Source organism: Martelella limonii (assembly GCF_013344475.1).
Classification (GTDB): Bacteria; Pseudomonadota; Alphaproteobacteria; order Rhizobiales; family Rhizobiaceae; genus Martelella; species Martelella limonii.
Genome location: NZ_JABUOU010000005.1, coordinates 86,737 through 144,407 on the forward strand (window position 1 = coordinate 86,737; position 57,671 = coordinate 144,407).

At 61.9% G+C, this 57,671-nt stretch carries 48 protein-coding genes and 1 pseudogene (1 of these 49 running past the window's edge); 22 read left to right on the forward strand and 27 right to left on the reverse strand.

All coding sequences use genetic code 11. The annotated features are described in order from the left end of the window. Positions 1–181 precede the first annotated feature (181 nt). From HPQ62_RS12375 to HPQ62_RS12390, 4 genes are all read left to right on the forward strand, one after another. Positions 182–1,855 carry an MBG domain-containing protein gene (locus HPQ62_RS12375; protein WP_425312628.1) on the forward strand — a complete coding sequence of 558 codons (1,674 nt, stop codon included), beginning with the start codon at positions 182–184 and terminating at the stop codon, positions 1,853–1,855. A 64-nt stretch (positions 1,856–1,919) separates the two neighbouring features. Then, entirely contained in the window at positions 1,920–3,653 is a 1,734-nt protein-coding gene (locus HPQ62_RS12380; protein ID WP_174802872.1) for a ShlB/FhaC/HecB family hemolysin secretion/activation protein, read from the forward strand. A gap of 333 nt (positions 3,654–3,986) precedes the next feature. Continuing rightward, positions 3,987–5,024, forward strand: coding sequence for a helix-turn-helix domain-containing protein (locus tag HPQ62_RS12385; RefSeq protein ID WP_174802873.1), 1,038 nt, complete (start codon positions 3,987–3,989; stop codon positions 5,022–5,024). 1,085 nt (positions 5,025–6,109) lie between these two features. Continuing rightward, on the forward strand, positions 6,110–7,714 hold the full coding sequence (locus HPQ62_RS12390; protein WP_174802874.1) for a putative bifunctional diguanylate cyclase/phosphodiesterase: 1,605 nt from the start codon (positions 6,110–6,112) through the stop codon (positions 7,712–7,714). Between the two features lie 451 nt (positions 7,715–8,165). Here HPQ62_RS12390 and HPQ62_RS12395 read toward each other — a convergent pair whose 3' ends face one another. Both HPQ62_RS12395 and HPQ62_RS12400 read right to left on the reverse strand, forming a co-directional pair. Further along, the gene (locus HPQ62_RS12395; RefSeq protein WP_174802875.1) at positions 8,166–8,624 is read right to left on the reverse strand and encodes a hypothetical protein; all 459 of its coding nucleotides are present in this window, start codon (positions 8,622–8,624) and stop codon (positions 8,166–8,168) included. Between the two features lie 71 nt (positions 8,625–8,695). After that, positions 8,696–9,337: a TetR/AcrR family transcriptional regulator gene (locus HPQ62_RS12400; RefSeq protein WP_244629669.1), complete on the reverse strand. Its 642-nt coding sequence runs from the start codon at positions 9,335–9,337 to the stop codon at positions 8,696–8,698. 89 nt (positions 9,338–9,426) lie between these two features. Here HPQ62_RS12400 and HPQ62_RS12405 point away from each other — a divergent pair, with 89 nt between their 5' ends. After that, positions 9,427–10,797: a DHA2 family efflux MFS transporter permease subunit gene (locus tag HPQ62_RS12405; protein ID WP_174802876.1), complete on the forward strand. Its 1,371-nt coding sequence runs from the start codon at positions 9,427–9,429 to the stop codon at positions 10,795–10,797. Between the two features lie 45 nt (positions 10,798–10,842). After that, positions 10,843–11,265 (forward strand): DUF2267 domain-containing protein, encoded by a 423-nt coding sequence (locus HPQ62_RS12410; RefSeq protein WP_174802877.1) that lies wholly within the window; start codon positions 10,843–10,845, stop codon positions 11,263–11,265. Between the two features lie 370 nt (positions 11,266–11,635). Here the strand turns inward: HPQ62_RS12410 and HPQ62_RS12415 are convergent, their stop codons facing one another. Together HPQ62_RS12415 and HPQ62_RS12420 are read right to left on the reverse strand one after the other, a co-directional pair. After that, positions 11,636–13,318, reverse strand: coding sequence for a toxin-antitoxin system YwqK family antitoxin (locus tag HPQ62_RS12415; RefSeq protein WP_174802878.1), 1,683 nt, complete (start codon positions 13,316–13,318; stop codon positions 11,636–11,638). Further along, a complete protein-coding gene (locus tag HPQ62_RS12420) occupies positions 13,315–15,462 on the reverse strand; it encodes a hypothetical protein (protein WP_174802879.1) in 2,148 nt (715 codons plus the stop codon). Before HPQ62_RS12420 ends, HPQ62_RS12415 begins: the two co-directional genes overlap by 4 nt. A 318-nt stretch (positions 15,463–15,780) precedes the next feature. Between HPQ62_RS12420 and HPQ62_RS12425 the strand changes: the two genes are divergently transcribed. Then, positions 15,781–17,610, forward strand: coding sequence for a DUF2207 domain-containing protein (locus HPQ62_RS12425; protein ID WP_174802880.1), 1,830 nt, complete (start codon positions 15,781–15,783; stop codon positions 17,608–17,610). Between the two features lie 149 nt (positions 17,611–17,759). On the opposite strand, the gene HPQ62_RS12430 is transcribed toward HPQ62_RS12425, so the two are convergent. From HPQ62_RS12430 to HPQ62_RS12525, 20 genes are all read right to left on the reverse strand, one after another. Further along, positions 17,760–18,356, reverse strand: a complete 597-nt coding sequence (locus HPQ62_RS12430) for a mobile mystery protein B (RefSeq protein ID WP_174802881.1) — start codon at positions 18,354–18,356, stop codon at positions 17,760–17,762. Then, positions 18,353–18,814: a mobile mystery protein A gene (locus HPQ62_RS12435; RefSeq protein WP_174802882.1), complete on the reverse strand. Its 462-nt coding sequence runs from the start codon at positions 18,812–18,814 to the stop codon at positions 18,353–18,355. Before HPQ62_RS12435 ends, HPQ62_RS12430 begins: the two co-directional genes overlap by 4 nt. Positions 18,815–19,363: 549 nt before the next feature. Further along, positions 19,364–19,798 (reverse strand): PTS sugar transporter subunit IIA, encoded by a 435-nt coding sequence (locus tag HPQ62_RS12440; RefSeq protein WP_244629670.1) that lies wholly within the window; start codon positions 19,796–19,798, stop codon positions 19,364–19,366. Positions 19,799–19,877: 79 nt separating this feature from the next. Then, on the reverse strand, positions 19,878–20,570 hold the full coding sequence (locus HPQ62_RS12445) for a response regulator transcription factor (RefSeq protein ID WP_174802884.1): 693 nt from the start codon (positions 20,568–20,570) through the stop codon (positions 19,878–19,880). Further along, positions 20,567–23,284, reverse strand: a complete 2,718-nt coding sequence (locus HPQ62_RS12450; protein ID WP_174802885.1) for a sensor histidine kinase — start codon at positions 23,282–23,284, stop codon at positions 20,567–20,569. The genes HPQ62_RS12445 and HPQ62_RS12450 overlap by 4 nt, the downstream gene beginning before the upstream one ends. 187 nt (positions 23,285–23,471) lie before the next feature. Then, positions 23,472–24,026 (reverse strand): potassium-transporting ATPase subunit C, encoded by a 555-nt coding sequence (locus tag HPQ62_RS12455; RefSeq protein ID WP_174802886.1) that lies wholly within the window; start codon positions 24,024–24,026, stop codon positions 23,472–23,474. Between the two features lie 16 nt (positions 24,027–24,042). Beyond that, positions 24,043–25,716 carry a potassium-transporting ATPase subunit KdpA gene (gene kdpA / locus HPQ62_RS12460; protein WP_174802887.1) on the reverse strand — a complete coding sequence of 558 codons (1,674 nt, stop codon included), beginning with the start codon at positions 25,714–25,716 and terminating at the stop codon, positions 24,043–24,045. A 126-nt stretch (positions 25,717–25,842) separates the two neighbouring features. Further along, positions 25,843–27,915: a potassium-transporting ATPase subunit KdpB gene (gene kdpB / locus HPQ62_RS12465; RefSeq protein WP_174802888.1), complete on the reverse strand. Its 2,073-nt coding sequence runs from the start codon at positions 27,913–27,915 to the stop codon at positions 25,843–25,845. Between the two features lie 40 nt (positions 27,916–27,955). After that, the gene (locus HPQ62_RS12470) at positions 27,956–28,144 is read right to left on the reverse strand and encodes a hypothetical protein (protein WP_174802889.1); all 189 of its coding nucleotides are present in this window, start codon (positions 28,142–28,144) and stop codon (positions 27,956–27,958) included. A 20-nt stretch (positions 28,145–28,164) separates the two neighbouring features. After that, the gene (gene kdpF / locus HPQ62_RS12475; protein WP_174802890.1) at positions 28,165–28,254 is read right to left on the reverse strand and encodes a K(+)-transporting ATPase subunit F; all 90 of its coding nucleotides are present in this window, start codon (positions 28,252–28,254) and stop codon (positions 28,165–28,167) included. 536 nt (positions 28,255–28,790) lie between these two features. Continuing rightward, complete coding sequence (locus tag HPQ62_RS12480; protein ID WP_174802891.1) at positions 28,791–29,087, reverse strand: type II toxin-antitoxin system RelE/ParE family toxin; 297 nt, start codon at positions 29,085–29,087, stop codon at positions 28,791–28,793. Beyond that, positions 29,084–29,350: a type II toxin-antitoxin system ParD family antitoxin gene (locus HPQ62_RS12485; RefSeq protein ID WP_174802892.1), complete on the reverse strand. Its 267-nt coding sequence runs from the start codon at positions 29,348–29,350 to the stop codon at positions 29,084–29,086. The genes HPQ62_RS12480 and HPQ62_RS12485 overlap by 4 nt, the downstream gene beginning before the upstream one ends. Before the next feature lie 543 nt (positions 29,351–29,893). Continuing rightward, on the reverse strand, positions 29,894–30,406 hold the full coding sequence (locus tag HPQ62_RS12490; RefSeq protein ID WP_206678067.1) for a gluconokinase: 513 nt from the start codon (positions 30,404–30,406) through the stop codon (positions 29,894–29,896). Then, a complete protein-coding gene (locus tag HPQ62_RS12495) occupies positions 30,394–31,665 on the reverse strand; it encodes a TRAP transporter large permease (RefSeq protein WP_174802893.1) in 1,272 nt (423 codons plus the stop codon). The genes HPQ62_RS12490 and HPQ62_RS12495 overlap by 13 nt, the downstream gene beginning before the upstream one ends. Further along, positions 31,662–32,177, reverse strand: coding sequence for a TRAP transporter small permease (locus tag HPQ62_RS12500; RefSeq protein ID WP_174802894.1), 516 nt, complete (start codon positions 32,175–32,177; stop codon positions 31,662–31,664). Before HPQ62_RS12500 ends, HPQ62_RS12495 begins: the two co-directional genes overlap by 4 nt. A gap of 61 nt (positions 32,178–32,238) precedes the next feature. Beyond that, complete coding sequence (locus tag HPQ62_RS12505) at positions 32,239–33,267, reverse strand: DctP family TRAP transporter solute-binding subunit (RefSeq protein ID WP_174802895.1); 1,029 nt, start codon at positions 33,265–33,267, stop codon at positions 32,239–32,241. 35 nt (positions 33,268–33,302) lie between these two features. Next, positions 33,303–34,208 carry an NAD(P)-dependent oxidoreductase gene (locus tag HPQ62_RS12510; RefSeq protein ID WP_174802896.1) on the reverse strand — a complete coding sequence of 302 codons (906 nt, stop codon included), beginning with the start codon at positions 34,206–34,208 and terminating at the stop codon, positions 33,303–33,305. Between the two features lie 10 nt (positions 34,209–34,218). Beyond that, the gene (locus HPQ62_RS12515) at positions 34,219–34,512 is read right to left on the reverse strand and encodes a putative quinol monooxygenase (protein ID WP_174802897.1); all 294 of its coding nucleotides are present in this window, start codon (positions 34,510–34,512) and stop codon (positions 34,219–34,221) included. Continuing rightward, positions 34,509–35,867, reverse strand: coding sequence for an NAD(P)H-dependent oxidoreductase (locus HPQ62_RS12520; RefSeq protein WP_174802898.1), 1,359 nt, complete (start codon positions 35,865–35,867; stop codon positions 34,509–34,511). The genes HPQ62_RS12515 and HPQ62_RS12520 overlap by 4 nt, the downstream gene beginning before the upstream one ends. A gap of 213 nt (positions 35,868–36,080) precedes the next feature. Next, positions 36,081–36,983, reverse strand: coding sequence for a LysR substrate-binding domain-containing protein (locus HPQ62_RS12525; RefSeq protein ID WP_174802899.1), 903 nt, complete (start codon positions 36,981–36,983; stop codon positions 36,081–36,083). A 668-nt stretch (positions 36,984–37,651) separates the two neighbouring features. Between HPQ62_RS12525 and HPQ62_RS12530 the strand changes: the two genes are divergently transcribed. Continuing rightward, entirely contained in the window at positions 37,652–38,773 is a 1,122-nt protein-coding gene (locus HPQ62_RS12530) for a Gfo/Idh/MocA family protein (RefSeq protein WP_174802900.1), read from the forward strand. 45 nt (positions 38,774–38,818) lie between these two features. Here the strand turns inward: HPQ62_RS12530 and HPQ62_RS12535 are convergent, their stop codons facing one another. Then, positions 38,819–39,763: a LysR family transcriptional regulator gene (locus HPQ62_RS12535; protein ID WP_174802901.1), complete on the reverse strand. Its 945-nt coding sequence runs from the start codon at positions 39,761–39,763 to the stop codon at positions 38,819–38,821. A gap of 98 nt (positions 39,764–39,861) precedes the next feature. On the opposite strand from HPQ62_RS12535, the gene dctP reads away from it, so the two are divergent. The 5 genes from dctP to HPQ62_RS12560 are packed head-to-tail and all read left to right on the forward strand — an operon-like array spanning position 39,862 to position 44,023. After that, complete coding sequence (gene dctP / locus HPQ62_RS12540; protein ID WP_174802902.1) at positions 39,862–40,869, forward strand: TRAP transporter substrate-binding protein DctP; 1,008 nt, start codon at positions 39,862–39,864, stop codon at positions 40,867–40,869. A gap of 31 nt (positions 40,870–40,900) precedes the next feature. Then, positions 40,901–41,374 carry a TRAP transporter small permease gene (locus HPQ62_RS12545; RefSeq protein WP_174802903.1) on the forward strand — a complete coding sequence of 158 codons (474 nt, stop codon included), beginning with the start codon at positions 40,901–40,903 and terminating at the stop codon, positions 41,372–41,374. A gap of 3 nt (positions 41,375–41,377) precedes the next feature. Then, a complete protein-coding gene (locus HPQ62_RS12550) occupies positions 41,378–42,661 on the forward strand; it encodes a TRAP transporter large permease (protein WP_174802904.1) in 1,284 nt (427 codons plus the stop codon). Between the two features lie 9 nt (positions 42,662–42,670). After that, positions 42,671–43,018 (forward strand): hypothetical protein, encoded by a 348-nt coding sequence (locus HPQ62_RS12555; RefSeq protein ID WP_174802905.1) that lies wholly within the window; start codon positions 42,671–42,673, stop codon positions 43,016–43,018. Continuing rightward, positions 43,019–44,023, forward strand: a complete 1,005-nt coding sequence (locus tag HPQ62_RS12560; RefSeq protein WP_174802906.1) for an alpha/beta hydrolase — start codon at positions 43,019–43,021, stop codon at positions 44,021–44,023. It abuts the gene before it with no gap. Positions 44,024–44,329: 306 nt separating this feature from the next. Here HPQ62_RS12560 and HPQ62_RS12565 read toward each other — a convergent pair whose 3' ends face one another. Further along, positions 44,330–44,944, reverse strand: coding sequence for a TetR/AcrR family transcriptional regulator (locus HPQ62_RS12565; RefSeq protein ID WP_174802907.1), 615 nt, complete (start codon positions 44,942–44,944; stop codon positions 44,330–44,332). A gap of 92 nt (positions 44,945–45,036) precedes the next feature. Between HPQ62_RS12565 and HPQ62_RS12570 the strand changes: the two genes are divergently transcribed. Genes HPQ62_RS12570 through HPQ62_RS12580 form a run of 3 tightly spaced genes read left to right on the forward strand, consistent with a single transcriptional unit; the run spans position 45,037 to position 50,263 of the window. After that, positions 45,037–46,110, forward strand: a complete 1,074-nt coding sequence (locus HPQ62_RS12570) for an efflux RND transporter periplasmic adaptor subunit (protein ID WP_174802908.1) — start codon at positions 45,037–45,039, stop codon at positions 46,108–46,110. Beyond that, positions 46,107–47,189 carry an efflux RND transporter periplasmic adaptor subunit gene (locus HPQ62_RS12575; RefSeq protein WP_174802909.1) on the forward strand — a complete coding sequence of 361 codons (1,083 nt, stop codon included), beginning with the start codon at positions 46,107–46,109 and terminating at the stop codon, positions 47,187–47,189. The genes HPQ62_RS12570 and HPQ62_RS12575 overlap by 4 nt, the downstream gene beginning before the upstream one ends. Continuing rightward, positions 47,186–50,263 carry an efflux RND transporter permease subunit gene (locus HPQ62_RS12580; protein ID WP_174802910.1) on the forward strand — a complete coding sequence of 1,026 codons (3,078 nt, stop codon included), beginning with the start codon at positions 47,186–47,188 and terminating at the stop codon, positions 50,261–50,263. The genes HPQ62_RS12575 and HPQ62_RS12580 overlap by 4 nt, the downstream gene beginning before the upstream one ends. A gap of 289 nt (positions 50,264–50,552) precedes the next feature. Here HPQ62_RS12580 and HPQ62_RS12585 read toward each other — a convergent pair whose 3' ends face one another. Beyond that, positions 50,553–51,569 carry a LacI family DNA-binding transcriptional regulator gene (locus HPQ62_RS12585; protein WP_174802911.1) on the reverse strand — a complete coding sequence of 339 codons (1,017 nt, stop codon included), beginning with the start codon at positions 51,567–51,569 and terminating at the stop codon, positions 50,553–50,555. Positions 51,570–51,701: 132 nt separating this feature from the next. Between HPQ62_RS12585 and HPQ62_RS12590 the strand changes: the two genes are divergently transcribed. From HPQ62_RS12590 to HPQ62_RS12615, 6 genes and pseudogenes are all read left to right on the forward strand, one after another. Beyond that, on the forward strand, positions 51,702–54,026 hold the full coding sequence (locus HPQ62_RS12590) for an alpha-L-rhamnosidase (RefSeq protein ID WP_244629671.1): 2,325 nt from the start codon (positions 51,702–51,704) through the stop codon (positions 54,024–54,026). A gap of 57 nt (positions 54,027–54,083) precedes the next feature. Continuing rightward, positions 54,084–54,728 carry an extracellular solute-binding protein gene (locus tag HPQ62_RS12595; protein ID WP_174802912.1) on the forward strand — a complete coding sequence of 215 codons (645 nt, stop codon included), beginning with the start codon at positions 54,084–54,086 and terminating at the stop codon, positions 54,726–54,728. A gap of 45 nt (positions 54,729–54,773) precedes the next feature. Then, positions 54,774–55,079: pseudogene (locus tag HPQ62_RS12600) on the forward strand (carbohydrate ABC transporter permease); the annotation flags it as partial. A gap of 2 nt (positions 55,080–55,081) precedes the next feature. After that, on the forward strand, positions 55,082–55,915 hold the full coding sequence (locus tag HPQ62_RS12605) for a carbohydrate ABC transporter permease (protein ID WP_342343711.1): 834 nt from the start codon (positions 55,082–55,084) through the stop codon (positions 55,913–55,915). Positions 55,916–55,918: 3 nt separating this feature from the next. Beyond that, positions 55,919–56,905 carry an ABC transporter ATP-binding protein gene (locus tag HPQ62_RS12610; RefSeq protein ID WP_174802913.1) on the forward strand — a complete coding sequence of 329 codons (987 nt, stop codon included), beginning with the start codon at positions 55,919–55,921 and terminating at the stop codon, positions 56,903–56,905. A gap of 302 nt (positions 56,906–57,207) precedes the next feature. After that, on the forward strand, positions 57,208–57,671 hold the 5' portion of the coding sequence (locus HPQ62_RS12615; RefSeq protein ID WP_174802914.1) for a DUF1403 family protein. 484 nt of this gene lie beyond the right edge of the window; 464 of the gene's 948 nt are visible here — the first part of the coding sequence; its start codon is at positions 57,208–57,210; the stop codon falls past the right edge of the window.

Here is a 57,671-nt window from a genome sequence, read left to right on the forward strand (position 1 = left end):
GNNNGGGGTGAACGTCACCACGGATGCCGACAAGACCTCGGATGCCGGGACCACCTACATCACGACCGCAGCCGGCGGCACGCTTTCGGGCGATGCGACGGGCAATTATACGCTGAGCTATGAGAAAGGCGCGTTCGAGGTCAAGAAGGCCGCGCTGACGGTCACGGCTGATAACGGCTCGATGATCTACGGCGACGACGTTCCCGGCGATATCGGCTACACGGTGACCGGGTGGAAGAACGATCAGACGGGCGCGCTTCTGACGGGCGTCAGCGTCGGCACGAATGCCACCAAGACCTCGAATGCCGGGACCAGCTACATCACGACCGCATCCGGCGGCACGCTTTCGGGCGCTGCGATGGGCAATTATACGCTGAGCTATGAGAAAGGCGCGTTCGAGGTTAAGAAGGCCACGCTGACGGTCACGGCCGATAATGGCTCGATGATCTACGGCGATGCCGTGCCGACGATCGGCTACTCTGTCAGCGGCTGGAGAAACGGACAGGACGATGCGCTTCTGACCGGGGTGAACGTTGCCACGAATGCGAGCTCGATCTCCAATGTCGGCAGCACATATTCCACGTTTGCCGCTGGCGGGGAACTGTCCGGCGCGGCCCTCGGCAATTACATGCTCGACTATGTCGATGGCAGTTTCGCTGTGACGCCGCGGGCCTTGACGGTGACGGCATCGGACGCGTCCAAGGCCTATGGCGATACGGCCAGCCTGACCGGCTTCACCACCACCGGGCTCGTCAATGGCGACAGCGTCTCCGCCGTTTCCGAAAAGAGCCTTGGCGCGGATGCAGAGGCTGATGCCGGCAGTTACGACATCGTCGCCGGTGGCGCGACGGGCACGGGTCTTTCGAACTACGTGATCAGCTATGACAAGGGTACGCTGACGGTCAACAAGGCACTGCTGACGGTCACGGCCAATAACGGCTCGATGATCTACGGTGATGCCCTGCCGACGATCGGCTACGCGGTGTCGGGCTGGAAGAACGGCCAGAACGGGTCGCTGCTTTCCGGTGTTGTTGTGAAGACGGATGCGACCTCGTCTTCCGATGTCGGGACCGGCTATAGCACCGCCGCTTCGGGTGGCGCGCTTTCCGGTGCTGCCTTGGGCAATTACGACATCAGCTATGTGGCCGGGTCGATGAGGGTCCAGCGCCGTGCGATCACGGTTGCGGCCAATGCCGCCGCCAAGACCTATGGCGATCTCGGGCCTTTGAGCTACACGGTTGGCGGCATGGGGCTTGCCAATGGCGATAGCCTTTCGGGCGAACTTGAAAGCGCCGGTGTATCCGGGCTCGCGGATGTCGGCTCCTATGCGATCACGCAAGGCTCGGTGACCGATGCCGCCAATGGCAATTACGCGATCAGCTATGAGGGCAACACGCTTGCCGTCACCCCGCGCGCGGTGACCGTGACCGCCAATGATGCCGAGAAGCAGGTCGGCACCATGGCGGGCGCGTTCACCTGGTTTGTCAGCGCCGGTAAACTCGTCAATGGCGACGAGCTGTCGGGCACGCTCGCCAGCGCCGGCGCACCGGCCGATGCGCCGGTTGGCGTCTATGCGATTACGGCAGGCAGCCTGACGGATGCGCAGAACCCCAATTATGCCATCACCTTCGTGCCGGGCGAACTTGAGGTTCTCTCGATCCCGGCCCCGGCGGTCGCGGGCAGCCTGCCCCTTCCCGGGGCGCAGTTCGGTCCGGACGCCTTTACAGGGCCGGTGGGGCCAATGGTTTTCTTTGGTTTGCGGAACCCGGGCAGCCCGTTGATCGTGGCCGATGAATCGCTGGTTTCCTTCACTCTGTGCGGGACTGGGGCGCAGACGCTGATTGTGTGCCGGTAACGGGACCCGGGCATTGCATTGGAATGATCCGCTGATGCGGGCGAGATTGCTGGAGTGGGACTAAATGCGAATTTCAATGAACGCCGTGACGCTGGCAGGCGTCTTTCTTATCGGCGCGCTCCAGACGAGCACCGTGTTTGCCCAGACCGCCGGCCAGGTAGTCGAGCCCTCCTATGCCCCGCCCGTGATCCGTCAGCCAAGCGGCGGACTTGTCCTGCCGCAATCGACGGGGCAGGAAGCGCCGGAAGGGGCGGATCAGCTGTTCGTCACGCCCTCGGGTCTTGATATCGAAGGCGGGCTGCCGGCGCTTGCCGGCGAGACAGCGCGCATAGAGGCAGAGTTCGCCGACAAGCGCGTCAGCGCCGCCGACCTGTTCAGGGCGGCAAACGAGCTCGAGCTTGCCTATATCCGCGCCGGCTATCCGCTGGTGCGCGTGTCGCTGCCGCCGCAGACGATCGAGGATGGGCAGAAACTGAAACTGGTGGTTAGTTCCGGCTATGTCGAGGGCGTCGACACCGCGGCTCTGCCCGAGCCCGTAAGGCGCCGGGTGGACGCAGTGATGGCGCCGCTGATCGATGCCGAAAACCCGAGCGAGAAGGAAATCGAGCGCCGTCTGCTTCTGGCCGGAGACACGCCCGGCTATGACATGACGTCGACCCTGAAGCGCGGGGATACGCCAGGCGGCACGCTGCTGGAGCTTTCCGGCCGCTACGATCCGGTGACCGGCTTTATCGGCGTTGCCAATGATCTGACCGAGGAACTCGGCGACTACTCCATCAGCGCCGGCGTCAATTTCGACAATCTCCTGGGCCTCGGCGAGGTCGGCTATCTGCAGGTCGGCGGATGGCCGGGCTTTTCGGAGGGGAATTTCTTCTCCGACGACCCGCGCAACCGACAGATCGTGGCGGGCTTTACGCTGCCAATGGGCACCAACGGCGTCTGGCTCAATGTCGAGGGCGTCGACAGCCGCACGCGTTCCGATACCGGGCTTGGTTATGACCTGCCCGACCATTACCAGCGGCTTTCGACCAATATCGGCTATGACTGGCTGAGAAGCCGCGCCGCCAATGCGTCGACCACCATCAGCTTCGATATTGTCGATGAGGAGCAGACATTCAGGTCGCCTGTGCTTACCACGCCGTTCACGCTGGACCGGCTGCGGGTGATCCGGCTGACCCAGTCCGGCGATTATTTCTTCACCTCCGGCGCAAGGGTTGCGGGCTCGGCGACGCTGTCGCTCGGTCTCGACGGGCTTGGGGCCTATCAGCCGACGGCGGCACTGCCGATGTCGCGCGATGGCGCGGAGCCGGATTTCCAGAGGCTGAAGGCCGAGGGTAGCTATCTTCAGCCACTCGGCGATCTCTTCAATCTGTCGCTGACGGCCAAGGCGCAGACCTCGTTCGGCAAGCCGCTGGCCTCGTCGGAACAGATGGGCCTTGGCGGGCTCAACTGGGTCTCGGCCTATATGGTGAGTGAGATCGAGGCGGATACCGGCGCGGCCATGCGCGCCGAATTTGCCTATCCGAACACGTTCCGGCCGTTTGAAAGCCATACCGGCTTTGCAATTTCGGCAAACCCCTACGTGTTTGCCGCAGGTGGCATCGCCAGGCTCGAACAGCCGACCGTGCTGGAAGACGAGATCACCCGCGCGGGCGCCTTCGGCGTCGGCGTGCGCTTCGCCGCCTCCGAGATCGACAGCCCCTATGACGGCAGCCTCACGCTCGAATACGCCCATGGCGCCAGCAATGCAGATGGCGATGCCAACCGCTTCAACCTCAGCTTCGTAACAAGGTTCTGATCCGGCCGGGTTTTGTTGCAGTGGTCGAGCCTGCATGCGTGTTCGTGGCTACGCCGAACGTTGAAAATCCGCAGACCGCGGACACAGCTCAGAGTGTCAAGCGGTTGTTTCGAAAGGTACGTCAAAGCAACTTTCTTCAAGGACATATCGCTGTCTGGGAGCGCGAACAGCGACATATTGCGCTTCCCGGTGATCCAAGCGAGCGGGAGACGAAACCAAGAGGCCAGTGATGGGCAGGCCCGCCGCCGAGGCGACTTGCGCTTCAGCGGATCTTTCGTCAAGCTAGGAGAAGAAAAGAGGTGTCGGCAGTACTGCTTCCATAGGGAGACTTTTTTGCCAGAAGAGACCAGAACCGGGCCAATCGGTGAGGATTTGATCCCGCGCGATTCGTTCTCTAGCACCGATTACGGACAGTGGCGAGAAGCCATTAGTCAGCTTTACGTACCCACTCGTGACGACGCTGCCAGGCGTCCGTTTCGGGTCGAGATGAACAGCTTCATGCTGGGGATCGGGACATTAGGTCGCTGTATAAGCGTTGAACAGCCCTTCTCGCGCAGCCGTGCCCAGATTGGCCGAGACGGCATTGACAACTACATGGTTCAGATATTCCGAAAAGGGCGGTGCCATGCCCGCGCGCTGGGCGGCGATATCACGCTTGATGCCGGCGACATCTGCATTTTCGATAACACCGAACCCCTCGACACCGTCAATGAGGACTTTGACCTCATGGCGCTCGCCATTCCGCGCAGCAGGCTCGCTCCGTTGCTGCATGATCCGGACGGACAGCACTATCGTCGCGTCCGCGGCGACATTCCGCTCGCCCGCCTTTTCCGTTCTCATGTTATGGATGTCTATCGCATGGCGCCTACCATGAAGGCGGAGGACGGCCCGCAGGTTTTTTCGGCGCTCGTCCATTTCCTCGCTGCTGTCATCAACGGCGGCAGGGACCTCACCGGTGACCAGAAGACCTTGCTGCGAAAGAGTTTGATGCAGGAGGTGCGCCAGCATATCGACAACAACCTCGATAGCGACAAACTCACGGTGGAGGACATCTCTGCACGGTTCGGGATGTCGCGCTCCCGGCTCTATGCCCACTTCGAACCGCATGGTGGCGTCGCCGCTTTCGTGCGTCAGCGACGTCTGGCGGCGGCTTATCAGAAGCTTACCGATCCGCTGGCGCCGCAACCCAAGATCAACATCGTCGCCACGTCGGTGGGGTTCCAATCCGAGAGCGCCTTCATAAAGGCTTTTCGCCGGCAATACGGAATGACGCCGGGCGAAGCCAGTCGCCAGCCGCTTGTGGGCGCCGCGCTCTCCTCAAACGCCGCCGCATCCAAATATATCTGGTCTGACTGGTATACGCGCCTCTGATACGGACCGGCGCAGTGCCGGAGAATGTCATTTCAGGACGTTCGACACATAATTAAGGACGTTCGAGCGATACAAGGTGTTTTTCTTCCGTTAGTCAGAATGTGGATCCGATGGGCAGCGATTGCGAATGCTCATGGAGAGCCCACGGGACCGGAGATATCAAATGCCAGCTACCGCAAAGAGGAGAGGGCGCGCTTTCTCGAGGTGCTCGCGGTTTGGCTGGCGTCCGACCGGTGCTGTGCCTCGGCCGTGTCCTTTTCTTTGAATTGGCAGGAAAAATTCGCGGCTACTGCCAAACCTTGACGGCCCTATCACAAAAATGACTTTTGACGACAGATTTCAGCCTTCCAGATCCGGCCGCTCCAACAGGAGGGCTTTGCGCCTCTTCGTCTGTTCTTGCGGTCATAGCTTGCGTTTCGGGACGTCGGCCTGTGGTCGGTGCGGTCGTGATACGCCTGTTTACAATCGGCGCTGGCCCCTTTGGCTGCTTTGTTTCCTCATCTTTGTTTTCGCTTTACTTTTATTACCTCTCCTGTTCAAAAATTCATTGCAATAGAAGTTTAGATGTAAATCGGCGTCGAACCCCTATGTCGATTTTCACACATAATGCAAACCGGTTAACCGTTCAGCGGCTACAGTGAGCAGGTCTTCGGTTCGTATCCCATCAAGCTCTTGGAAGATTCTGATCCAGTTAAAGTCAGTCGTTCGGCTACTAAGCGCAGCCACTTGCACACCGCTATCGCTGGCTTCTGAGTAAGCACTTTTGAGCATCCGAAAGCTTTGATGGCTTAGTCTCTTCCAGTCCCTCTTCCAGCCGGAAGATACTTCGGAAAACTCCAACATCAAAAGGTCCATTCTTCAAGGGGCAGCGCACTGTTCGATGTAGGTCTAGACGCCTTGTTTTAGGTTGCGCATTGTCAATCTCCGTGTTGTAACAATGTATAAAACGGCGATATGTAGTTCGTTGGTTAAATGGAGAGACATAAATCGCGCACAAAGCCGAGAACTCATCGAAAAGAGTAACTGACTGGGCGAGTCGAACCAAACGTCAGCATTGGTTGAAGCTTGCTCTACAGGCTGGTCGTATGGTGGCTTGGGAACAGAATCTCAAAACAGGTTACGTCACGCGATCGGAGAAGTCCGAAAACCTCATCGGCGTAGCATCGGGACCTCTGGCCGAAGTGTTGATGAGAATACACCCGGATGACCGGCATATTCGCGAGAATCTTGGGCGGTCCGAAATGCCCGAAGAGGTCGAGTTTCGGTGTATAACGCCGCAAGGGGAGGAAATCTGGCTGGCAACTCGGGTGCGGAAGGTCTCCAGCTCCCGTCTCGTCGGTATCAGTTTCGACATTACAGACCACAAGAACGACAAAGCCAGGATACACGAGCTTGCTCACAGCGACGCGTTGACCGGGCTGTCCAATCGCCTCTCGTTCGGCGAACATCTCGACAACATGATCGGAAAGGCCGCGCAGGAAAAGGAAAGCGTGAGTGTCTGCATAATTGATTTCGATTTTTTCAAGGAAATCAATGACTCGTTCGGCCATGACGCCGGAGACGCTTTCTTGCAGGAAATCGCGGAACGATTGAAAAAGCTGGCGGGCAGAAAAATCACGCCGGCACGACTGAGCGGTGATGAGTTTGCCGTAGCGGCATACGGATATGATCGGGTCAGCGGTCTGGAACTTGCAAAAAAAATCGTGCGCATCACAAGTAGGCAGATCAACCATGACGGACATGCCCTTGGGGTCAAGGCCAGCGTGGGACTGGCTACGTACCCGGAACATGCGCAGGATCGCAAAGAACTGATGACAGCCGCCGATATAGCTCTCTTTGACGCCAAGAGGCACGGACGCAACCAGGTCAGGCTTTACACCCGCGCAATGGGCCAGGTCATTAAAGACCGTTTCCGCGTCCTCGAAGAAATGGAATCCGCTCTGCGATACGGAGCGGTGATGCCGTTTTATCAACCGAAGATCGACCTCAACACAGGACAGGTTATCGGCTTCGAGGTTCTCGCGCGTTGGCACCACCCTACGCGAGGCATACTTGCTCCGGCGGCTTTCTGGGCATGCTTTGAAGATCAACGGCTCAGTCTTCGATTGACCAGCTACCTGTTCAAAAGAGTTCTGCGTGACGTCCGATTTCTTGGCAGCCAAGGCTTCGACATTGGCATCATCGCTTTCAATCTCTCGAATGTCGCCTTCGGTCATCCCAGAATTGCAGAGGGGATCGTCAATGCGCTTCGTTACCACGGAGTTCCAGCAGACCGGATCGAGATCGAGGTGACCGAGGATGTGCTGCTGGGTCGCGATGAAGCTGCCTCCGGCAGCAAGATCCGGACCTTGCGCAATGCCGGCATACGTGTCGCACTTGACGATTTCGGGACCGGGCATGCATCGCTAGCCCATCTGGGAAAGTTTCAGATCGACAACATCAAGATCGACAAGAGTTTCGTTGGCGAATTCCAGCGAAAGCGAGGCAGTAAGGCAATCATCGAGGCTATATTGACCATCGCACACGGATTTGACCTTGATGTCACGGTTGAGGGCGTGGAAACGGAAGAACAGGCCGCCACTCTGAAACAGATGGGCTGTCGGTTCGCTCAGGGCTATTTCTTCGGGCGGCCGATGCCCTGCGAGAGAGTGGCTGACTTCTTGAGCAAGTCTCCACGATTTCCTTTGTGAAAACCGGAGACCGCCAATGATCAGACGCCTCCCAACTAATAGGCGGCGGAGGCGCGGGAAAAAATATGCGAATTTATCATTGCAGATACTGCAGTCGCGACCTGCGTTTTGGTCGCAAGGTTTGCTCAAATTGTTATCAGCCTACCCCTTTGAGAAACCGCTTCGGCAGCTGGAGTCTAGCCCTTTTCACTGGCCTTATGGTGCTGATCCTGGTCGCCCTGACATTGCTTGTTTAGTATGCAACATTTGCCATGGACCCGGATGGCAACAATATCGAAGCGGCGGCTGTGGTTGAGTTCGGGCCGTGAGGTAATCGATCCGGGGAAAGCAATGACTGTCCGTCTTGACCCATTCTTGCGTCGGTGACTTCTCCGGGACGATTTTTGCTGGATGCCAGACCAAGCATTTTGGCTCAAAACTTGCTCCGTCCTTGGCCTTTGCCCCGCGGTGCCTATGCGATCCCTGCCGCTGCAATCGTGGCGGCCAGCATTGCGCCGCAGGCAATGATGTCCAGCGGCAGGCGCGCCAGGCTTCGGCGCGTCCATCGCCTTGCAGCGGTTTCCGTGTCCGGACCGGTGGCCACCTTTTCGAAAGCGAGCGCCTTCGGAATGAAATCGAAGGCCGACCAGAGCCGCATGACGGCGTGGCTTGCCATCGCGACCAGAAGCCAGAACCGCACTTCGGCAATGGACCATGCGAGCGCAAGCGCGAGGATGAGCAGGACTTCGAAAGTCGCGTGTGCCGGTATCCAGAAGCGCTTGCGCGATATGCCGCCATGATCGGGCTGTATCAGGTCCGGTCGTCGAGGCCAGGCGGGATCAATCACACCGACCTCGTAGAGGCCGCCGCCAAGGCCGATGAAGGCGAGCGCTGTGGCAAGAGCGGTTGCAGGAAGGATGAGGTCTGTCATCAAGGGCTGCTCCTTGGTTCGTCTTCTCAATCGGTGGATGGGAGCGTTTTCTGCCAGGCCGGAGACGGTATTTACTCTGAACGCTGCCGATCGCGATCCGGCTTTCCGCTTGCCTCTGCGGTCAAACGGTCAAGGTGATGCCCGAAGCTCGCAAACGCGCGCTCTGCCGTCTGCTGGCCGACGAGAACCGCGGTTCCGAGGCCATGTATCAGGGATAACAGGATGGTTGCTTGGATCTCGCTATCGAGGGTGGCATGAAACGCGCCGTCGGATTTTCCCTTCTCCAGCAGTGATGCGATCCGCTCCTGCTGCCGGTCGGGGCCATCCACGAAGGTTCGGTCCGAAATCTCCGGGTCGGTCATCGCGAGCATCGCATAGGAGGTCCAGAGCAGGTGAAACTGACGGCTTTGGTGATCGGTGGGAAGTGCAACGGCGAAATAGGCCTCAAGCGTGGCGCGCGCACCGGGCGACGGCCCAAGACTTTGAAGACGGGCACTCAGGCGTTCATTGCTGATGGTCTCGAGAGCGTCGAGGCCCGATTGCATCAGCCTGGCCTTGGTCTCGAAATAATACTGCACCGATCGCAGCGAGATGCCGGCTTCGGCGGCAACGCCGCGCAGGGAGACGGCATGTAACCCCTCACGCGCGGCGAGGCGCATGAAGGCTTCCAGGATCATGGAGCGACGTTCGTCGTGGTCGACGGTTCGTGGCATGGGCGGTCGGCCTCGCTTATGGGCATTTTTTATGGTACGGATGTATCATAAAGATTCGCCATTGTCATCTTTCGCACGCGTTGAACGCCATGTCGCTTTCACCTCCCCAAATTCCAGGCCGGCTTTGGGCGGTCGCCGCCATCACCGGCTCCGGCGCTTTCATGGCGATGCTCGATTCGACCATCGCCAACCTTGCGCTGGAAGCTATCCGTTCCGACCTCGCCGCGCCCTTGTCGTCCGTTCAGTGGGTGGCGACCGGTTACCTGATAGCACTCGCGGTTTCGCTGCCGCTCACCGGCTGGCTCGGCCGACGCTTTGGCGACGGTCGCCTCTGGAAAGCCAGCATCCTTGCCTTCGTGCTCGCCTCGATCGTTTGCGCGCTCGCGCAAACCGTGACGCAGCTGATCGGGGCGCGCTGCCTGCAGGGGCTTGCAGCCGGGCTGATGGTGCCCGCCGGTCAGGCGGTTCTGGCTTCCATCGCCGAACGGCGTCAGCTGGGGCGGCTCATGGGGATCGTGGGGTTTGCCATCGCCCTTGGGCCGGCCCTGGGACCAGCCTTTGGCGGCGTGCTGATCGATACGGGCTCCTGGCGGTGGCTGTTTCTGATCAATGGGCCGGTGGGCGCCGCGGCCCTGATCGGCGCCGCGCGTCTGGTACCGCCCGGCAACAGATCGGAGGAGGCTCGGATCGACGCGCGCGGACTGATGCTCATCGGTTTCGGCCTCCCGTTGCTGCTTTACGGCGCCGCGGAGATCGGATCGAGCACTATCGGCATGCTCTCCTTGGCAATCCTGTTCCTCGGGGCTGTTTTGACGTCCGCCTTTGTCGTCCACGCCATCCGAACGCCCGATCCCCTGATCGATGTCGCCCTTCTTGCGCGGTCGGGTTTTTCCGCGCCAGTCGTGACGGCCGGATTGACCGGCGCGGCCATGTATGGCGGATTGCTGCTTCTGCCGATCTACCTGCAGAGGAGCCTTGGACAGACGTCAACGGAAGCCGGCCTCATGCTCATGGCCATGGGTCTTGGCTCCGCCTGCATTCTGCCGGCAGCGGGAGCGTTGACGGATCGCTACGGACCAAGATGGGTATCGCTGACCGGATGCGGGTTGCTGGTCATAGCGACACTTCCTTTCCTAACCTCCGCCGCTATCGCACTTCCCGCCATCATCCTTGTTCTCGTCACACGCGGAGCCGGCCTGGCTCTGGCCCAGATGCCTGCGATCACGGCTGCCTATAATCAGGTTGACGAGACCAGAACCGCTGACGCCGCGACGCTGATCAACATCGCCCAGCGTCTGGGTGGCGCGTTGGGCGCGATTGCCATGGTCGCCGTCATCGAGCAGTTCGGCGTCTTTGCATCGGCGACAGCTTATCGGATCGCGTTCGGAACGCTGGTCGTCATGTCTTTCGGCGCTTTGCTGGCTGCGACACGCATAAGGGAGCGCGGCCAGGACAAGTGAGCTCTGAGATTAGGACATTTGCTGGCCCGACAACGAAGGACAATCATGGGACATCCATATGACGTGGAAAATGCGACGCGGCTGCATGTCGAGTGGTGCCGGGATTTGATCGATCGCACCGGTCTCACCACAACCAACCAGACCGAACCGCTCATGCGCGCGGTGATGTTCGAATTGCGGCGGAGCATCGCTCCCGGCGCTGTTATCGCGATGGCGAACGCGCTTCCAGCTCTGGAGCGTGGAATTCTCCTAGCCGATTGGGCGTTGGATTATGAACCCGATCCGCCTCCGAGCGCCGAGGTCTTTCACCAGCGCGTCTATCAGAGGGTGAAAGGTCACCATTCGCCGCCAGAATCATTGACCGCCGATGTTTTCTGGCTTTGGGCTCAAAAACTGCCTGAGAAAAAGGCGGAAGCCGTCCGCAACAGCCTGCCGCCGGCGCTGGTGAGCCTGTGGCCCGATCCATAGCGCCGCCACCTGGCCATCGGGTTACGGCGGCGGTTTCGTCACTTCATCATGCAACGCCCGTGGGTACCAGAGTTTCCAAGCGGATAGCAATCACGCCGCGGGTTGCTGGTTCAAATCCCTTCAAGACCTCGATATTCAACCGTGGCCCGCCCGCCCACTCCTCGATTGGCATCTGCATCCCGTCGTCTGATGGCCCACTCAAGGTCCTGGAAAACCGGCGAGCAGCAAGCAGAGTCTCGTATCAAGTGTGGATCGGTATAGGCGTTCGATGCCGATTGTCGTGATCAGTCTCTGGACCATTTCAGCCTGTGGGGCTCCTGCGCCATGTCGAATGAGACCTCAACTATGTCGACGCCGCTAGGATGTTCGCTTACGGCAAATTGCTGGCGGGCAATGTGTCTGCCTGCGGCCGGCCATCGCGCCATAGCTGATGCGAAACCTGGCCCTCGGTGTCGTAATAGGTGGTGGTGCCGTCGCGCCGGTCTTCCTTCCACATCTGCACTTCCTCAAGCGCTCCGTTTTCCGCCAGGATGTAGCTCGGCCCATCCTTCATGCCGTTGCTGAAGCTTGTGACCGCGATGCGGTAGCCGTTGCCGTCAAAGGTCGTCCAGCGGCCTTCCTGGATGCCGTGGTCATAGCTGCCCTGTTGCGTTTCATCCCGGTAGGGCACCCGTTCCAGCCACTCGCCGTGCTTTTCGCCATCGACATAACGGCCGCCGGCAATCATCCGGTCGCCATCCAGCTCCTTGTAGGGTCCTTTCAATACGCCATGGTCATAGGTGGCGAGCCGATTCAGCTCGCCGTTCGTCCCGTATGTGCGCTGCGCACCCGTCAGCTTGCCGTCATCGTCATAGGTCTCGTGGATGACGTCGCCGGAGTGCTCGACGCGCCGCCAGTCGCCGACGCGCTTGCCGTGGTCGTAGTAGCCCCGGTCCCACTCCCGCCCGCGCCAGGCGCGAGTGTAAAGGCCGTCCTCCTTGCCGTCGACATAATGGACGCGGGTGGTGATCTGGTCGATCTCGGTTGTCGATACGAACAGGCCGCGATATTCGCCGTCAACCAGCTCGGTGCGGTCCAGCAGCTGATCGTTGAGATATCGGGTGAAGAGGAGATAGCCGTCGGCCTTGATCTCAGTTTCGGTGAAATTGCCGTAATGCTCGACAGTTTTTTGCCCTTCTCCGCGGCCGTCGATCTGCACCGGTTCCTGGAGCCAGATCAACGCTCCGTCCTTCCATTTCCGGTTTCTCAGTTCGCTGCCATCCTCGGCATAATCGGTCTGGGCGACCAGTTCGCCCGATTGCGACCAGCGTTTTGCACTGCCGGTCGGTTTGCCCATCTCATAGTGACGTTCGGCCCGGCGCTCGCCCGAAGGCCAGTATTCGGTGACGACCCCATCGGCCGCGCCGCCGACATAATGGCCTTCCTGGATGAGGTTTCCGTCCTTGTCATAGTCCCTGTAGGGGCCGTCGCGCCGGCTCATCGACCAGTGGACCTCGGCGGCAAGCTTGCCGTTTTCGTGGTATTTGCGTTCCACGCCATCGATATGGCCGTCGACATGGTTGTTTCTGGCCGAAAGCGTGCCGTCCTCATAATAGAGGCGCCACGGGCCGTTTAGCACGTCATCCTTCCAGGTGGTTTCGCGCTGGGTCTTGCCATCTGCCCAGTACCGGACCTCCGTGCCGTCTTTCTTTCCATCCTCATAAGGCGTACGGCCCACGAGATGCTCATCCTCGTCGAAGGTTACCATCTCGCCGTCGCGGCGGCCGGCCTCGTTGAGCGGAACGCGGGTCTTGAGGTAGCCCGAGCCGGGATAGAAGGTCTCGATCTTTCCGACCTTGCGGCCTTCATCCAGCGTCGGGGCGGTGTTCCAGACGCGGGCATAACGGTCATCGTCTTCGTCGTAGATATCGATGATATAGACGCCGTCCTTTGCCTTTTCCGGCGGCGTGTAGCTATAGGCGCCGTGCGGGGCGGGAGCCAGATTTTCATCGACATTGGCGGCATGTGCCGTGCTCGCGGCAAGCGCGAGCAGAAAGGCGAGAGCGGTTTTCATCGGGCATCCTCCCTCGGTTCGGGCAGATCGGGAAAGCGGATCTCGAAGCGTCGGGTCACCGGGTTGGAACCGGCGTCCGCTTCAAGGATCCGTTCAGGCCAGCCGGCGGCGCGTATATGGCCGTCTTCGAATAGCGCCGCAGCGAGCGTTTCGTCGGGGGCAAGGGGCGTGCCATCCGGCATGACCAGCGCCAGCGCGGTACCCTCGGCGTTGACAAGTCGGAAACGCGCGTTGAATGCGCCGATCGTCATGGTGCTGTCCGCGCCGAGGATTTCCGGATCGACCAGCCATGGCCGCGCGGGATCGAGCGCTTCGCTCACCTTGCGCCATCCGACGGTGGCTTCGCAATCGATCACGACTGTGATCGGGTCATGCCCGTAGAAATGGGTGCGGATGCCGTCATCGGTCTCAAGCTGCAGCGTCGTCGTTCCCGTCTGTTCATCCGCCTGCGTTTCGAAGACCAGGTCGTGACCGGCAAGCGATACGGGCTCATCCAGCCCCGCTTCGCAGTGCTTTGCCTGCGTCGTCGCGAGCTTGAAACGCACCGCGGCGAGATCAAGGCCTTCGGGCGTGAGTGCATCGAGCGCCGGCGGCGCGCCATCCGGATAAAGCGCCCGCGTCTCGGGTTCGGTGTCGGGATCGAGGCGCTTGCCGCGCTCGGTGCGGAAGGTGACCGCGCGGGTAGCGGCCGGCGTTTCGGCATAGCGTTCGACGCGGATTTCGATCTTTTCCGGCACGGTTTCAGCCTTGAGCACAACCTTGAGGCCGCTGTAATCCGGAAGCGCCAGTCGTCTCGCCTGGCTTTCCTCCGGCGTCAGCCAGTCCGCGCCGCTGTCGGCGGCATAGATCTGTCCCTTGACGTCGCTGCCTTCCGGGAAGGAGAGACCAAAGAAGTCCCAGGTTTTGCCGGAGAGCAGCAGTTCATAACCATCATCGGTCGGCCGGATTTCCGCCGTGGCGCCATTGCGGCTTATGCTGGCCTTCCCGTCGGCATCCGGTCGCAGCGTGAGTGTGAAAGGCTCCGACGGATACCAGTCGACATCGGCTCGAAGCGCCGTCGCCCGTTCGAGATCGGCGCGGACATCGCCGATGCCGACCGGGCGCGCCCGCGAGACCGTCCGGAACCCGCCATCGCCCGGAACAGTCAAGGGCGAGGTCGCGATGAACTGCGTCGGCAACTCGGTTTCGCCGTCGAAGAGATGAAAATCATGAAGCGCGAAACGGCCGATATTGCTACCCGCTGCGGGATCGTGGGCGAAGCTCAGCGTGTAGGTCTTGCCATGCCTGTCGGCTTCTCCCGGCTTGCCGGAAAACACCATGTCGGGCTCGGGCGGCATGACGATGGATGAAAACGGAAAGGTCGGCATGTCATGCCATTCAGGCTCACCCCGGAATGCGTGGGTATAGAGCGGGAAGGGACTTTCCGTGTTCGCCATCGCGATGGTCTGGCGCGAGAAGCGCTCGTCGTCCGCGCCGGGATTGATGCGCGTATCATAGGTCATCACCGAGCGCTCGACCCAGCCGCTGTCGCGCGCCAGCACCGAAACGCCGGACAGTCTCGTATCCGCCGACGCGCCCTCATAGCTGAGGAAAACCGCATCCGGCGTTACCGTGCTGACCGTGATTTCGACATCGGCGACCCCCGGCAGTGTGGTCGTGGTGGACCAGCCTTCCTTGGCTTCGATCTCGACCGGCAGGACCGGCTGGCCGAGCTGGTCGCGCATCTGGGCCAGCATGGCCTCGGGCATCTCGGCATCGCCGCGCGGGGCGAAATCCTTGAGCCCGTGACTTTCCGGATCGATCGTGGCGGAAAAGCCCTCGCGCATCAGCAGGGCAAGGTCGTCGGGCGCGTCGCCGAAGGCTGTGCTCGTCACCCGCGATCCCTCGTCATAGGCGAGCCACAAAGGGAAGACATCCATGCCGATCGCGCCATCGTCGTCGCGGCCGGTGACCACAAAGCGGGTCAGCGCCGAGACGAACTGGTTGTCGCGGAAACTTGAATCGCTGAAGCCGGAAGCCATGGAAATTTCGAGGTGATAGGTCCGTTCGCTACCCACGGCCGGGTCGAAAATGATGGTCTCGGCCTCTGCCACGCCGGGAATGGCGGCGACAAGCAGGGCGAACCAGAAACGTCGTTCGATCATGCTTTCTCCTTCGATGGCGCAGTCATGAAGGGGCGGGCAGAGCGAGGCAAGTAACTGTAAGTTGAGATTTACTCCCTATCGGAACTGACGTTGTAGCGGACGGATTTGTTTATGCTTTTTCGCTGGTCTATAAGGCCCGGTCACCCGGATTCGCCACACCAGAAGCCAGGGCCGCCAGCGGCATTCTTTATGGGACCATACTCACTTTTTCGGTCAGTTTTTTCTCGCGGGCATCGCGCCTTCGGGGGCAGTCGCGCGTCCGCGGCGGGGTCGATCGTCGCGGCCTTCCTGGTTGTGCTAATCTGGCTCGCGCCGGCCTTGGCGCGTGAGCGGATCGAGCGTTTCGAAAGCGACATCGCGATCGGTCCGACCGGCCGCCTCGAGATCACCGAGACCATCGCGATCAAGGCGGAGGGGTACCGGATCGAACACGGTATCTTTCGCGATCTGCCGGTTGCGGGACGGACGGCGGAGGGCGGCGTCGATCCCGGCGCGCTGCAAGTTCTTTCGTCAACGCTCGACGGCAAGCCGGTGCCCATGCGCGTTGCCCGCCGCAGCGACTATATCCGCATCTTTCTGGGGGATGCCGGAACCGATCTCGAACCGGGCGTTCACACCTTCCGGCTTTCCTATCGCACCGGACCGCAGATCGAAAGCCGCGACGGTCAGGACGCGTTCTACTGGAATGTGACCGGCTCCTACTGGGCCTTCCCGATCGACAATGCCTCAGCGACCATTCATCTGCCCGGCGGCGCGGCGGCCACTGAGGTCGCCGGCTATACCGGGCCACTTGGCTCGACGCGCGCGGAAGTGTCCCGCCGCCTCAGCCCGGATGGCGGCACGGTCGATGTTTCGACCTACCGCATTCTCGATCCGGAGGAGGGGCTGACGGTCGCTGTTAGCTTTCCGAAAGGCTTCGTCAGCGAGCCGGCGGCCACCGAGCGGTTCTGGTGGTGGGTGCGTCGCAATCACGGCGTGGCGATTTCCGTTGCCGGACTGAGCGCTCTCGGTCTGCTGTTCTTGTTCGTCTCCCGCCGGATCAGGCGGCCCGGAGAGGAGCAGGCCGCGCGATACCCGGTGATCGAGCGACGAAAGCCGCCGCGCGGCACCACGCCGGCGCAGGTGCAGTATATTTCGATGCGGCGGATGCTCGGCCATTCCGCGCTCCTCGCCACGGTCATCAATCTCGGCCTGCGCGGGCTGATGACAATCGTGCCCGAGGGCAAGGCCTGGCGGATCGTGCTGGATAAGGGCGAGACCGGCACGCTCGCGCCCGAAGAGGAAGCGCTGGTGGCGGGTGTGCGCTCTGAAGGCGGCAGCGTCCTTGTCGAGCGCAAGAACCGGCAGGTCCTGAGACGGCTTTACGGCGATTTCGCCCGCGTGGTGCGCGCCACCCATGGCCGGCGATATTACGCGCCGAACGGCAAGTGGAAACTGGCGGCGGCCTTTCTCTGCTCCGGCCTTGCCGCAGCGCTTGCGCTGACGGGCATGGATGGCGAAGGGTGGATCCTTGCCTATGGCCCGCTGCTGCCGATCGTGATCGGCCTTGCCTTTGCGGGCTTCGATGCGCGCGCCTCGGCGGATACGTTCAGCAACGCCGCCGGAAACGGTATGGGCGGGGGACTGGTCGCGAGCGCGGGACTGTGGCTGGTGACGGGCTTCTTCACCGGCGCCTTCGGCTGGGCGACGGCGCTTGGCCTCGTCGCCACGCCGGTGCTGTTCTGGGTGTTTGCCGCGCGGATCGGCCAGCCGACGGAGGAGGGGCGGGCGCGCGAGGCGGAAATCGCGGGGCTGCGCCTCTATCTCGAAAGCGTCGGCGACATGCGCCACGCCAATCGCAGCGAAAGGGACGCGCTCCCGGCGCTTTTGCCGTTTGCGGTGGCGCTCAACATGAAGTCAGAATGGAGCCGCGCCTTCGACAGCGTCATGGACGCTGGCCCCGGCACCATCAATCCCATACCCTTCGGCCTGCACCCGACCTTCTACGATACAGGCGCGAGCGGCGCGACCATCTTCGGCGCCTGTCAGGCGCTCAGCACAAACCTGACAGCCTGCATCTCGCCCAACGGATCGGGCTCAGGCGGCGGCTTTTCGGGCGGCGGCTTCTCCGGCGGGGGCGGCGGCGGCGGTGGCGGCGGCGGCTGGTGACCTCCCCAAACGAAACTGATGCCGCCGGTCTGGATTTTTCGATCTTTATAGGGAATCGGTGACGATGCCCGTGCGCAACTCGATCAGGGATCGACAGTTCGAATCCCTTCAAGGCGATGAAACAGACAAGAACTTGGAATTTTTTGTGCTCAGCTGCGCGCGAATTCCAGAAGCGGAGCGATGTCATGATTGTCCGCCGCGCGTAATGCTGTGACGTAGCGTCCTCGCAATTCACCAATGTTGGCCAGACTGCCGCCGCCCCAAGTAAAAGGATCGCCGCCAAGCCGCTCGATCAGAAGGTCGGCCGCGAGACGTGCGTGCCGTCCATTTCCGTTTGGGAAGGGGTGGATGGCGACGAGGCGATGATGGAATCTGACTGCCATCTCATCCGGCGGAAAGGTCTTGTGTTCAATCCAGTAATGGATGTCGCTCAATAAGCTCGCGAGCTCCATTCCAATACGATAAGCCTGAACGCCGATGTTGCGCTCCGTCGTCCGGAACGTGCCGGCCCACTGCCAGACATCACCGAACATCCGCTTATGTAATGTTCGCATGAAGTCTTCGCTGAGCATCCGCTCGAGTGGCAAGCGCCGCCGGCCACGCGCCCAAGCCACACCCTCGACGATGTTTTCTTCTTCAGCTTCGTTGAGGTCGCGGCGGTGAGTGATCCAGGTCTGGAGCAAACCCTCTCGTTCCTGCGGCTCAAGCGGCGTCGCGTCTTCAGGTTCCTGGAAAAGATCTGTCATACTTCGTTCCAGAGATCGCGCTCAGAGAGCCTGTCGCGGATGTAAGCCTGAACGCGAGATTCAAAATCCGCATTGTCCGTACCCTGGGCTTCCAAACGCATCGTGTGTGCGACACGCTGGAGTTCGCACATTGCAATCTTGCGCGCCCGCGCCTCGACAAAGGCGTCAAGCGAGCTGTTTGGAACGAGGGCATAGACGAGCGTGCAATCCAGTGCCTCGGCGGCGCGTCGCAAGGTATTGAGTTGGATTGTTCCAGCTGCTTCCGACTTTTCGATTGATTCAACTGTTTGGGGGCGGACGCCAAGGCGCGCGCCCAGCTGCGCACCCGTCATGCCGAGGGCATCGCGTAGCGCTCGTATCCATCCCTTCGGCGGTGCCCGAAACCGATCAATTGGTTGGAGCGCCTGAAGTCTTTCGTCAAGCCGTCCCCGTGCTCTTTTGCGAGTGTCACTTTTCACTTCTACAGCCTACAAACTGATAATAGGCTAATTTTTATCAGAATGTAGGCTGATTTTCAACTAATTTATATCAGTCTATAGGCTGCTTATGTCGATTAAAATATCAGTCGATAGTCTGATATATAGCCGTTCGCGTCAGTCTGTAGTCTGATCCTCCCGAGATGCCTCGGGTCAGCCATCGGCATCCGAATTGGACCGGCCGCGCTCGAAGCACCCCATGAAGATGCCAGGGAGGTAAATGAGATCGACTCAAATAATTCCAAGTGGATAGCTTTGTGACACCAGGGTCCGTCGGTTCTGATCCCATCAAGACCTTGATGCTGTCCGTCGCTAAGGGCTATCTCATTCCAATATCCGGGCAAAGACCCGAAAGGGAGTGCTCTGCCCGTGAAAGCTGAATGGTGTGGTCCTGGAGAGGTCTTCAGCGTTTTCGTGGCCGCGATCAACGGCAGCCAGACGTTGGCCGGGCCTTCTTGCCAAGTCGACCTCCTCGGCAATCCGATGGCGCAATGGCAAGATCGATTGCTCCAACGAACCGCGCGACATCTGTCAGTCGTCGCACATCGTGATCGTGGCGTAGATCTGCCCGGCGTCGGTGGCGGATCTGATGGTCTTGAGTGTTTCGGAAGACCGCAATTTGCGGGATATCGCCGATAGAAGCTTCAGGTGCTCCGCCTGGTCGCCGGGCGGCGTGAGGATCAGACAAATGACATCCACGGGTCGATCGTCGATCGCCTCAAACGCGATCGGTCTCGCAAGCCGGATGAGGAGTGCAAACGGCGCGGCTACGCCTTCAACCGGCGCGTGAGGAATGGCGATCCCGTCGCCGAAGCCTGTTGATCCCAGCTTCTCGCGATGCTCCAATGCGCCAACAATGTCGGATCGATCGACGCCCAGGACCTGCGCCGCCCGATTGGACATCAGCTGCAGCAGATTGGCTTTGGAGGCGGCAGATACATCGATCAGGACATCGTCCGGCCGCATGACTTCGGAAATTCTCATATGCTACTCACTTCCAGTGCTTGACCGCGTGGGCTGCGCGCGTGGGCGCTCCCGGTCGATATCAGTCGGCTTCGCGCAGCCGGTAACCGACGCCCGTCTCCGTCGTGATGTATTGCGGCTCGTCGGGGCTCAGTTCGATCTTCTGTCGAAGCTGGCGGACATAGACACGGAGATACTGGACGTCGGCGGAACCGCCCCAGACCGCCTCGAGCAAGTGCCGATGGGTGATGACCTTGCCGGCGTGTTGCACGAGAACGCGCAGGATGTCGTATTCCTTCGGCGAAAGCTTGATCTCCTTGTCGCCGACCCTGACGATCCGCTTGACGAGGTCGACGGAGAGCGCGCCGGTCTGGAAAATCGGACGTTCGCCCTGTTGCTGGAGCTTGTGACGCAAGGCGACGCGGATGCGCGCCGCCAGTTCCTTGGTGCCGAAGGGTTTGGTGACATAGTCGTCCGCGCCGAGTTCCAGCGCCCTGACGATGCCGGCTTCGTCTGTCCGGCTCGATAGGATGATGATCGGCAGTTCGACGCCGTCGTTGCGCCACCTGGCCAGGAGGTCATGACCGGGCATGTCGGGAAGGCCGAGGTCCAGGATGATCAGGTCGGGCTCGCCTGCGGCGACGCTCTCCGTCGCCTCCCTGGCATTCATCGCTTCGACGACCTTGTAGCCCTCGACCGACAGACCGACGCGCAGCAGTTTGCGGATCGGCACTTCGTCGTCGACAATCAGTATCCGGATGGTTGGATTGGTCATGATGCATCTCCCAGTCTCGGCGGGTTCGCCGGCGTCGGCATCCGGATCGTGAAGACGGCGCCGCTCCGATCCGTCCTGTTGGCGGATGTGACCGTGCCCCCCATCGCCTCGACGAACCCCCTGCATATCGAGAGACCGAGGCCCGTGCCGGCGAGAACATGGTCGCGCTTGCGCGCGCGATGGAAGCTGTCGAAGACCCTTTCCAGGTCGGCCGGCGGAATGCCCGGTCCTTCGTCCAGTATCTGGATCATCACCCACTTTCCATCCTTCCACGCTCGCATCCGGATCGTGGTCTGCGGTGGCGCGTATTTTGCAGCATTGTCCAGAAGATTGAAGATCACCTGCTCGAACAGGACGGGATCAACCTTGAGCATGGGAAGATCCGCCGGCAATTCGGTGCGGACATGATGCCGCGACAACATCTTTTGCGCCCGGCGGAGCGCCGATCCCACCATGTCGTCAAGATATTGCAGCGAGGCGTTCGGCTCCATCGCGCCGGTTTCGATCCGCGACATGTCGAGGAGATTGGCAATGAACCTGTTCAACCGTTCCGACTCGTCGACGATCGTGGAAAGCATGTCGTTGCGATCCTGTTCGCTCAGTGCCGCCGAATAATCGCGGAGGTTTCCGGCAGCGCCCAGAATGGCCGCCAGCGGGGTCTTGAGGTCGTGCGATATCGATGCCAGCAATGCGGAGCGCAGTTTGTCGGCTTCCGCGGCCAGCCTTGCCTTGTCGACGTCCGCGACAAGCTGGATACGCTCGATCGCAACCGCTGCCTGGTCGGCCAGCGCATCCAGCAGCCGCTGTTCTTCAGGCGTGAGCAGCGGTCCTTGCCTGTCACTGTCCAGGCCGACAACGCCCACCGGCGTCTCGCCTGTGGTAAGGGGGACATAGAGGCGGGCGGCGCCCGGCAAGGTGTCCGCCCCCCGTCCGGCCGGTCGGTTATGTTCCAACGCCCAGCGTGCCGCCGCGATGTCGGCATCGACAAGCGTATCGTCCGGAGGCACGCCCGCCCTGACCGCCACCGTGCCGTTTTCCCGCAGAAGTATGATGATGCGCGCCTTGAGCATGGAGGCCATCTGATGGGCGGATGCCCACAGCACGTCATCCAGCGTACTTGCTCCGGCCAGTTTCCGGCTGAATGAATAGAGCGCTTCCGTCGTTCGGGCCCGCGCCTTGGCGGCGATCGTCTGCGCCCTGGCGCGCGCGGCGACATTCGACACGATCACGGCCACGATCGTGAAAAACACGACGGAGATGATCTCGCGCGGTCGCGAAATCAGGAATGTATGATAGGGATTGGTGAAGAAGAAATTGTAGCAGGCGGCCGACAACACGCTGGCGTAAAGCGATGGCAACAGGCCGAACCAGACGGCGACGGTGACCACGCCGGTCAGGAATATCAGCGCGATGTGTTCGACGCCGAGCCAGGGCCAGAGCGCCAAGCCGAAGCCGACCGCCATCGCAACGACCAATGTCGATTTCAGATAGGCCTTCCAGTCCGGACGCGAACGCGGTTCCGCGACCGCGACAGAGGCTCTGGACGCCGGCACGCCGCCAGGCTTGCTTCCGGCCACCACATCGACGCTGATGTCGCCGGCATGACGGACAAGTTCGTGAACGACGGAACCGTGCAGGATCTCGAACCATCGAGACCGCTCGCTCTTGCCGATGACGATATGGGTGATGTTGTTGGCGCGGGCATAGGCCACGATATCGGCGGCGACACGACCGCCGCCGCCGGGAACGGTCACCGCATCCCCTTCGAGGCTCTGGGCCAGACGCAGCGCCGCGGCGATCCGATCCCGACCATCATCGTCCAGGCTCTGCGTGCGCCGCCCCTCGACATGGAGCGCGACCCATGGCGCGTGCAGACGATCCGCGAGCCTTTTGGCGTAACGTACGAGCCCTGACGAGCACGGGTCCTCGTTGACGCAAACGAGGATCCGCTCGCCGGCCGGCCACGGCCCCTCGATCGCGCTCTGGCGCATCTGGGAGAGGAGTTGCTGGTCGACGCGCTGGGCCGTCTGGCGCAAGGCCAGTTCGCGCAGCGCCGTCAGGTTCCGCGGCGAGAAATAGTTCTCGATCGCGCGCTTGGCGGTCCTCGGAACATAGACCTTGCCTTCATTCAGCCGCTTGATCAGGTCGTCGGGCGTAATGTCGATGATCTCGACGTCATCGGCCTTTTGGAGAATGGAATCGGGAAGCGTCTCCCGGACCCGAATGCGCGTGATCTGCGCGACCACGTCATTCAGGCTCTCCAGATGCTGGATATTGAGCGTCGTATAGACGTCGATGCCATGGTCGAGGAGTTCGAGAACATCGAGATACCGCTTGGGATGACGGCTGCCCGGCGCGTTGGTGTGCGCCAGTTCATCGACAAGCACCAGCGCCGGACCGCGTTCCAGCACCGCATCCAGATCCATTTCCTCAAGGACCCGGCCCTTGTATTCGATCTTTGTCCTTGGAATGACCTCGAAACCGCGAACCAGGGCCTCGGTTTCCTTTCGGCCATGTGTTTCGACCACGCCGATGACGACATCGTCGCCATCGGACTTGCGGGCCCGGCCGGAAAGCAACATTTCGTAGGTCTTGCCGACGCCGGGCGCGGCGCCCAGAAAGATCTTCAGGCGGCCGCGTGTTTCCTGCTCCGCCTTTTCCAGCAGCGCGTCAGGAGAAGGCCGTGTATCGCGCGCTGACTCTTCCGTTCCCATCTCGTCATTCCCGCCACGTTGAGGCCATCAAATGCAACCACCCGAAAGTGCAGTCGCTTGTCGAGCCGTCCGCCGTTCCACTTCCCATGATGCCGCCTCCGGGTCTGCGAACCGTCGATCCCGGAGACGGCTTCGATGGACATGCCATCGCATAGGTATGGCGCTTTTGGTCTGCGGACAATCACGCTCAGTTCATCGCATCGAGCGCGATGTTGAGTTCAAGGACGTTGACGATGCGGTCCGTGCTGAGGAACCCGCCGGGAGAGAATGCCGCCTGGCGGACGAGCGTCTCGACCGGCGCGACTTCGAGTCCACGCGCGGCAGCCACGCGTCCGGCCTGATAGAGCGCGCCGTCCTCGGAGATATGCGGATCGAGACCCGCTCCGGATGCGGCTGCGAGATCGGCAGGCAACGGGTTGTCCGGGGTCGCGCCGTAGCGTTCCACCATGGCGCGACCGCGGTCGGCGATATCTGTGCTCGTCGGCGACTTGTTGCTGCCGCCGGCGCCCGCGCCGTTATAATCGACGGCTGAGGGCCGCGGCCAGAAGTAGCGGGGTTCGGTGAAGGCCTGCGCCACCTGGCGGCTGCCGATGACCGCGCCGCTTTCGCCGATGATCAGCGAACCATTGGCGGTGTCGGGGGCGATCGCCCGGGCCACGGCCCAGACGGCTGTTGCATAGCCCGCGACGCATATCAGCATGGTCGCCGCGGCAATGCGAATACTCGACAGAAAAAGTTGCATCTTTCGGATCTCCGGATCAGTTCATGAACATGACGTGTTCGGCAATCGGGCCGAGCGTCGCCGCCGGGAAGAAGGTGAGCGCGCCGATGACGAGGATCGTCGAGGCGAGCATGGTCGCGAAGACGCCGCTTTCGACGCTGAGCGTGCCGCTCGATTCGACGCTGCGCCGCTTGGCCGACAGCGAGCCGACGATCGCGAGCGGCAGGATGATCGGAATGAACCGCGCGAGCAGCATCACGATCCCGGTCGCGATGTTCCACGGAACGGTGCCATCGCCGAGCCCCTCGAAGCCGGAGCCGTTATTGGCGCTGGCCGACGTAAACTCGTAGAGCATCTCGGAGAAGCCATGCGGTCCGACATTGTTGAGCGTGTCGGCGCCCCACGGCGTTGCGGCGAAGATTGCCGTCCCGCCCAGGATGAACAGGCCATGCGCCAACAGGGCGAACAGCGCGAACTTCACCTCCCGTGCTTCCACGCGCCAACCGAGATATTCCGGCGTGCGGCCGATCATCATCCCGGCAATGAAGACGCCGACGACGATATAGAGGAACATGTTGATCATGCCGACGCCGACGCCGCCGAAGGTGGAATTTAGCCACATGCCGATCATCGGCATCAGCCCGGTCATCGGGTTGAGGCTGTCATGCATGGCCCCGACCGAACCGTTCGAAGTCGAGGTCGTCAGCACCGACCATAGAGGGCCGCCGGTTGCGCCGAAGCGCAGTTCCTTGCCCTCGAGATTGCCGACGGTCTGCTCGATCGGCAGGTTGGCGAAGGCTTCTGTCGGCGCGGATTCGAAATAGACCGCGCCTGCGATCTTGACCGCGATGAAGCCCAGCATCACCGCGAAGATCACCATGGCGTGGCGCTTGCGCTCGATGATCCGGCCGAACATCCATACGCAGGCCATCGGGATCAGGATGATGGCGACCATCTCGATGATGTTGGTCCAGAAGCTGGGGTTCTCCAGCGGATGGGTCGAGTTGGGACCGAAGAAGCCGCCGCCATTGGTGCCGAGCTGCTTGATCGACACGAAGGCGGCGACCGGACCACGGGCAATGGTTTGCTGCACGCCTTCCAGCGTGGTCGCGATCGCCGCCCCATCGAACGTCATCGGCACGCCGCCGAGAACGAGGAGGATGGCGAATAGGACAGCAACCGGCAGCAGGACGAGGAAGGACGCGCGCTGCAGGTCAACGAAGAAATTGCCAAGCGGCTTGCCGGCAAGACCGCGGGCGAGCGCGGCAAGCGCCGCGATGCCGGTGGCTGCAGACACGAACTGCAGCCACATCAGGCCGCCGAGCTGCGACAGGTAGCTGAGCGATACCTCACCCGAATAATGCTGCAGATTGGTGTTGGAGGTGAACGAGGCTGCCGTGTTGAAGATCAGGCTGCCCTCCAATGCGCCCTTGCCGTCGGGATTGAGCGGCAGGGCCTGCTGCAGGGCGAGAAACCCGAAGGTGACCACGAACATGACGATGTTGAAGGCCAGCATGGCGACCATGTAGCGCTTCCAGTTCTGGTCCTGGATGCATGTGGCGCCGCCGATCGACTGGAACAGGCGGGTGAAGCCGCCGGCCTCGCCCCTGTTCGGGTCCATGGCCCATTTCATGTAGCGGCCGAGCGGCCAGGAAACGAGCGCCGTGCCGCCAACGACGAGGACGACGAAGATTATGGATTGAATGAACATCGAGAAGTCTCCGGCTTCGTTGGAAGATCAGGCCCGGTCGACGGCATCGGTCATGACGAGCAGAAGCCCGAAGACCGCCAGTCCGAGAACGAGATAGAGGATGGTCATGTGTCGCATTCCTTGTGGTCAGGCGAGGCCGATGGCGGTGATGACGAGGTCGATCGCCTTGATGCCGATGAAGGGCACGATGAGGCCGCCAAGCCCGTAGATGAGAAGATTGCGCCTCAGGAGCCCGTCCGCGCCGATGGCCTTGTAGGCAACGCCTTTGAGCGAAAGCGGGATGAGGGCGATGATGATCAGCGCGTTGAAGATGATCGCCGACAGGATCGCGCTTTGCGGCGTTGCGAGCCCCATGATGTTGAGCACGCCGAGTTGCGGATAAAGCGCGATGAACATGGCCGGAACGATCGCGAAATACTTCGCGACGTCGTTGGCGATCGAGAAGGTGGTCAGCGCCCCGCGCGTCATCAGCAACTGCTTGCCGATCTCGACGATCTCGATCAGCTTGGTCGGATCGGAATCCAGATCCACCATGTTGCCGGCTTCGCGGGCGGCGATCGTGCCGGTGTTCATGGCGACGCCGACATCGGCCTGGGCGAGGGCAGGGGCGTCGTTGGTGCCGTCGCCGCACATGGCGACGAGCTTGCCCTTGGCCTGTTCCTCGCGGATCAGCGTCAGCTTGTTTTCCGGCGTGGCTTCGGCCAGGAAATCGTCGACGCCGGCCTCGGCGGCGCCCGCCGCCGCCGTCATCGGATTGTCGCCGGTGATCATCACCGTGCGGATGCCCATGCGGCGCAGTTCGTTGAAACGCTCGCGAATGCCGCCCTTCACGATATCCTTGAGATGGACGACGCCGAGCAGTTTGCCGTCCCTGACCACAGCCAGAGGCGTGCCGCCGCCCCTGGCAATATCGTTTGCGATCGCCTCGAGTTCGCGTTTGCTCTCGGCGCTGGCGCGCACCGCTCCAGCCGCAACCGATGCCTGATCGAGGTATTTGAGAACGGCGTCGACGGCGCCCTTGCGGATCGATGATCCGTCAATGTCGACGCCCGACATGCGGCTTTGCGCCGTGAACGGCACGAAGGTCGCGTGCAGCGATTGCATGTCCCGCCCGCGAATGCCGTATCTCTCCTTGGCGAGCACGACGATGGAGCGGCCTTCCGGCGTCTCGTCGGCGAGCGAGGCCAATTGAGCGGCATCGGCCAGTTCCTGTGCGGTGACGCCCTTGACGGGCCGGAACTCGGTCGCCTGACGGTTGCCGAGCGTGATCGTTCCGGTCTTGTCGAGCAGCAGCGTGTCAACGTCGCCGGCCGCCTCAACGGCGCGGCCGGACATGGCGAGAACGTTGAAGCGCACCAGGCGGTCCATGCCGGCGATGCCGATGGCCGAAAGCAGCGCGCCGATCGTGGTCGGGATCAGGGTGACGAACAGCGCCACCAGCACGATGATCGGAATGGAACCGCCGGCATAGGCGGCGAAGGCGGGGATCGTCGCGGTCGCCATGACGAAGATCAGCGTCAGGCCGGCGAGCATCACGTTCAGCGCGATCTCGTTCGGCGTCTTCTGGCGCTCGGCGCCTTCGACCAGGGCGATCATGCGGTCGATGAAGGTCGATCCCGCCTCGGCGGTAATCCTGACCTTGATCCAGTCCGACAGCACCTGCGTGCCGCCAGTCACCGCCGAACGGTCGCCGCCGGATTCTCGGATGACCGGCGCGGACTCGCCCGTGATCGCCGCCTCGTTGACCGAGGCGATGCCCTCGATGATCTCGCCGTCGGACGGGATGATCTCTCCGGCTTCGACCAGGACGACGTCGCCCGTCTTCAGGCTCGTGCCCGGCACGAGCTTGACCTCGTTGCTGTCCGGATCGGCGAGCAGCTTGGCCTGCGTCTCGGTGCGCGAACGGCGAAGCGACTCCGCCTGCGCCTTGCCGCGTCCCTCCGCGACCGCCTCGGCGAAGTTCGCGAAAAGGATCGTGAACCAGAGCCAGAGGATGATCTGGAAGGAGAAACCGAGGTCGCCCGCGCCGGTCGCGACGTCCTTGATAAACAGCACCGTCGTGAGAACCGAGACGACGCCGACGACGAACATCACCGGGTTCTTCGCCAGCGTACGCGGATCGAGTTTCTTGAATGCGCCCCCAAGTGCGGGGACAAGGATGCGAGCGTCGAAGAGGCTCGCGGATTGGGACTGGCTCATATGCGACTCCAGCATGTTAATGAGTGACGGTTCGGTCCGTTCAGCCGCAGCCGAAAAGCGCGGCGGCAAGCCGGGCGACAAGCGCGATCAGCACCGTCGCCACGGTCAGGGCGAGGATGACGCCCGATGCCCGCAGCGGCTTTCCTGCCTTGGGGGTTTTGGGCTGCTGCGGATCGAGGGATTTGCGGATCTGGCGAAGCGGCGTTCCTATGGTCCGTGCCGGTTTCATCGGGCTGGACCTTCGGGAACTCAGAAGCGCTCCGGCCGAAGCAGCGCGTAGATCAGATAGGCAGCGACGAACAGCGTCACCGCACCGCTCAGAGCATAGTCGACGATCATTTCTCACCTCTTCTCCTATGCGGGACCTTTATTTGCTCCACGCATTTGCAATGCAGGTCATCGCCGCAAGATCGGAGGCGCTATGCGGAGCTATGAGAGCGCCAGTCGCATTCCGGCCGATTACCGATGATGGCAAGAATATGGCGCGGAACCGCATAGGGGTTCGAGAGAGGGGGAGAGGCCAAGACATAAAAATCTCATAGGAAAAGCGCGACTTCTCGATCGGGAAATAGGGCAGGTCGCTGCCGGCCGGGATCGTTGCCGTATCGAGGCAAAAGAGATAAATCTAGTGCCACATTCTCCGAACATCCTGATTAGGCTTGGGAGAGCTTCTTCAGTCCGCGTGGTGACAAGCTTCAAATCACCGGCAACAATGCTTCAGCAACTCGCGGAAACGGGTCATTGATTACCCCCCCCTCCAACCGCACAAAAGGCGGTTGCGGGATGGCTGATCTGGGTTTTGACGCTCAGACGTAAGCCGTAGTCGCGCAGTCCTGCTTCAGTGCCCGAGGTTGCGCCAGTTCGACAGCCTTTTATCATTCGCCGAAGAAGATGGCGCCGTAGTCGGTGGCGCCATGCAGAATATGAATGATGACCACCTTTGCACTGTCAGCGCGGTAGAAGATCAGGTAGTTGCCGTGAACGCGCCGATGGATTTGATGATGTTCATAGCGCGGGACGAGGGCGAAGGCATTGGGGTTAACGACGATATCCTCACAGCTGCTCTGCAGTTCCCGAAGGAATGACAGGGCGCGTCGTGGGTTTCGCTCGGCAATATAATCGGCGATTTGCTCAAGTTCGTTTTCGGCCTCTCGGGAAAACGCAAGGATCATGCCGATTTTTCGGCCTTCTCATCCATTGCACCGTATTTCGCGTCGAGACGGTTGAAGACGTCGCTCGCCGGCGTGGTCCGGCCAGCGTCCGCATCGGCGATGCCGCGCATGATCGAGGCATCCAGCGCGAGAAGCCGGGTCTCGCGGTCCTGGACCAGCCGCACGCCTTCACGCAGCACTTCGCTTTTCGAGCCGTAGCGGCCTGTCTCCACGAGTTGCTGAATATAGCTTTCAAGCTGCTTTCCCAGATCGGCGCTGATCAAGCGGTCCTCCATCGTATTATGACGAATTCAACATAGGCGGCTTATCAACAGTTATCAAGTGGAGCGAAGCTCACTCTTGATGTCCTGCGCTGGCCAAATGCTTCCAAATCGACCTGAACTCGCCGTCGGCTGCGCCAACCCACGTTTTTGTGGGACGGGAGCCTGTTGGCAAAGAATTACTAGACGAACTGAAGTAACGTCCCTACATCTCTGGGATGTCTATAGGATACACCATGCAGGTAAGGTAAATCAGGGGTCGTAGGTTCATATGCCTTCAAGACCCTGAAGCTGACCGTCAACACGCGCTTAGTCGCGCCAATATCCGGGCGAAGGTCTGGACGGCAGCAAAGCGCCTCCATTTCGGTCGTGGAGGTCTTCATCGCGCGCTGAGCTGCTGCGGGTTTTGTGGACAGCATGTTAAGCTAGCATAGCCCGGTCCTCGAACTCCACCGGACTTATATATCCGATGTCGATGGCCTCGCTCTGATTGGACCGCCAGGCGTAAGGGCATGGCATATAGCTGTCTTTCATAAACGCTGAAACTCAGCTCGGAGCGTCTGCGCGAAAGCCCGAGATGATTTGATCGACCTGCTGGGCGAGTGGCAGGATGCCGCTGATGGTGCAGCCCCATTCCTCTGCTTCAAGCGGTTCGAGCGTTTGTAGCTGGCTTTCGATAAGAGAGGCCGGCATGAAATGCTGCCTTTTTGTGACCCGCTCCATCAGGCTCACCTGCTCGACCATCGGATGGACGAAAAAGATCGGGCCGCCCATCGAAAGCGCACGTCGATAGCTTCGCTTCAGCGCGGAGCAGGATGCGACCGAGCCTTCCCGGTACGCTCGCAAGGCGGCGGCGACGCTCTCGAGCCAGGGTTTGCGCATCGCGTCATCGAGAGGAAGGCCCTCGCGCATGCGGGCGATGTTTGCAGCGGGATGCAAGTCGTCGCCCTCGATGAACGGAAGGCCGAGCCGGCTGGCGAGCCCGCTGCCAAGGGTGCTCTTGCCGCAGCCGCTGACGCCCATGACGATGATATGCTTCGGCGCCGTCACGTCAGCCATTCGACCGGCCACATCACGATCTGGGGGAAGGCTGCGACAAGAACCAGCACCACGGCATTGACCGCATAGAAGGGCAGCGCCGCCTTCACGAGCTTCGGTGTGGGCACCCCTGACACATAGGCCGTCGCAAACAGGCAGGTGCCGACCGGCGGCGTCGCCAGGCCGACGGCGAGGCAGGCAACCATGTAGATGAGGAAATGCAGCGGCTCCACGCCTGCCGCAGCTGCCGCCGGCATCAGCACCGGGATCAGCATCAGTGCGGCTGCGACGATATCCATCAGCATGCCGACGACGATGAAGATCACGCCCATCAGCATCAGCGTCATGAAGGTCGAGCCGCCGAAGATCGTCAGGAAGCCCGACGCCTTCTGGGGCAGAAGGTCGACGGTGAAGACGAAGGTTGCAGCACTTGCGACCATCAGGATCAGCAGAACCGAGCCTGCGAGCTGGCCGGCATTGACCGAAAGTTTCAGGAGGTCGCGCAGCCCGATTTCGCGATGGACGAGAGCCGCAACGATCAGCGTGTAGAGAACCGCAAGTCCGGCTGCTTCCGTTGGTGTGACGATGCCGGAAAACATGCCGGTCAGGATGATCACGGGCGCGACGACGGAGGGAAGGGCCCGAAACAATGCCCGCGCGGAGGCCCTCATGTCGAATGTCGTGATCTTGCCATAGCCCTTCCGGCGTGAGACGATCGTGTTGTAGATTGCAAGCGCGACGGCAAGCAGAACGCCCGGTCCGAGACCGCCGGCAAGGGCCGCGCCCACCGATTGTCCCGCCGATGCGGCGGCTACGATGATCAGGATCGAGGGCGGCACCAGGGTCGCAAGCGTCGCCGTGATCAGCGTCAGGGCTGCCGAATAGGGTTTGGGATAGCCGCGCGCTGTCATGGAGCGGATCGTGATCGGGCCGAGGCTTGCGATATCGGCAACCGATGAGCCGGAGATGCCGCCGAAGACGAAACTCGAGGCGATATTGACATGGCCGACACCGCCCGGAAGCCTGCCCACAAGCGCTTCAGCCGCATCGAAAATGCGCTCGGAAAGGCCGCCGCGCTCCATGATCTGACCTGCGAGGATGAACAGCGGGACCGCGATCAGGAGGAACGAGTTGATCGAGGTCGCCATCGACTGCGTGATCATCGACAACGGCATGTCGAACCACCACAGCGTCGCCGCAGACGCAAGGCCAAGGGCAACGGCGAGCGGCACATCGAGGATCGCGAACAGGATGAAAAGCGCGATAAGGGTAAGGCTCATGGGCTCAATCCTTCCTGAGAAGCCGAAGGCGCGATCTGGTCGTCGTCTCCCCGGATCACGATGAACGCATTGACCGCCGATCCTGCGATCGCGAGAAACGAACCGATCACCAGCGGCAGGGTGGTGACCCACATGCCGATCTGGAGGATCGGAGACAATTCGCCGAATCTGAGCTGCTGCAGCAGGAGCAGCCAGCCCTGCCAGGTGACGATCGCAAACAGGATCATCGCGCTCACCGTCGGTACCAGCCGATAGGCGAGCATCAGGCGGGCCGGCATCACGTTGATCAACATGTTGAGCGCGGGGTGCTGGCCGTTGCGGAAGCCCGCGGCAAGGCCGAGCCAGACCGTCCAGATAAACAGAAAGCGCGACAGTTCCTCGGTCCAGGCGAGCGAATGCCCGAACAGCCGCGAACCGACCTGCAGCGTGATCAGCACGACCATGCTGACCACCGCTAACAGGATAATGAAATCGACCACACGCCAGATGATCTTGTCCAGGAGCTGCATCATCTACACCCTCAGGGGTTCACATCGGTGGCGTCCGTCACGTGACGGACGCCACCGTTTGATGTCAATTCGACTTTACGAAGTCGAGGCTGGTCTGCATGAAGTCGGCGCCGATCTGATCCTGGAAATCGCCATAGATGCCTCGGGCAATGTCCTGAACCTTGGCGAGTTCGCCATCGGCGAACATGTTCACATGCATGCCCTTTTCCTGGAGCTTGCCGATAATTTCCTCTTCCTGCTTGATCTCGCTGGCATCGTGCTCGGCGATCATCTCGTCGGCGGCGGCCTGAACGGCATCATGATACTGTTCGGGAATCTTGTTCCAGGCTGAGGAAGACAGACCGAGAAGGAAGCTGTCGGCGATGTGCTGGGTGAGGTTCAGTTCGCCCTGAACTTCATAGAAGCGATTGTTGTAGGGAACCTCGACCGGGTTTTCCTGACCATCGATCGCCTTCAGCTGAAGCGCCGAGTAAACTTCCGAAAATGCCATCGGCGTGGGGTTGGCGCCCAGCGCCTGGAACAGCTTGACGAACAGCGGATTGTTGGGCGTGCGCAGCGTCAGTCCCTTGAAATCTTCGGCCGTGGTGATCGGCTGATCCCTTGTGGTCACGTCACGGAAGGTGCGCAGGAAAAAGCCGAGGCCCTTGATGTTCAGCCGCTCGACGGAGGCGATCAGTTCCTGTCCCGGCGCGCCGGAAAGATAGGCCTTCAGCTGGTCGTAATCGGTGAAAAGATACGGCAGCGAAATCGCGTTCATCTTCGGCTCGAACGAGGCGTAGACGGACGAGGCCAGGATCAGGCCGTCAAGGGCACCGGAACCGAGCTGGTTGATCGCGGCATTCTGGTCCTTACCGAAGAGCACGCCGTCCGGAAAGACCTGGAATGTCACTTCGCCGTCGGTCTTCTCCTTGACCAGTTCGGCAAAGCGCGATGCTGCGCGTCCGACAGAGCTTTCTGCAGGATCAGGAACGGCAATGCGCAATGCCGTTCCGGCAAATGCGGAACCGCCGATGCTGGTGCCGGCGATCACCATCGCGGCTGCGGCCAGGCCGTGCATCAGGCGGCGGCGGGTAAGGTTGAGTGCTTTTTTCATTTTGGGTCTCCTCCCGTGGTTGATGAAGTAAATGCTCAGTTTTTCAGGGCGCTTTCCGAAAGGTCGTCGCCGTTGCGCCGCTTCAGTTCGAGAAACAGCGCCGAATGATCGAGATCCGCGCCGCCGTGCTCGACAAGCGACGAGAACAATGCGTCTGCAAGCTTCAAGGACGGCAGATCGAGGCCAAGATTGCCGGCGACATTGAGCGCCGCCCTGGTGTCCTTGACCTGATATTTCGCCGGACCTCCTGGCTGGAAGTCACCGGCGATGATCCTTTGCCCGTGCAGGTCCAGTATTTTCGAGGCGGCAAAACCGCCGAGCAGCGCCTCGCGCACCTTCGCAAGGTCCGCGCCGCCCTTCTCCGCCATCAGCAGCGCTTCCGACACCGCCACAAGCGTGCTGGCGACCAGCGACTGGTTGATGAGTTTGGCGAGCGCCCCCGTGCCGGCGGGGCCGATATGGACGATGCGTCCCATGGCAGACAGGATCGGGCTTGCCGCGCGCACATCTTCGGTCTGGCCGCCGACCATGATCGACAGCGATCCGCTTTTGGCAGCAGGGGTTCCGCCGGAAACGGGAGCATCGAGCCACCGGAGGCCAAGACCATGCGCCCTTGCCGCCATGGCCTCGGCGTCGTCGACCCCGATCGATGACATCACGATCAGCAAGGCGCCCTTGCGCATCGCCTTTGCCGCGCCCGCGCTTCCGAAAAGCACGGCTTCGCAGGCGGGCCCGTCGGAGAGCATGACGATAACCGCATCGGCATCGGCGGCGGCGCGCGCCGGGCTGCCGGCAAGCCCGGCACCCTTGGCCGTCAGAGCGGCGGTCTTTTCCGCGCTGCGGTTCCAGACGGTGACCTGGAAGCCGGCGCCGATGAGATTGGCCGCCATCGGGCCTCCCATCAGGCCCGTTCCGAGAACCGCTATCTTCGACCTGCTCATCACGCGCTCCTCACGGTGCTACCCGCTCGAAGAACCCGACAGGACCTTCCTCGACGAGCGACAGGGCCGTCCGAAACGCTGCCAGATGCGGCGTTGCAAGATGCGCGTCGAAGGCGGCGCGGTCGTCATAGACCTCGTAGAACATCACCTTCACCGGCGAGCGGCTCCGGTCGACGAAGACGTCGAACTGGCGGCAGCCCGGTTCCCGCGCAAGCGAGTTTTCGGCATCCTCGCGGGCGGCCTCAAGGAAGGCCGCCAGCTTGTCCTCTGCAACATCGAACTGCGGCAGGACGACGTAGCTCATGCCGCCTTCTCCGCCTTCGGTCCCATGGAGCTTACCTGTTCGCGGCGCAGCGCCACGACATCGAGATCATCCACGAGTTCGACGTCTGACATGCGCACGACCTGGTCGCGCTTGATCGGGTTCTTGAGCTTGACGTTGTGGGCAAGGCCGATCGGCAGTGCGTCGATCTCGCTCGAGATCGTGGCCGGGATCGCCTTGGCCCAGACCGCGTAGCCGCCTTCGCCGTCCAGCATGTCGCCGGCCTTGAATTCGCCCTTGGCGGCAGCCACGGCATCGCCGCGATACTCCTTCGAGGAGCCGGTCGGCTCGCCGCGCAGCACGGCCGAGAGGACCGACACGGAGGTTTCCAGACCGATCAGGTGGAAGGGGCGCCACATCGAGCCATACCAGCCGGACTTGTCCGTCAGGAGGCCGTATTGCTTGAAGCAGTCACGGGTATATTCGTCCGGCGCCTTGAAGGTGACGAACATGCCGTAACGGATATTGTTGAGCACCTCGCGGCCATCGGGCTCCTGGCTGGCAGCGATATCGACGAGGCCCGACTTCGGCATCCGTCCGCCTTCGGACGCCGGCTTGAAGACCGAAGCAAGGTCCTGAAGGCCGGAGGGATAGAAGGCCAGACCGTCATCCGGGCAATCGAGGCCAGTGCCGTTGGCGACTGCCGCCATTTCGATGGCGGCCTTGGTGCCATCCGTAAACGAGTTGTACATCTTGGGATTGAAATCGCCCTTTGCCACCTCTTCCTCGGTCCAGCCGAAAAAGCCCCAGACGGTATCCGGCGTCGAATAGCGGTAGCGCGGCTCGAAATTCATGCCCTTGCCGGCTGAGATCAGGTCGAAGCCGCAGGAGCGGACCCAGTCGACCAGTTCGCAGATAAAGGCCGGCTGATCGCCGTAGGCCATGGAATAGACGAGCCCCTTGGCGCGCGCCTTGGCCGCCAGGATCGGGCCACACATGACATCGGCTTCAACATTGACCATGACGATATGCTTCATCCCGTCGATTGCCTGCAGTGCATGCCGGGTGCCGGCGATCGGATGGCCGGTCGCCTCGATGATGCACTCGATGCCCTCGAAGGCGCAGAGATCGGCCGCGCTTTCGGTGACGAAGGTCTTTCCGGTGTCCATCGCGTCGGACAGCGAGGTGGCGTCATATTCCTCGTCTTGCCAGCCGGTGCGCTTCAGCGAGGCGCGCGCCTTGCCGGCGTCCAGATCCGCAACGCCGACGATGTGATAGCCGGCGATCTTGCGCGCCTGGGCGAGAACCATGGAGCCGAACTTGCCTGCTCCGATCAGGCCGACGCGGATGGGGCGGCCTTCGGCATGGCGCGCTGCGAGCATCGATGAGAGATTCATGTGGAGCTACTCCGTATTGCGACCGTCTGGTCGGAAATCCATTTTCCACTGAGGAGAATGCCGACGGTCACTGCGGCGGCAGCACAGGCTGCACGCCGCGAACGGTATCCGGTGCTCCTCCCAGCACGCCGGCGCTCAAGGCCGGGCAAGACCATCATCGGGCACAGGTAACTGCAGTAAAATTTACTTTTTCTGCTCGATTATGTAGCTGAGCTAATCGATGAGAGAGCGGTCTTCGTTGTACCAGACCTGTGCTTCGCGCCTGATCCATTCCAGGAAGCGTTTGACGCGGGTGCGCCGCAGATGCGTGTAGGGGCAGACGATCCACTGCGTGGTGATCCGCATCACGGGCGGTTCGGCGACGGCGACGACCAGCCGGCCATCCTTGAGTTCCTGTTCCATCATCAGATTGCTCTCAAGCGCCATCCCCATGCCCAGCACGGCCGCATCGACAACCATGTGCGAGCGATCGAAATAAAGGCGCTTGATCGGCACGTCGTCGATGATCCCCTGATGGGCAAACCAGGACTTCCATTGGATCTGCGCCTTCACGGAGTGGATCAGCCTGTGCTTCAGAAGGTCGGCCGCGGTTAGGGAATGTTCCCGGGCAAGGGTGGGCGCGCATACGGGCAAGAACCGCTCCTCGACGAGCTCTTCGACATGCAGGCCCGGCCACCGTCCGGCACCATGGCGAATTTCCACATCCACCAGATCACGATTGAAATCCGTCGGTTCATTGGAACCGTCGAGCCGCACGTCGATATCCGGATTGGTTTCGAAAAACCGGGGCAAACGGGGCAATATCCACTTCGTTGAAACTGTGGGAGTCGCCCTGATGGTGAGAAGCGTCGTTGGTTTGCTGCCGCGAATGATCTCCGTCGAACGGATGATTTCTTCGACATGCTGCGAGATGAGATCGAAGTAGCGCTCCCCGTCTTCCGTCAGCTTCACCTTGCGGCCGACCTTGGCCACCAGCGTCATGCCGAGCTGTTCTTCCAGAACCCGGACCTGCTGGCTCACGGCTGAGGCGGTGACGTTCAGATGCTCCGCCGCCGCGCTCACCGAATTGAGGGCTGCGACATGATAGAATACCGAAATGGAACGGAATGGAGTCATCGTGTTCTGGCCTCAACGATCCTGCTCATGCAGACCCCGGCGGTTCCCAACCCCTCTGACGCCTGCAGTTGTTGATCCTTCCTGCCCGAGAACCATGCAGCGATGCAATCGTAACAAGTTAGAAATTGAGTGAGGCTTCGAAAGCAGCGATGCTGGAAAACGTGCGTGTCAACGGCCGCGTAGAAACCGGCCACGGGCGAACTAAAAGTCGGCTGCGTTGGGCGCAGCCATGAGACCTGGGGGAGGGCGTGGCCCTATGGCCCCAGAACAAGACCGGTTCAAAATTCTGCGCTAGGCTAGAACGAATGGAGAATCGAACCGTTGGCTACCCTTTTGCGCGATGTCGCCCGCCATATTGTGGTGAATGTTTTTCCTTCGGTTGTACCCAATCCCAGCGTTCGTCGCCCGTGTCGACCTCGGCGGGCGCCGGAAGTCTCATGGCATGGGTGATGACCTCGAACTGCTTGCGCCGTTCGGCAGGCGTTGCTCCCGGCTTCAGCGAGCGATTCCGGCCTATCCCGGATCTACGATCGAGACCTGGCCCGGCCCTCGATGCAATTTATATTCCATAATATTGACTTCATGAAATAAAAAAATCATCCTTCGATCCTGGGACATCTTCACTACAATCTGCAATCAATGCGCCTCAGGGCGCGGGAGGCTCGCGCATGTCGTCTATCGGTATTGGCCTGATCGGAACCGGCTATATGGGGAAATGCCACGCGCTGGCATGGAATGCCGTCGGCCCGACCTTTGGCGATGGCCCGCAGGTTCGCCTTGTGCATCTTGCAGAAGTCGACCAGCAGCTTGCGCGCGACAAGGCCCGCGCGTTCGGCTTCGAGAAGGCGACGGGGAACTGGCGCGATCTGATCGCGGACCCGGAGGTGGACGTGATATCGATTGCCGCGCCGAACGCGTTCCATCCGGAAATGGCGATCGAGGCGCTCCACGCCGGCAAGCACATCTGGTGCGAAAAGCCGATGGCGCCGAAATTTAAGGATGCGCTGAAGATGCGCGAAGCAGCCCGCAGCGCCGGCCGCACCGCTGTCCTTGGCTACAACTATATCCAGAACCCGATGATCCGGGAGATCGCGAACCTCCTCGATGAGGGCGCCATCGGAGAGGTCAACCACATCCGCATCGAGATGGACGAGGATTTCATGGCCGATCCGGACCAGTTCTTCTACTGGAAGAGCGAGGCAAGTTCCGGCTATGGGGCGCTCGACGATTTCGCGGTGCATCCGCTGTCGCTGATCCGGGTGCTGTTCGGGCGCCTTGCAAGCGTCACCACCGACATGGCGAAACCCTATGCCGAGCGTCCGTTGAAGACCGGCGGCAAGCGCGCCGTCGAAACCCATGATATCGCCAGCGTGCTGTTTCGCATGGAAAGCGGCGCTTCCGGCGTGCTGATGGCCAATCGCGCCGCCTGGGGGCGCAAGGGCCGGATCGCGATCCAGATCTTCGGCTCAGCCGGTTCGATTGCCTATGATCAGGAGCGGATGAACGAGGTTGAGCTCTACCGCGCCAACGGCCCGGCCCGTGAGGCCGGCTATACCCGCATTCTCGCCGGCCCGGCGCACCCGCCCTATGACAGTTTCATTCCCGCTCCGGGGCACGGACTTGGCTTCAACGACCTCAAGGTCATCGAGTGCCACCACCTGATCGCCGCCATCGAAGGACGGGACGCTCATGTGATCGATTTCGAGAAAGGTGTCGAGATCGAACGCGCGGTCCACGCCATGGCCGCAGCCCATGAGCGGCGCGGCTGGGTGGACATCGACTATGACTGAGGCGCTGTGAGACTGCGATGGTTGACCCCGACCGTTGCCTGAGGTTCAGTTTTGGCGCGACGTCGGCCATTGTTCCGTGCCGGCGATCTCGCTCACCAGTGTCTCGATCGACGCGATAATCCTGCCGAAGACCTGCTCGGCTTTCTTGCGCCGGTGATAGCTGAGGCAGACGGTGCGGATGTAGTCCGGCGACAGCGAAACCGCACGCACGCGCCCGGCTGCCAGTTCCTCAACGAAGGCGCTGCGGGCAAAGACGCCATAACCTTCCCCCGAACTCACCAGCCGCACCAGCTGATGTCCGGCGTCGATTTCGAACCGGACATTCATCGTCCTGCCGAGCGCCTCCATCCTCTGCTCGAGATTGCTGCGCAGCGAGTGCCGGCTGGAGGTGACGATGAGCGGCAGGTCTGCAAGGCGGGTGAATGGGAAGGGATCGGGAATATCGTTCATGGCATCGGCAGCGCCGATCAGGACCATTTCCTCCTTCAGCAACGGCTGGCTGATGACGGCCTCCGTGTCGCTTTCCCTGAAGGTTATGGCGATGTCCAGATCGCCGGTCGAGATCCAGTCATGAAGATAGCCGGACATGGCTTCCACCAGCCGGAGCGAGATTTTCGGATACTGCTCCGTCAGCCGCCGCAGCAAGGGCCGCGTCAGAACCGCGGCCGTCGTTGGTGGCAGGCCGATCGAAATCTCACCCGCAGGCTCCTCGGCGATCTGCTTCAACTCGCTTCTGAGCGAGCCGAGAATGCCGAAGACCTCATAGACCTGCGGCAGCAGGCCGCGGCCCGCCGGCGTCAGTGCGACGCCGCGGGCCTGCCGCTCGAACAGCGCAACGCCAAGGTCTGCCTCCAGCCGTCTTATGGAAGCCGAAAGCGCCGGTTGCGCCACGCTCAGGCGCGCGGCAGCCGCCGTGATCGATCCTTCTTCCGCGACGGCGAGGAAGCCCTGCAGGCGGTTGAGGTCAAACTGATGTGCAAGTTGTGCCATAAGCCATATAAAAATGATTATATCGGAAGAGGCAAACACTATTAGAGATTTGTGCCTCGCAGCGCTATCACCCTTGCCAGCATCTTGGGAGGAGCTTTATGAACATGCACAAACTCATGGCCGCAACCGGTGTGGCTTTCATGCTCGGCAGCAGCGTTTCGATGGCAGCGGACTACACGCTGTCGGTCACGCTCGACACCAGCCCGCAGCATGTCCGGAACGTCTGGCTGAAGGACTTCGCCAAGGCCGTTGGAGAGAAGTCCGATGGGCGTCTGGAGATCGAGATCTTCGAGGCAGGGTCCAAGTACAAGGACAGCGAAGCGGCCGCGGCGGTGGCGCAGGGCGCAATCGATATTGCGATCCCGCAGTACCAACTGATTTCCCGTTTCGTGCCGGAAGCCGATTTCGAACAATTGCCGATGTTTTACGGCATGGGTCGCGAAGAGATCTACGCGATCGTCGACGGCGAAGTTGGCAAGGATCTGAATGGCCGGATCGAGGACAAGCTTCGCGTGAAGGTTCTGGGGCGCCCGATCGACCTCGGCTTCGGCACGGTCTTCTCCACCGATGTGGAGCTGAAGGAGCCCTCCGATCTGGCGGGGCTGAAAGTGCGCGTGCCGGGCGGACCGGCAACGGTCGAACGCTACGAAATCATGGGATCGGTTCCGGTCCAGATCTCCTGGCCCGATGTCCCTCAGGCGCTCCAGACGGGCACCATCTCGTCACTGTGGACGACGCAGGAATCGCTTGCGTCCTCGAAGCTCTGGGATGCCGGTGTCAAATACGGCATGGAAGACCGGCAGGCGATCGTCCAGTATGTCCCGCTCATCAACCAGCGCAGCTTCGACAAACTGCCTGAAGATCTTCAGAACCTGCTGTCGGCGACATGGGACGAGATGGTTGACGGTGAGAGGGATTTCGCCGCGCAGCGTCAGCAGGACGCCCGTGCGCTGAATGCGGAAAACGGCATCGTCACCTCCGATCCCAGCCCGGAAGCGCTCGCCGCAATGCGGCAGAAGCTTGTCGCCGCGCAGCCGGCGCTTGTCGAAGAGCTGGGCATGAACCCGGAATTCGTCGCCAAGCTCACGGCTGCGGCCGGTCAGTAGAACCGCGCTCGCGCATCGGTGGACCTCTGAAATGAAACAGTACCTTGTCGGTCTGGAGACCGCCGTCACGGGTCTCCTCGCTCTTGCAGCAGCGCTCCTGACCGTCAGCGAGTCGGTTTTGCGCTACGTCGCCCCGGCCCGTCTTCCGGACTGGGGTGCCGAAGTCACGATCTATCTCGTGGGCTGGGCCGTCATGCTGAGCGCCAGCCGGCTGATCCGGGAGCGCATGCATGTGAGCGTGGAGATGCTGACGGACCAGCTTCCGGGCGGACCGCGCAAGCTGTTTCAGATCCTGGTCTGCCTCTTCGGGGTTGTGGTTTCCGGCATCATCGTCTGGGCCGGCTGGCAGATGGTCGATTTCGCCCTGATGCTTGGCGAGCGGTCGGATTCATCCATCAGGTTTCCGATGTGGATCTATTACAGCGCCATCCCCGTGGGCTTCGCCCTCTGCGCGGCAACCTATCTGTGGCAGCTCGTGGCGCTGCTCGCCGGCCGGGAGGTCTGATCCATGCTTCTGACAGCCGTTCTGGTCCTGTTTTTCGTCCTGCTGCTTGCGGGCATTCCGATCTACCTGGTTCTCTCCGGCCTTGCCACCTTGGTCTGGCTGGTGGAGGGCGATCCACTGGTCTCCCTTGGCCAGCAATATGCCAATCATCTGAACTCCTACACGCTGGTCGCGATCCCGCTTTTCGTGATCGCGGCGACGTTCATGCAGCGCGGCGGCGTGGCCGGCGCGCTGATCGACATGGCATCGGCATGGGTCGGCCGCACACGCGGTGCACTTGGCATCGTCTGCATTCTCGCGACCGCAGTTTTCGCGGCCATTTCCGGCTCGTCGGTGGCCACGGCGCTCGCCATCGGCGCGGTCCTGATCCCCGCCATGCGCGAACGGGGCTATCCGATCAGCTTTGCCACCGGCACCATCGGCGCAGGCGGTACGCTCGGCATCCTGATCCCGCCCTCGCTTGCGATGCTCATCTACGGCATCATCGTCGATGAATCCGTGCCGCGCCTTTTTCTTGCGGGCGTCGTTCCCGGGCTGATCCAGGCCGCGCTGCTGATGGTCTATGTGCGCTATTATGCGGTGCGCCACGATCTTCCGGTCGAGGAGAAGCTCGACCGCAAACAGTTTGTCCGCGCCAACCTGCGCGCCTTGCCCGCCATGCTCGTGCCGGTGATCATTCTCGGCGGCATCTATTCCGGGCTCGTAACGATCTCGGAAGCGGCGGGTCTTTCCGCCGTGGTGGCGTTGCTGGTCAGCCTGCTGTTTTATCGCGACATCACCCTGCGCGACGTGTTGCCGATCCTTGCAAGCGGCGTGCGGCAGACCGGCGTCATCATCTTCATCGTTCTCGGTGCCCTGACATTTGCCCACTGGCTCACCGGCGCCGGTGTCACCAGGCTCCTCGTCGGCGCGGTCGAAGACATGCAGCTGTCGGCCTGGCAGTTCCTGATCGTCGCCAATCTCATCATGTTCATTCTCGGCATGTTTCTGGAGGTGATATCGGTCATCCTGATCTTCGTGCCGCTGATCGTGCCGGTGATCATCCAGCTCGGGATCAACCCGATCCATTTCGGCGTGATCCTGGTCGTCAACATGGAGATCGCCCTGCTCACGCCGCCGGTCGGGATGAACCTGTTTGTCCTGAAATCCGTTGCCGATACCGGGATCGACAAGGTGATCAAGGGGATGGTCCCCTATATCGGCCTGATGCTCGTTCTCCTCGCATTCATCACCTTCGTTCCCGCCGTCTCGACATGGCTGCCGGACCTCGTGTTCGGCGCACGATAGGAGAATCGCATGCCCATTGCCCAGATCATCGTTTCAGAGCCGCTCGTCCCGGTCGTTCGCCAGCGCGCTGACGCGCTGACGGCGGAGGTGGTCCGGATCTTGACCGCAGACCTGTTCGCCAGTCCTGACCTCGTTCAGGTGGTGCTGACGTCGGCGATTGCGCCCGCTTTCGGCAAGGATGTGCTTTGCCAGGTGTTCCATCGCGCGACCGACGCGAGAACGTCGCAGGTCCGCGCGGATGCAGCGAAGGCCTTGCGCCTTGCGCTTGAACGTCTCACCGGAGGCAGCGTCCGGGTTCGTCTGATGGCGCTTGAGCCCGCCATCATCGCAGCGTCAGACACGCAAGGAACACTCTGAATGCTTTCCGATATCGCGCTTCGTGACATCCTGTCCTTCCACGTCGGCGGCGAACTGGTCGAGTTGCGGGACCAGGCCGTGCAACACGTGAAGGTCTCTCCGGACGCAGAGGCACGCGTGGTCGATCTCAACGGTCACTACGTGAACGGTCAGATCTATGCGCAGCACTTTCGCCTGTCCCGGCCCGCCGCCGCGTTTCCCGTGCTGTTCTGGCATGGCGGGGCGATGACGGGCGTTACCTGGGAAACCACGCCAGACCAACGCCCCGGCTGGTCTTCGATTTTCCTGCGCTCGGGCTATGATGTCGTCGTTTCTGATGCGGTCGAGCGCGGGCGTGCGTCCTGGTCGCCCTGGCCGCATATCTATGACAGTCCGCCGCTGTTCCGCACCATGGAAGATGCCTGGCATCTGTTCCGGATTGGCCCGAAAGCGGGCTTCCACCAGGACCCGGCGCTGCGGCGCGCGTTCGACCACCAGCGCTTTCCGGTCAACGCCTTCGACCAGCTCTGCGCCCAGTTCGTGCCGCGATGGACGACGAATACCGCGCTTTCGGTTGCGGCCTACCTGAAGCTCGTCGCGCGTTTCGACAAGGTCATCATCGTCGCACACTCACAGGGCGGATGGTTTGCGCAGCGCATCGCCGCCGCAATTCCCGAAAAGATCGCGGCGGTGGTCCTGATCGAGCCTGCCGGAGCGCCGGCGATGGAGAAGATGGCGATCGAGGCTGCCGCCCGGGTTCCGCATCTTTATGTCTGGGGCGACCACTGCGACGACAACGCGGCCTGGATTCCCTACAAGTCGGATGCGGTCGCGCAGGCCGAGCGGCTCATCCGCGCTGGCGGAACCGCAGACATCATCGATCTGCCCACGCTCGGCATTCGCGGCAATTCCCACATGCCGATGATGGACGACAATTCGCACGAGATTGCCGGCATGGTTCTTGACTGGCTTGCCCGTCAAAATCGCGTCGAAACCGCTCATGAAGGGGATCGCGCTACGGTTTAGGGCCACGGTGGGAGCGGGCATGGCCTACCCACGGCGCAGCAAGCCCCGTACGCAACCGACAGGCCGTCCGGCAGATAAGGGCGATCCCCTGAAGCAGGGCTCGGCTGCAATGGCTATGATGCGCGGCCTGGCCATGCCTTTCAAAGGCATCCTCCACAGCTGCAGCCCCAAGATCTATGCCTGCAAGCCTTCCCATTGGAGCAATGGGAAGGCCGAAGGGCAGTGAAACCGCCTCGATGCGAGCGGCCAGATCATGTGTTTCCCGCCGAAAGTCAGGCGGCCTTGACCGCACATCAAGGCGCGGGATCAGGTGGCGATGCCGCCGAGCAGGAGATCGAGGTGGGCGTCGATATAGTTGGGGAGGTCGAACGACCGTCGGCTGTCGAAGATCAGGAAGTTCATGATCAGGGACAAGATCGGTGCAATCACGATTTCGGCACTCGCACCAGGACAGTCTCGGAACTCGCCGGCAGCGATCCCTTCGTCGAGCAGGGCTTGCGTATGCGATAGCAGGGGCTGGATGAGTTCCGCATGATGCGCATCGATGACTTCCGGGAAGCGTGCGCCTTCGGAGATCACCAGGCGCAGATGCTCGCGCGCCATCCTGTCCTGCGTCACTCTCTGATAGGCAAGTCGCAGCATCGCTTTCAGTCGCTCCGTGCAACTTCCCTCGAGGTCGCCGAAATCTTCCAGAAGCTCCGCGACCGGCCTTGAGATATGGCGGATCATCGCGGAGAAAAGGTCTTCCTTCGTCGGGAAATACACGTAGATTGTGCCTTTGGTGACGCCGATGCGCTGCGCAATGTCTTCGACACGGGTCGCGACAAAACCGCTGAGGACAAATTCCTCGAAGGCGGCATCGAGGATCTGGATCGGCCGCAACGCCTTTTGCTCGGCTCTCGTCATCTTTTTAGTTGGCATTTCACTCCCGATCGCCCCGAGGCATGAAAAATTCATTGACTAACTAGTCATTCAAAGTTAGCACCGCTATTGTCATTGATCAAGAGGCAATCATGCAACCGCTTCAAACCGGATTTCTGCTGGCGTTTACAATTTTATCCCTGACCGCTTGCGGGCCTGCCGACGAGGTTGACAGCAAGTCGCCTCGTTCGGTCGAAACGACGACGGTTCGCGTGGAGCCCTGGTCGGAAACGATTTCCAGCACCGGCGAGATCATCGCGCGCGTCCAGTCCGAGCTGTCGTTCCGGATCAGCGGCCAGATCATCGAGCGGCACGTCGATGTCGGCGACCATGTCGAGGCAGGCCAGCTCCTCGCGCGGATCGATTCCCAGGAACAGGAAGCGGATCACGCGGTAGCGCTCGCGACGCTTCATTCCGCTGAGGCTCAGCAGAGCCAGGCGCAACAGGCTCTCACCCGTCAGGAAAGCCTTTTCAAGAGTGGTGTGTCGACCCGCGCAGCGCTTGATGCGGCGCGCGAACAGGTATTGAGCGCGAATGCAACGGTCGAATCGGCGCAGGCGCAGGTCGATACCGCCCGAGACACGCTGAACCAGACCGAATTGAGAGCGGATGCCGCCGGGGTGATCACCACCCGCAATGCCGAGGTCGGCGAGGTTGCGCAGGCAGCGCAGCTGGTCTTCACGCTCGCACAGGACGGTCCGCGCGACGCCGTCTTCAATGTCGACGAGTCGTTTCTGCTGAGCCGCAATTTCGATGACCGGGTGCAGATCAGCCCCCTTACCGGCGGCGAACCGATAGATGCGACGCTCCGGGAGGTGTCGCCGGCGATCGACACGAGAACAGGAACGATCCGCGTCAAGTTCGGCATCGATGCCGACACCCCGCTCAGTCTGGGAAGCCCGGTGGTTGCAACGGCACACTACAAGCCGATCGACGCGATCAGGCTGCCCTGGGAGGCCATGACGTCGGACGCGGGACGCACCGCCGTCTGGGTGGTCGATCAGCAGACAGGAAAGGTGTCACTGCGGCCCGTGGAGGTGCTGGCCTATGTCAAAGGGTATTTCTATGTGCGCTCAGGCGTCGAGCCCGGCGAGATCGTGGTGACCGACGGGACAAAGTTTCTCAGCGCAGGTGAAGCTGTCGCATTTCAGGGAGCCGGGCAATGAGAAAGCTGTCCAAGGTCGCCATCCTCCTTCTCGCCGGAGCGCTCATCAGCGGGTGCCAGAAGGAGGAGGAAAAGAAAGTTGAGCTGCGCCCGGTGCTGTCCGTCCTGGTGGAGCCCCAGCCGGCTTTCAGCCTTTCGCTGCCTGGTACGGTCGAGGCGCGCACCGAAACGGAATTCGGCTTCCGGGTTCTCGGACGTCTCGTCGCCCGCAATGTGCACACCGGCGATCTGGTGAAGAAGGGCGACGTGCTGGCCGCAATCGATCCTCTTGCGCTTGAGCTCGCGGTGACGAGCGCGCAGTCCGATCTGGACAACAGCCAGGCCAGGCTCGACAACGCCGTATCGAACGAGGAGCGGCAGAAAAAGCTGTTCGAGCGCCAGTCCGGCGCTGAAGCCTCCTACGAGACGGCGACACTGGAACGCAAGACCGCCGAGGCAGAGGTTTCCAAGGCCGAGGCCAAGCTCGACAAGGCGAACGAGCAACTCGGCTATGCGCAGCTGACCGCCGAGTATGACGGGGTGGTCACGAGCACCTCTGCCGAAATCGGACAGGTCGTGGCCGCCGGGCAGGCGATCGCCACCGTTGCGCGTCCCGATGAGCGCGACGCGATCATCGACGTTCCCGAGGCCGTAGGCGTCAACGTTACGCAGGGCATGCCCTTCGAGGTCTATCTCCAGCTCGACCCCTCGGTCCGCTGCAAGGCCGTCGTGCGCGAGATCGCACCGTCGGCCGATGCCGCCACCCGCACCTTCAGGACCAAGCTGACTTTGATCGATCCGCCGGAGGCCATGCGTCTCGGCGCGATCGTCACGGCGACGGCCGTTTCCGACAGCGCACCCGCTATCCGCCTGCCCGCCTCGGCAATCAGGACCGATGCAGCCGGGACATCCGTGTGGATCGTCGATGAGAGTGCAGGCAAGGTCACGACCCGCCCCGTCACGGTCGCCGCCACTGCCGAGGCCGCCGGCAGCGTCACCATTCTCAAGGGGCTGGAGCCGGGTGACCGCGTCGTCGTCGCCGGCGTCAACTCCCTGGAAGAAGGGCAGTCCATCCGCATCGATCAGGAGTCGCTCAAGTGAAATCCTTCAACCTTTCCGACTGGGCGCTCGAACACCGCTCCCTGATCTGGTACTTCATGCTGGTCTTCGTCGTTGCAGGGGCGCTGTCCTATATCAACCTCGGCCGCGAGGAAGATCCCGCCTTCACCATCAAGACGATGATCATCAACGCCCAGTGGCCCGGTGCTTCCGCCGAAGACGTGACCCGCCAGGTGACCGACCGGATCGAGAAGAAGCTCGAGGAGCTCGATGCGCTCGATTATACCCGAAGCGAAACCACGGCCGGCCAGACCACGATCTTCGTCGAGCTTCTCTCCTCCACCAAGGCGAGCGAGGTCAACGACAACTGGGTGCGCGTCCGCAACATGGTCAGGGACATTGCGCAAGACCTGCCGAGCGGTGTCATCGGCCCGTTCTTCAATGACAGTTTCGGCGATGTCTACGGCAATATCTACGCCTTCACCGCCGACGGACTGACCCAGCGCCAGCTTCGGGATCTTGTGGAGGACGCCCGCGCCAAGCTTCTGACCGTGCCGAATGTCGGCAAGATCGATGTCATCGGCGCCCAGGACGAGGCGATCTATCTCGAATTCTCCACCCGCAAGATCGCGGCGCTCGGTATCGACCAGCAGGCCGTGATCGAAACCCTGCAGGCCCAGAACGCCGTCACCCAGTCCGGCGTGGTCGAGGCCGGCGCGGAGCGCATCGCCCTGCGCGTCAGCGGCCAGTTCACCTCCGAGGACAGCCTGCGTTCGATCAACCTTCGCATCAACGACCGGTTCTTCCCGCTGACGGACATCGCCACGATCAGGCGGGGCTACGTCGATCCGGCTTCTTCGCTGTTTCGCTTCAATGGCGAGCCCGCGATCGGCCTTGCCATCGGCATGAGGGCCGGCGCCAACCTGCTGACATTCGGCGAGCAGCTCGATGCAGAGCTCGACCGGGTGGTTGCCGACCTGCCGATCGGCGTCAATGTCGAGCGGGTCTCGGACCAGCCCGCCGTCGTCGACGAGGCGGTCTCCGGGTTCACCCGGGCCCTGTTCGAGGCGGTCGTCATCGTGCTCGCGATCAGCTTCATCAGCCTCGGCCTGCGCGCCGGCCTGGTCGTGGCGATCTCCATCCCGCTGGTGCTGGCAATCACCTTCATGTTCATGGAGTATTCCGGCATCTCGCTGCAGCGCATCTCGCTCGGCGCGCTGATCATCGCGCTCGGCCTGCTCGTCGATGACGCGATGATTGCCGTGGAAATGATGGTCTCGCGCCTCGAGCATGGCGACACGCTCCGCAAGGCCGCCACCCATGTCTATACGTCCACCGCCTTTCCGATGCTGACGGGAACGCTGGTGACGGTCTCCGGCTTCATCCCGATCGGCCTCAACAACAGCGCGGCCGGCGAGTTCACCTTCACCCTGTTCGTCGTCATCGCCGTATCGCTGATCGTGTCATGGGTTGTCGCGGTGCTGTTCACGCCGCTTCTGGGCGTGACGATCCTGCCGAAGACCATGAAATCGCATCACGAAAAGAAGGGCCGGTTCGCCGCGGTCTTCAGCTGGCTCCTCGCCCGGTGCATGCGCTTTCGCTGGGTGACCATCCTTGCCACTGTCGGTGCCCTTGTCATTTCCATCGGCGGGCTGAGCTTCGTGCAGCAGCAGTTCTTCCCTGCCTCGGACCGCGTGGAGCTGATCGTCGACTGGAACCTGCCCCAAAACAGCACGATTGCCGAAACCAACCGCCAGATCGCGCAGTTCGAACAGGAGAAGCTCGCCGGAAATCCGGACATCGACCACTGGTCCAGCTATGTCGGCGAGGGCGCGCCGCGGTTCATCCTCTCCTATGATGTCGCAACGCCCGCCGCCTGGTTCGGGCAGGTCGTGATCGTCACCAAGGACATCGAGGCCCGCAACCGGCTGCGTGCCGACCTGCAGGACTATCTGGTCGAGACCTTCCCGGGAACCGACGCCTTCGTGAAGCTGCTCGATATCGGCCCTCCGGTCGGCAAGCCGGTGCAGTACCGGATCAGCGGCCCCGATGTTCAGAATGTCCGCACCTTTGCCCAGGAGCTCGGCGCGATCGTCAACGGCAACGCGCTGCTGAGCAACATGACGTTCGACTGGAACGAGCCCTCGCGCGTCGTCAAGGTCGACGTCCTCCAGGACAAGGCACGCCAGCTCGGCATCTCGTCCCAGGACATCGCCACCGGCCTTAATGGTATCGTCGAGGGTTCGACGGTGACGAAGGTCAAGGACGATATCTATCTGGTCGACGTGATCGCACGCGCCGAGGATTCCGAACGCGGCTCGATCGAGACGCTCAGGAACCTCCAGCTCCCGAGCGCCAGCGGAAATTCCGTGCCGCTTTCGGCGATCGCCAATTTCCACTACGAGCTCGAACAGCCGATGATTGCCCGCAGGGACCGGATTCCGACGATCACCGTCAAGGCGGCCGTCCGTGGCCCAACCCAGCCGGCGACCATTGTCGAGCAGCTCAAGCCCTCAGTCGATGCCTTCGCCGCGGCGCTTCCGGCCGGCTATCATGTCGAGGTCGGCGGATCGGTCGAATCCAGCGCGGAGTCCCAGGGCCCGATCATTGCGGTTGCCCCGCTGATGCTGTTTGCGATGGCGACCATCCTGATGATCCAGCTGCAGAGCTTCAGCCGGCTGTTCCTCGTGTTTGCCGTGGCGCCTCTCGCCCTGATCGGCGTGGTTGCGGCGCTGCTGCTAAGCAACGCGCCCATGGGCTTCGTCGCGATCCTGGGCGTGCTCGCGCTCATCGGCATCCTGATACGAAACTCTGTCATCCTTGTCGTTCAGATCGAGCAGTTGAGGACGGACGGCGTGCCGCCCTGGCGGGCAGTGGTCGAGGCAACCGAAAACCGCATGCGCCCGATCCTCCTGACCGCCGCCGCCGCAACGCTTGCCCTGATCCCGATCTCGCGCGAGGTGTTCTGGGGACCGATGGCCTACGCCATGATGGGGGGTATCGTCGCAGGAACCGTGCTGACGCTGCTCTTCCTGCCGGCGCTCTACGTGGCCTGGTTCAGGATCAAGCGCGAAGAGCCTGATCACACTGCTGATCCGGCGAGCGAAACAGCCTGACAAAGGCGACAGGCCGGCCCGCTCCAAGATCAGGCCGGGCCGGCCCCCACCTTTCGTGCAAGCCGCCATGGGCCGGTGAACGCACACGAAAATTGCCGAAGCGGCCTGGCGGGCGCTTTGGAGCATCAGCTTTCTCGGCGTCGCCTTGGAGGCGCGCGGCTGATGCGTCGCAGTTGCTCAGGGACGACCTGGGGCACTCATAGCCGAGAGGGAATCCTTTCCTTCATGGCTCGGGCTGCCGCAAGTCAGACGATCGCGGCGGAACGCCGCGCCTCAACGGCGCCCGTTGCTAATAGCTTGCCCGGTCGGCGAAGACGGGGGCAACCATTTGATGGCTGCTTTCCGTGCGGCCCTCGATCCGCGATAGCAGTTGTGATGCCGCAATGGACCCAAGATGGGCCGGTGCCTGATCGATGCTTGCAAGCTCGATGAGGGGCAGGGCGGCGGGTGGGGAATTGTCGAAGCTGATGAGGGCAAGATCGCCCGGGACGGAAAGGCCGCGTTTGCGGGCCATGTTGATCAATGGCACGCCATGGATATCGCTCCAGCAGAAGATCGCCTCGGGAACGTCGCTGCGGTCGAGCATGGTATTGATCTGTTTGACCATTTCATCTGGCCGTTCGGAAATGTCAATCAGCCGGGCCACATGCGAAAGTCCTGCCTGGGAAAGCGCTGCGCGATAGCCCGCCTCGCGCTCGTGCCAGACATCGCCGGGCCGGCGGTGCACGGTGGTGGGGCTTATCATTGCAATGTCGCGATAGCCCTTTTTCAGGAGCGCAACGGTTGCAAGCCGTCCACCCTCCCTGTCATCGACATTGGCGGTGTCGAAGTTGATGGCGTCGGGTTCATGGTGGCCGACCACGGTGATGGGGGTCTGTCTGGCGAACTGGTCGAGCCCCTTGCCGGCGATCCGCGGTGCGACCAGCAGCAACCCGTCAATGCGCATGTCGATCATCGATTCGATCAGCGCGCTCTCGACATGGGTCCGCGCCTCACCCACGCCGATCAGGGTGTTGTAGCCGGCCTCGGCCATCTTGCGCTTGAAGCCGCCGACGAGCTTCGGCAGGAACGGGTTTTCCATGTCGATCAGCAGAACGCCGACGCTGAACGTGCGGCCACGCATGCCCCGTGCGGCGGTGCTCGGGCGGTAGCCGAGCTTTTCTATCGAGCGCGTGACGTTCTCGCGCAAGGCATCGCTGACGCCATAGGCATTGCGCAGCACCTTCGAAACCGCAGCGACGGACACGCCGGCATCGGCGGCAACCGTCCGGATCGTGATGCGGCTCGCACGGGCGTTCTTTTCCATTTTTTTTCCTTCGAAATCAGGTTGCAAGAAGAAATAGCCCGGAACGCTCTTGCGAAGCAAACCATTTTGTATAACATTCTACGTATAACGGTCTACACAACCTGTAGAAGGCTGGCCGAGGGAGGAGAAAAGATGAATATTGCTGCCCGCGCCGAAGGCGCCGGCATGGCGTTGAAGCGTCGTGCCTGGCATGCCGAAATGGTCGCCCCTGACGTCGATGCGGGGGAGGGGACGCGCGCCGCCTTTGTCGCTGCGTCGTTCACCGTCCCGGCGCATACGCAGCCCGTTCTCCACATCTCCGCGCTCGGCCTTTACCGCGCCTTCATCAACGGCAAGCGTGTCGGCGATGATCTTCTGACGCCCGGCTGGACCTGTTATGACGACCGGATCGCCTATCAGAGCTATGATATTTCCGGTCTCGTCACCGATGGCGAAAACCGGATCGAAATCTGGCTCGGCGATGGCTGGTACCGCTCCCAGATCATGTGGGCGGAACAACCCATCCTGAACTGCTGGGGCGATCGTATCGGCGCCATCGCCGAGATCGTTGCCGGCGACGAGATCTGCCTTGCGACCGGCGAGAACTGGAAAAGCGGCCTTCTGCCCATTACCCGCTCGGGCATCTATTATGGCGAGGATTATGACGCGCGCCTCGAAGCGCTCCAGTTAACCGGCGGTGTCGAGTGCCTCGATTTCGACACGCACAAGCTGGTCGCCCACGAGATCGCGCCTGTCCGCGAACTGCCGGTCAACGCGCCGGTGGCCTCATGGACCGACGCTGACGGCCGGACGATCTTCGACTTCGGCCAGAATGCCGGCGGCTATGTCCGCATCACGCTTTCCGGGCCCGCAGGGTCTGGCGCCTATATCGATCACGCCGAAGCGCTCGGGCCTGAAAACGCCTTCGACAACCGCAATTATCGCAGTGCCCGCGCCGCCCTGTCCTATGCGCTCAAGGGCGAAGGCGAGGAGGTCTACGCACCCGTCTTCACCTTTACCGGCTTCCGCTATGCCCGCGTCGCGCTCACGGGCGGCGCAAGGATCGTGGCGATCGAGCAGGTTCCGATTTCCTCGATTACCGCGGTCAAGGCCGGTTTCGAATGCGGCGATCCGGCGGTCAACCGGCTGGTGCTGAATACGCTCTGGTCGCAGCGCGCCAATTTCATCGAGGTGCCGACCGATTGCCCACAGCGCGACGAGCGTCTCGGCTGGACCGGCGACGCCCAGGTCTTCGCCGGCACGGCCTGCTGGTTTGGTGATGTGAAAGCATTTCTGGAGAAATATCTGCGCGACGTGATGCACGATCAGCGCGAAAACGGCGCCGTGCCGCATTTCTCGCCGGATCCGACCCGGCTTCACCCTGCTCTTTTCGACGGTGACTGGGCGGGCTCCACCGGCTGGGGCGACGCGATCGTCATCATTCCCTGGCAGCTCTATCTGCATTATGGCGACCCGGCCGTGCTCAAGGGCTGCTTTCCGGCGATGACACGCTGGATTGACTATCTCTGGTCGATTTCCAACGGGCCGATCATCCATCCGAATGCGAAATGGGGTGCGGATGGTTTCACCTTCGGCGACTGGTTGCAGCCGGTCGGTGACAATCGCAAGCCGCGGCCGACCATCGGCGACGACTGCGCGGCCACGCTCTACCATTTCATTTCGACCGATCTGACCGCCCGCATTGCAGGGATCCTGGGCATGAAGGCGGAGGCCGATGCGCTTCTCGCCCGCGCCGAGCTGATCCGGAGCGCTTTCCGGCATGAATATTTCAGTCCGGCGGGCCGGCTTGCCCACAACGACCAGACGTCCTATGCGCTCGCCTTCCTCCATGGCCTGGTGCCGGAGGAGTACCAGGACGCGGCGAAGGCCTATTTCGCGAAGGCCATCGAGGATGCCGACTATCTGATCGGCACAGGCTTCATCGGCACGCCGGCGCTGCTGCCGGCGCTGACGAAGCTCGGACTTCACGATGTTGCCGAAAAGGTCTTTCTCAACCGCAAGGTACCGGGCTGGCTCTATCAGGTCGAGCGCGGCGCGACCACGATCTGGGAGCGCTGGGACTCGATCGGCGAGGACGGCACGATCTATGATCCCGAGATGAACAGCTACAACCACTATGCCTATGGCGCGGTCTGCCAATGGTTGTTCGAGGATGTGGCCGGCGTGAAGCCCATGGCGGAGGCGCCGGGTTTTGACCGCGTCCTGCTCGATCCGACGATCCTTCCGGCGCTCGGCCATGTCTCGATGTGGCACGACTGCCGGCACGGGCGGATCGAGGCCGGCTGGCGGATCGAGGCGGGCAGGGTGCGCTATACGGTGGACTTGCCCGAGGGAACGGAAGCGGTGTTCGCGGGTGAAGGGTGCGCAGCGCTCGTCGTCGATGGCGCTGCCGCCGACGCTTGCGCGATCACGCTCGGTTCCGGTCATCACCTGATTGAGTTTTCAGTTGCGGATTGAAGGATCCGTTGTCGACATTCCGGCGTTGAGGACGCCGGTTCAATGGGAGGAGAAGCAATGACTGCGCGATTTCTTGCAACAACGGCGCTAGCCGGCCTTTTCGGCCTGATCGCCACAGGGGCGATGGCCGAGGATCTCAGCCTCCTTGTGGACAACAGTCCCGATACGGTGGCGATCGCAAAGGCACTCACCGATGCCTATACTGCAGCCCATCCCGACGTGACCTTCTCGATCGGGGCGATCCAGCAGAACGATCCGGACTTCGTGAAGGATGTCGGCTTCTTCGCCCAGCCGGGCGACGACCCGGATCACAACGGGCTCACCGTCTGGATGCCGTCTGCATACTACGTCGCGAAAGGCGGGGATCATGTTGATACCGCCAAGGACTTCGTCAACTTCGTTGCCTCGCAGGATTCCTGTGACATCATGACGAAGACTGTTGGCGCCAGCGGGCCCTACCTGATCAATGGCTGCACCCTGCCGGATGACGTTCCGCCGGCGGTTGCCGACATGCTTCCCTATTTCCAGGATTCCGCGCGCAATGCGCCGGCGCTCGAATTCCTGTCGCCGGTCAAGGGGCCGGGACTGGAACAGATCACGGTGGAGGTCGGAACCGGCATCCGCGATGCCGAAAGCGGTGCGGCGCTCTATGACCGGGACGTCGAGAAGCAGGCAAAGCAGCTTCGTCTGCCGAACTGGTAAGGCGATCGTTGCCTCCCGCGGGGCCGTGACATCACGTCGCGAAAGCGGATCGGCGGGGCCACCCGTTTCCAGCAGTTCTGGCGCGTCACCGTCCCGCTCGTGCGTCCCGCGACGACCACGGTGATCATCCTGTCGCTGATCGGAGGGTTGAGGCTGTTCGATCTGATATGGGCGATGACGCGCGGCGGACCGGGCTTTTCCTCCGATGTCCTCGCATCGGTCATCTACAAGCAGTACCAGGCCGGATTTTACGGTCTGTCGACCGCCGGCAACGTCATTCTGTTCCTGCTGATCGCCCTGATCATCGCGCCGCTTGCCTGGTGGTTCAACCGCAAGGAGCTGGACCTGTGACCATCAACACGAAAAGACGCCGGCAGAGGGTGCATGGCGGCATTGCGCTGGTCCTGGCCTTCATTGTCTTCATCATTCCGTTCCTCTTCATTCTCGTCAATGCCGCCAAGACGGCGCCCGAGGCGGCGCGACCCAGTTTCGCGCTGCCCGCCCACTGGCAGCTCTGGCAAAACCTGATCGATGTGGTGAAGGCGCGCGACTACATGCTGCTGCTCGCCTATTTCAACTCGACGGTGATCACCGTCGGCGCGATCACGCTGCTGGTGATCTTCGGCGCGATGGTGGCCTATATCCTGCAGCGCCGCGACAGCCGGGTCAGCCGGGCGGTGTTCGGTTTCGTGCTCGCGGGGCTGATGATCCCGCCGGCAGTGGTGCCCACCATCTGGGTGCTGCAGGGCCTGCATCTGTTCAAGACGCTCTACGGCATGGTGCTGATCCAGTTCGCCTATGGGCTGCCGTTCACAATCCTGCTTTTCCGCGCCTTTATCGCGACCATTCCGCGCGATCTGGACGAGGCGGCGCTGATCGACGGGGCCAAGCCCTGGCAGATCTTCTTCCGCCTGATCCTGCCGCTCCTGAAACCCGTCACGGTCACGGTGATCGTGGTGCAGTCGATCTCGATCTTCAACGACTTCACCCATCCCCTCTACTACCTGCCGGGAAGTGAGAACGTCACGGTGCAGATCACGCTCTACAATTTCCAGAGCCAGTTCAACAGCGCCATCAATCTCCTGTTCATGAACATCCTGCTCGTGACCATCCCGCCGCTTCTCGTATTCGTGTTCTTCAACCGTCAGATCATTGCCGGCATGACGGCAGGCGCCGTGAAAGGATAGACCATGGCCGATGTAACGCTCAAACAGGTCCGCAAGAATTTCGGCGCGCTCGAGGTCATCAAGGGTATTGATCTCGTCGTCGAGAAGGGCGAGTTCTGCGTCTTCGTCGGCCCATCGGGCTGCGGCAAGTCCACGCTTCTGCGCATGATCGCGGGCCTCGAGGACGTGTCTTCCGGGACGATCGAGATCGCCGGCAGCGACGTCACCCATGCCGAGCCGTCAAAGCGCGGCATCGCCATGGTGTTCCAGTCCTACGCACTCTACCCGCATCTGACGGTCGGCGAGAATATCGGCTTCGGCCTGTCGCTCGCCCGCACGCCGAAGGCGGAAATCGAGCGGCGCGTGAAAGAGGTCGCGGCGGTCCTGCAGCTCGAGAGCCTTCTGGAGCGCAAGCCGAAGGCGCTTTCCGGCGGCCAGCGCCAGCGCGTCGCCATCGGCCGCGCGATCATCCGCGATCCGCATGTCTTCCTGTTCGACGAACCGCTCTCCAACCTCGACGCGGCGCTCCGCGCCCAGATGCGCATAGAACTCACCGATCTCCATCGAAAGCTCGGCAACACGATGATCTACGTGACCCACGACCAGGTCGAGGCGATGACCATGGCCGACAAGATCGTGGTGCTGAATGGCGGCAGGATCGAACAGGTCGGCGCGCCCATGGACCTCTATGAGCGGCCCGGAACCCCCTTCGTTGCCGGCTTCATCGGCTCGCCAAAGATGAACCTGTTCGAGGGTGAGGTCGCAAAGGCCATGGGCTGCGCCACCTATGGCATCCGCCCGGAGCACCTCCTGCTTTCCCCCGATGAGGGGATGTGGACAGGCACGGTGCGCCACGTCGAGCGCCTGGGCGCCGATACCTTCGTCCATCTCGAGGTTCCCGCGCTCGGCCTTCTTGTGGCGCGCACCGCCGGCGACAGAAGTTTTCAGCCGGGCGAAACCGTGATGGCAAGCCCGATGCCCGACAAGGCCTTCCTTTACGGAACAGCGTGAAAGCGGGTCTTTTCGCAAGAGCGGAGAGGCTTCTGCCCCGTCGGCGGCCATTCGTCCGAACTGAAGCTGGCTCGGGGGCCGCGCGATGAATGTCGCCGGACGGCATGCTGGATCGGGTCATCACGGCGTCCGCTTCGCCCTTGTCTGAGCGTCGGCCCTCCGGAGCCGGCCCGGCATGTGTCGGAATGCTGGCATGCGGTTTCACGGTTCGGACCCAATCGCCGAAGAGAACCGTCGATAAGTGGTGCGGTTATGTTCGAAGCGATTGGCGACAAGCGCACGCATCCTGTAATCTGGGCGCCATGGATTCGCAAACCCCCAACCATGTGCCCACGCGCTCGGCCCCGTTGCCGGGCTGGGCGCGGCCGCGCAGTTCTGACCTCACCGAGGCGGATGCGGCGTTTTATGCCGGCATCGCCCTGAAAGCGCTGGATGACATCGTTCGCACGGAGCCAGTCTGGGCCGGCTGCTGGCGCGCCCGCCAGGCGCTGAAATGCGCCGGTTCCGCGGTTCGCCTGCAAGGGCGCGCAGAGGATGAGGCAGCGCTTCGCGATGCCGTCCTGCTGCGGGCGGCGGGCGACGATCCGGGGCCGGCGGGCAGCGTGGTCCTCGCCTATCAGCGGCTTTCCACGCGAAGGCCGGCCATGTCCGCACGGCATGTGGCAGAGCTTGCCGCTCTGTTCGGACTGGGCGCCGGTGACGACCTCGTTGCCGTTGCCGATATCGCGGAGAACGCGCTCCGCTCCAGCCGTGCGGTTCCGTTCGC

What these genes read in the sequence shown, in the direction of transcription:
- HPQ62_RS12375 (WP_425312628.1), top strand. Translation starts at nt 182, where the DNA reads ATGATCTACGGCGACGACGTTCCCGGCGATATCGGCTACACGGTGACC.
- HPQ62_RS12380 (WP_174802872.1), top strand. Translation starts at nt 1,920, where the DNA reads ATGCGAATTTCAATGAACGCCGTGACGCTGGCAGGCGTCTTTCTTATC.
- HPQ62_RS12390 (WP_174802874.1), top strand. Translation starts at nt 6,110, where the DNA reads ATGGTGGCTTGGGAACAGAATCTCAAAACAGGTTACGTCACGCGATCG.
- HPQ62_RS12395 (WP_174802875.1), bottom strand. Translation starts at nt 8,624, where the DNA reads ATGACAGACCTCATCCTTCCTGCAACCGCTCTTGCCACAGCGCTCGCC.
- HPQ62_RS12400 (WP_244629669.1), bottom strand. Translation starts at nt 9,337, where the DNA reads ATGCCACGAACCGTCGACCACGACGAACGTCGCTCCATGATCCTGGAA.
- HPQ62_RS12405 (WP_174802876.1), top strand. Translation starts at nt 9,427, where the DNA reads ATGTCGCTTTCACCTCCCCAAATTCCAGGCCGGCTTTGGGCGGTCGCC.
- HPQ62_RS12410 (WP_174802877.1), top strand. Translation starts at nt 10,843, where the DNA reads ATGGGACATCCATATGACGTGGAAAATGCGACGCGGCTGCATGTCGAG.
- HPQ62_RS12415 (WP_174802878.1), bottom strand. Translation starts at nt 13,318, where the DNA reads ATGAAAACCGCTCTCGCCTTTCTGCTCGCGCTTGCCGCGAGCACGGCA.
- HPQ62_RS12420 (WP_174802879.1), bottom strand. Translation starts at nt 15,462, where the DNA reads ATGATCGAACGACGTTTCTGGTTCGCCCTGCTTGTCGCCGCCATTCCC.
- HPQ62_RS12430 (WP_174802881.1), bottom strand. Translation starts at nt 18,356, where the DNA reads ATGACAGATCTTTTCCAGGAACCTGAAGACGCGACGCCGCTTGAGCCG.
- HPQ62_RS12440 (WP_244629670.1), bottom strand. Translation starts at nt 19,798, where the DNA reads ATGCGGCCGGACGATGTCCTGATCGATGTATCTGCCGCCTCCAAAGCC.
- HPQ62_RS12445 (WP_174802884.1), bottom strand. Translation starts at nt 20,570, where the DNA reads ATGACCAATCCAACCATCCGGATACTGATTGTCGACGACGAAGTGCCG.
- HPQ62_RS12450 (WP_174802885.1), bottom strand. Translation starts at nt 23,284, where the DNA reads ATGGGAACGGAAGAGTCAGCGCGCGATACACGGCCTTCTCCTGACGCG.
- HPQ62_RS12455 (WP_174802886.1), bottom strand. Translation starts at nt 24,026, where the DNA reads ATGCAACTTTTTCTGTCGAGTATTCGCATTGCCGCGGCGACCATGCTG.
- kdpA (WP_174802887.1), bottom strand. Translation starts at nt 25,716, where the DNA reads ATGTTCATTCAATCCATAATCTTCGTCGTCCTCGTCGTTGGCGGCACG.
- kdpB (WP_174802888.1), bottom strand. Translation starts at nt 27,915, where the DNA reads ATGAGCCAGTCCCAATCCGCGAGCCTCTTCGACGCTCGCATCCTTGTC.
- HPQ62_RS12470 (WP_174802889.1), bottom strand. Translation starts at nt 28,144, where the DNA reads ATGAAACCGGCACGGACCATAGGAACGCCGCTTCGCCAGATCCGCAAA.
- kdpF (WP_174802890.1), bottom strand. Translation starts at nt 28,254, where the DNA reads ATGATCGTCGACTATGCTCTGAGCGGTGCGGTGACGCTGTTCGTCGCT.
- HPQ62_RS12480 (WP_174802891.1), bottom strand. Translation starts at nt 29,087, where the DNA reads ATGATCCTTGCGTTTTCCCGAGAGGCCGAAAACGAACTTGAGCAAATC.
- HPQ62_RS12490 (WP_206678067.1), bottom strand. Translation starts at nt 30,406, where the DNA reads ATGGCTGACGTGACGGCGCCGAAGCATATCATCGTCATGGGCGTCAGC.
- HPQ62_RS12495 (WP_174802893.1), bottom strand. Translation starts at nt 31,665, where the DNA reads ATGAGCCTTACCCTTATCGCGCTTTTCATCCTGTTCGCGATCCTCGAT.
- HPQ62_RS12500 (WP_174802894.1), bottom strand. Translation starts at nt 32,177, where the DNA reads ATGATGCAGCTCCTGGACAAGATCATCTGGCGTGTGGTCGATTTCATT.
- HPQ62_RS12505 (WP_174802895.1), bottom strand. Translation starts at nt 33,267, where the DNA reads ATGAAAAAAGCACTCAACCTTACCCGCCGCCGCCTGATGCACGGCCTG.
- HPQ62_RS12510 (WP_174802896.1), bottom strand. Translation starts at nt 34,208, where the DNA reads ATGAGCAGGTCGAAGATAGCGGTTCTCGGAACGGGCCTGATGGGAGGC.
- HPQ62_RS12515 (WP_174802897.1), bottom strand. Translation starts at nt 34,512, where the DNA reads ATGAGCTACGTCGTCCTGCCGCAGTTCGATGTTGCAGAGGACAAGCTG.
- HPQ62_RS12520 (WP_174802898.1), bottom strand. Translation starts at nt 35,867, where the DNA reads ATGAATCTCTCATCGATGCTCGCAGCGCGCCATGCCGAAGGCCGCCCC.
- HPQ62_RS12525 (WP_174802899.1), bottom strand. Translation starts at nt 36,983, where the DNA reads ATGACTCCATTCCGTTCCATTTCGGTATTCTATCATGTCGCAGCCCTC.
- HPQ62_RS12530 (WP_174802900.1), top strand. Translation starts at nt 37,652, where the DNA reads ATGTCGTCTATCGGTATTGGCCTGATCGGAACCGGCTATATGGGGAAA.
- HPQ62_RS12535 (WP_174802901.1), bottom strand. Translation starts at nt 39,763, where the DNA reads ATGGCACAACTTGCACATCAGTTTGACCTCAACCGCCTGCAGGGCTTC.
- dctP (WP_174802902.1), top strand. Translation starts at nt 39,862, where the DNA reads ATGAACATGCACAAACTCATGGCCGCAACCGGTGTGGCTTTCATGCTC.
- HPQ62_RS12545 (WP_174802903.1), top strand. Translation starts at nt 40,901, where the DNA reads ATGAAACAGTACCTTGTCGGTCTGGAGACCGCCGTCACGGGTCTCCTC.
- HPQ62_RS12550 (WP_174802904.1), top strand. Translation starts at nt 41,378, where the DNA reads ATGCTTCTGACAGCCGTTCTGGTCCTGTTTTTCGTCCTGCTGCTTGCG.
- HPQ62_RS12555 (WP_174802905.1), top strand. Translation starts at nt 42,671, where the DNA reads ATGCCCATTGCCCAGATCATCGTTTCAGAGCCGCTCGTCCCGGTCGTT.
- HPQ62_RS12560 (WP_174802906.1), top strand. Translation starts at nt 43,019, where the DNA reads ATGCTTTCCGATATCGCGCTTCGTGACATCCTGTCCTTCCACGTCGGC.
- HPQ62_RS12565 (WP_174802907.1), bottom strand. Translation starts at nt 44,944, where the DNA reads ATGCCAACTAAAAAGATGACGAGAGCCGAGCAAAAGGCGTTGCGGCCG.
- HPQ62_RS12570 (WP_174802908.1), top strand. Translation starts at nt 45,037, where the DNA reads ATGCAACCGCTTCAAACCGGATTTCTGCTGGCGTTTACAATTTTATCC.
- HPQ62_RS12575 (WP_174802909.1), top strand. Translation starts at nt 46,107, where the DNA reads ATGAGAAAGCTGTCCAAGGTCGCCATCCTCCTTCTCGCCGGAGCGCTC.
- HPQ62_RS12585 (WP_174802911.1), bottom strand. Translation starts at nt 51,569, where the DNA reads ATGGAAAAGAACGCCCGTGCGAGCCGCATCACGATCCGGACGGTTGCC.
- HPQ62_RS12590 (WP_244629671.1), top strand. Translation starts at nt 51,702, where the DNA reads ATGAATATTGCTGCCCGCGCCGAAGGCGCCGGCATGGCGTTGAAGCGT.
- HPQ62_RS12595 (WP_174802912.1), top strand. Translation starts at nt 54,084, where the DNA reads ATGACTGCGCGATTTCTTGCAACAACGGCGCTAGCCGGCCTTTTCGGC.
- HPQ62_RS12610 (WP_174802913.1), top strand. Translation starts at nt 55,919, where the DNA reads ATGGCCGATGTAACGCTCAAACAGGTCCGCAAGAATTTCGGCGCGCTC.